Below are 57,671 nucleotides of genomic sequence, written 5' to 3' on the forward strand. Positions count from 1 at the left end.
AACTTTATGGTGGAAAAGTGGATATGAAATGACAGAACCTTTACATTTATCAATACGAAGGTGAAAATTTATATGAAAACTGTTATGATTTTACATATCTAGAATAATAAACATCATTTTTTTAGGAGGACCTTCCTTGAATCGTATCCAGAAATTTTTCACTCAAATAAAAGGGCTTTTGGTCCATCGTTTTTTTCAAGTGCTTTTGTTCATCATACTTGGTTTGTTTGCGTATGGTTTAATGTTCTCCAATGTGAAGCCGGAAAGGGTTCAGGTAGAGCTTTTTAAGCCTGCGGAACAAACGATCCGATCAACCAAGACTGTGGAAGATACCTATAAGACGGAACAGGAAAAAGAAGAGATTTCAAAACAGGTGGCGGATGTGTATTCTTTAAAAAAAGAATATGCCAAAAATAAAGTCGATCTGATTTCATCCATTTTCGATTCAGCGATTGAGGTGAATAAAGAAACGGACCCTGATGAAGATCATAAAGAAGATGAGGATAAAAAAGAGACCCTAAAGACGGATGCTCAAAAAGTTTCGATATTAAAAGAAAAATTGACTGATGAAGTGAATAAAAATATCGAGGAATCCGTTTTCCTTGCATTAGTGCAGGCGGATGAAGATGAGTTGAAAATAGCGAAGGATTCGACCATTACGGCAGTGAATAATGTGATGAGCTCCCGAATCGCTGCAAGTGACGTCGAAAATGCCAAGAAAAAGGTTGTAGAGGAATTAGGGTATATGAGCATTAGCGGCGATATGAAAAAAGCCTCCACTTCCCTTGCGCGTACGGCAATCATTCAGAATGTATTTTTCGATAAGGACAAAACCGAGGAACAGCGAAGGAAAGCGGTTGAAAGCGTGGAGCCAATCAGGATCCTTCAAGGTCAGATCATCGTTGAAGAAAATCAGTTAGTGGACAGGGATGTATATAGGCAGCTTGAACTGGCAGGCTTCTTAAATACGGAGTCTACCATTTACCCGTATATCGGCCTGCTGTTATTCATATTCCTGACTTTTGCCGCTTTTTATTACTATTTCTACTATTCCGTTTCCAAAAAGGATAACAAGTACAATCAGTTATTGATCTTCAGTCTTGTCTTTATCCTTTCAATGGCTACCATGAAAACGGTCAGCATTCTGGCAGACCTGAAAAACTCGAACTTGGAATACATTTTTCCGGGTGCCATGGCGGCGATGCTCATCAAGATATTATTGAATGATAGGTTAGCGGTAGCAATGATCATATTGTTAGGTTCGTATGGTACGATTATATTTAATGGTGATACACCTGGAAATCTGGATTTCTCGATGGGGCTTTATATCATTTTCGGGGGATTGACGGCAATCATCATCCTATCCAGGCCAAATTTCAAATCAAAGGTGCTGGTAGCGGGGCTGCTATTGTCTTTAATCAATATGGCATTTGTTTTTTCGCTCATCTTTATTATGGACAGCCATTATACTAGAATGGAGTACTTGTATTATGCTTCTGCTGCCATAGGTTCTGGAGTGGGTGCAGCCGTTTTGACAATGGGCCTGTTACCGTTTTTCGAGGCTGGTTTCGGGATTTTATCATCGATTAAGCTTATCGAGCTCGCGAATCCCAATCATCCGTTATTGCGGAAGATCTTGATTGAGGCTCCGGGGACATATCATCATAGTGTAATGGTCGCCAATTTGGCGGAATCGGCTTGTGAAGCCATCGGCTCGAATGGCTTGCTGGCAAGGGTCGGCAGTTATTATCATGATATCGGTAAAACGAAGCGGCCGCACTTCTTCATCGAAAATCAGATGAGTGAAGAGAACCCGCATGATCGGCTTCAGCCGGAAACGAGCAGGGATATCATCATTTCCCATGCTGTAGATGGCGGGGAGATGCTGCGCAGTCACAAATTCCCGAAAGAGATTGTGGATATTGCAGAGCAGCATCATGGGACCACATTATTGAAATTTTTCTACCATAAGGCAAAAAAACAGGATGAGGCCACACTCGAGGCGGCCTATCGATATCCCGGGCCGAGGGCGTTAATGAAGGAAGTGGCCGTCATCGGCATAGCCGATAGTGTGGAAGCTGCAGTGAGATCGATGAAGCACCCAACTCCGGAGAAGATTGAAGAGCTGGTAAGTTTCATCATTCAGGACAGGATTTCTGATGGTCAATTTGATGAATGTGACATTACTATGAGAGAATTAAGTATCGTGAAGCATTCCTTATGTGAATCGCTGAATGGTATCTTCCACTCCAGGATTGAATATCCGGAGCCGGATAAATTAGGACAGAAGGTGAAAGAATGATTTTAGCTATCGATTTAATGGATGAAACGAATGAAGTAACGGAGGAAGCTCAGCAGCTTGTTGAAAGCATTCTTCAATTTGCGGCAAGAAAAGAAAACATTGAAAAAGACACCGAGCTGTCTGTTACATTTGTAGACAATGATAGGATTCGGGAAATCAATAAAGAATATCGTCATAAAGATTCAGCTACAGATGTCATTTCTTTTGCGCTTGAAGAAATGGGAGAAGATGAAGTGGAAATTGTCGGAGCGGAAATGCCCCGCATGTTAGGGGATATCATCATTTCCATTGAACGCACGAAAGAACAAGCTGAAGAATATGGTCATTCATTTGACCGGGAACTTGGATTTTTAGCACTGCATGGTTTTCTTCATTTATTGGGATTCGACCACATGAATGAAGAAGATGAAAAAGTGATGTTCACAAAACAAAAGGAGATCTTGGAAGAATATGGACTTTCAAGAGAAGGATAAAAAAAGGTATCCTTTATTAAAAAGTTTCTCTTTTGCCTGTCAGGGAATTTTGGAGGCTGTTCGGACTGAACGCAATATCAAGATTCATTTCGCGTTAACGGCAATCGTCGTATTCTTTGGCTGGCACTTCTCATTGAATGGGATGGAGTGGCTTTTCATTTTGGCGGCCATAGCCGGTACGATTACGTTGGAGCTCGTTAATTCCGCGATTGAAAGGGTAGTGGACCTGGTAACGGACCAAATCCATCCGCTTGCCAAGCAGGCAAAAGATATTGCAGCCGGAGCTGTATTCATATATGCTATATTTTCTATAATAGTTGGATTGATTATCTTTTTGCCTAAGGTTGGCCTGTAGGTTGCCGAAATGGTACTCAATTTGAAAGGAAGATGTGAATTGAATACAAAAGAATTGATTGAGGAAGCTAAAAAAGCAAGGGATAAAGCATATGTGCCTTACTCCAAGTTTAAGGTGGGGGCAGCCCTTTTAACCGCTGATGGAAAGGTCTATCATGGTTGTAATATAGAAAATGCTGCATACAGCATGTGTAATTGCGCCGAAAGGACAGCTTTATTCAGCGCTTATGCCCATGACGATAAAAAATTCACCAAACTTGCAGTCGTGGCGGATACCGATGGTCCCGTCGCTCCATGCGGGGCATGCAGGCAGGTTATTTCAGAACTGTGCGAAAAGGATATGCCGGTCGTTTTGACCAACTTACATGGGGATATAAAAGAACTAACAGTACAGGAATTGCTTCCAGGAGCTTTTTCACCGGAGGATTTAAATGGATAAACTATTTGACGATACACAAGTAAAAGGTTACAAATCAGGTTTCATTTCAATAATTGGACGACCTAATGTAGGAAAAAGTACATTTCTGAATCGGGTCATCGGTCAAAAGATCGCCATTATGAGTGATAAACCGCAAACTACAAGAAATAAGGTCCAGGGTGTACTTACGCAAAACGATTCACAAATGATTTTCATCGATACACCCGGCATTCATAAACCAAAGCATAAGCTTGGCGACTTCATGATGAAAGTGGCAACGAATACATTGAAGGAAGTCGATTTGATTCTCTTCATGATCAATGCGACTGAAGGATACGGACGCGGGGACGAGTTCATCATCGAAAAACTTCAATCCGTAAAAACGCCTGTTTTCCTGGTCGTAAACAAAATCGATGCGATGCATCCAGATGATTTACTTCCGATCATTGAAAAATACCAACAGCTTTACCCTTTTGCGGCAGTCGTTCCGATTTCTGCGCTTGAAGGAAATAATGTGGATACTCTGCTTGAACAAATCAAAGAGCATCTGCCTGAAGGTCCCCAGTTCTATCCAGCTGACCAAGTGACCGACCATCCGGAACGTTTTATCATTTCCGAATTGGTCCGCGAGAAGGTACTGCACCTGACACGGGAAGAAATTCCACATTCAGTGGCTGTTGTCATCGATTCAATTAAAAAAATGGACAATAGCGACACCATCAATGTCATGGCGACTATCGTTGTCGAACGGGATTCACAAAAAGGCATTGTCATCGGAAAGCAAGGGAAAATGCTTAAAGAAGTCGGCAGCCGTGCCAGGGTGGATATCGAAAACCTATTGGGTTCTAAAGTTTTCTTGGAACTGTGGGTGAAGGTACAGAAGGATTGGCGTAACAAAGCAAGCCAGCTTCGCGATTACGGCTTCAATGAAAGCGAGTATTAATTAACAAAATTTACGCATCATGAAAGTTAGGAAAACGGTCAAGCTAATCATATGGTCGGATATTCATATTGCTAGTTAAAAATGAAAGGTGGGCTTTATATGTTGGATTTTACCTGGGAATTATTCACTGAAACAGGTAATGTGGACACCTATTTGCTGTTTAAGGAGATAGAAGTCGAGAGACAGGAAAGACACTTGGGATTGAATGATGAGCTAGCAGAAATTGATTTTCCTGTTTCATAGGTTAGCCTTGGCGAGCATGGGTGGTGTCTTGGTATGCTCCAAAAATGTGAGGGCATTGTCATAAGGCGAACTGCATATGGAGAAAATAACAAAATCATTACTATATATACCCGTGAGCTAGGGAAAATTGGCGTCATGGCGAGAGGGGCCAGTAAACCTAACAGCAGGCTTTCAGCCGTCACACAGCTTTTTTGCTCCGGGTATTTTCTTGTAACCACATCAACCGGACTCGGCAGTCTTCAGCAAGGCGAAATGGTCGATTCACTCCGTTTCATAAGGGAGGATCTTTTTGCCACCGCTTATGCTTCATATATTGTTGAATTGCTTGATAAAAGCGTCGAGGATAAGAAACCGAATCCATATTTGTATGAATTGCTTTCGCAAACTTTGCATTACATAAACGAGGAATATGACGCGGAGGTTTTGACATTCATTTTTGAAATGAAGATGCTGCCCGTCAATGGGATTAACCCAGTGCTGAATCAGTGTGCAGTATGTGGTGAAACGGAAGGGGAATTCTCCTTCTCGCTTCGGGAAGCGGGCTTTATCTGTCACCGCTGTCTGGGGAAAGACCCTTATCATTTTAAAATTTCACCTGCAGCCGTCAAATTGCTTCGGATTTTTTATTATTTAGATTTATCAAGGCTCGGAAACATTTCCGTCAAGCCTGAAACGAAAAAAGAACTGCGGAAGATCATCGATGCATATTATGAGGAATATTCCGGTCTGCTTTTGAAATCAAAAAAGTTCCTGAAACAGATTGATACGATGAAAGATATGTTTTAGGTTCTGACCTATTGACATTCCATGCTAGTTTGTATAAAATTCTAATCATCAAAATAAGAAGATTGCGTTGATGGAAAAGAGTATCTGTCATTCTCCATAAAAAGCGAACCCGGGACGGTGGAAGCCGGGATATGGATTTACAGGGAAGGGCGTTTCCGGAGCATGTTGCTTTGAAAAGAGGCCGTTTTGTAAACGGCAATTAGGGTGGAACCGCGGGTATACTCTCGTCCCTATGCATTTCGCATAGGGACGGGAGTTTTTTGTTTGCCAAAATGTAATGGGTTTCCGACCTTTAATCTTAAAAAGCCGTTTAAATAACCTGGAGGTGTACGATGAATATTCAAAATATGATTTTAACGTTACAAAAGCATTGGTCTGAACAAGGCTGCATATTGATGAATGCTTATGATGTCGAGAAAGGGGCAGGAACGATGAGCCCATACACGTTCCTGAGAGCCATTGGACCGGAGCCTTGGAGCGTGGCTTACGTAGAGCCTTCCCGCCGTCCTGCTGACGGTCGTTATGGTGAGAACCCTAATCGACTGTATCAGCATCATCAGTTCCAAGTGATCATGAAGCCGTCGCCTGACAATATCCAAGAGTTGTATTTAGATTCATTACGTGCTTTAGGGATAAATCCGCTCGAGCATGATATTCGCTTTGTGGAGGACAATTGGGAAAATCCATCCCTAGGGTGTGCCGGACTCGGTTGGGAAGTGTGGCTTGATGGAATGGAAATCACGCAATTTACATATTTCCAACAAGTGGGCGGCCTTGAGTGTAAACCGGTCTCCGTGGAAATTACATACGGGATCGAACGTCTCGCCTCTTACATTCAAGATAAGGAAAACGTATTTGACCTAGAATGGACAGATGGATTCACTGTTCGCGATATATTTGGTCAGCCAGAATACGAACATTCGAAATATACGTTCGAAACCTCCGACCTTGACATGCTTTTTCAGCTTTTCACGATGTATGAAAAGGAAGCGCATCGACAAATGGAAGAAGGACTTGTACATCCTGCATATGATTATGTTTTGAAATGTTCCCATACATTTAACCTTTTGGATGCCAAAGGTGCCATCTCGGTGACGGAAAGAACGGGTTATATTGCCCGGTGCCGTAACTTAGCGCGTAAGGTTGCCAAAACCTTCTATGAAGAGCGGGAAAAATTAGGCTTCCCGATCCTGAAAGTGAAAGGGGAGAATACAAATGAGCAAGCGTGATTTGTTATTGGAGATTGGATTGGAAGAGCTGCCTGCCCGTTTTGTGACAGCATCAATGAAACAGTTGTCAGATAAAGTGCAGCAATGGCTAACGGAAAAAGCGATAGAATTCGGGACGGTTGAAGCTTTTTCCACACCAAGACGTTTGGCCGTATTGGTGAAGGACGTGGAAGAATCCCAAAAGGATATCGAAGAAGAGGCAAAAGGTCCGGCCAAAAAAATCGCGTTGGACAGCGAAGGCAACTGGTCTAAAGCAGCATTGGGATTCGTCAGGGGTCAAGGCATGACTTCAGAGGACATTTATTTTAAAGAACTCAAGGGTGTGGAATATGTCCATGTGAATAAATTCATAAAAGGACAGCAGACCGTTCAGCTTTTATCTGAGCTTGCTGAAATCATCAGCGGCATGACGTTCCCGAAAAATATGCGCTGGGCCAATCAGGAGCTCCGCTTCGTCCGTCCGATTAAATGGCTGATTGCCTTATTTGGCAATGAAATAGTGCCATTCAGCATTGCTGATGTGGAAACGGGCCGTGAAACAAAAGGACATCGTTTCTTAGGCAATAGCGCCATCATCGAGCAGCCGCAACGGTACGAAGATACGCTGAAAGAACAATTTGTAATGGCGGATCCAGATAAACGCCGGCAAGTTATATTGGATCAGATTAAAGAGCTTGAGCAGGAGAAAGGCTGGATCATCCCTGTCGATGAAGATCTGCTTGAAGAGGTAAATAATTTGGTAGAGTATCCAACGGTGTTATTTGGACATTTTGAAGAAGAATTCCTTGAGCTTCCTGCTGAGGTACTAATCACATCAATGAAGGAACACCAACGTTATTTCCCAGTTAAAGATCAGGAAGGGAACCTGCTTGCTTACTTTGTAACCGTGCGCAACGGCGATGACCGCCATTTGGATAAGGTTTCTAAAGGTAATGAAAAAGTATTGCGTGCCCGCTTATCGGATGCAGCATTTTTCTATAAAGAAGATCAGAAAAAAGAGATTTCGGATGCTTTGAAAAAGCTTGACAGCATCGTTTATCATGAAGAAATCGGTACATTGGCCGAGAAAACTGCCCGGGTAACTGAAGTGACCGGTGCTCTTGCGGATGCTTTGAATTTAAAGGCGGAAAAAGAAATGGCGCTTCGTACAGCGGCAATTGCCAAGTTCGATTTGGTAAGTAATATGGTTTATGAATTCCCTGAATTGCAAGGGTATATGGGTGAAAAATATGCTCTCTTAAAAGGGGAAGCCAAAGAAGTGGCCGCAGCTATCAATGAACATTATATGCCAAGGCATGCGGATGATGATGTACCGCCTTCAGTCATTGGCGCGGTTGTGAGTTTGGCTGAAAAAATTGATACTTTGTCTTCGTTTTTCGCTATTGGCGTCATTCCGACAGGTTCCCAGGATCCTTACGCATTAAGAAGGCAGGCGAGCGGTGTCGTCCAAATTCTAGCTGAGAAGAAATGGAATATTTCATTAGAGGAGCTTATTGTTTTAGGTCTTAAAGGACCGGAATCAAAAGGTATCTTAAAACGTGATCTTGAAGAAGTTAAAACGGACATGTTCACATTCTTTAAAGCTCGTGTCAAACACATGCTTCAAGAACAGCAAATCCGTTACGATTTGATTGACGCAGTTTTGTTCAATGAGATCGGTTATATCCACTCAATCGTGGAACGTGCACATGTATTGGATGCGAAGAAAGAAGAAGCAGGCTTTAAGGAAAGCCTGGAAGCTTTGAGCCGGGTCATGAACATTGCCGTAAAATGTGACAATCAGGTGACAGTCGACCCTGCTGCCTTTGAAAATGATCAAGAAAATGCGTTATATGTAAAATATCAAAAAGTGGCAACACGTTATATGGAATCTAAAGATGAGAATGAGCGGTTTGAAGAGCTTGTTTCGCTTCAATCGGAAATAGAGTCATATTTCGAGAATACAATGGTCATGGCAGAGGATGAAGCAATCCGCAACAACCGTTTATCCCTAATGAAGGAAATCAGTGATTTGGTTGCAGGTTTTGCTGCCATGAATAAAATCATCCTTACATGATCGAAAGGGTGTATGGTATCGGAAACCCTTTGAATATGGGTTTCCGATTTCTTAAAAAGATAAATGGTCAATAAATAGGACAAAAATGCCCTAATTAAATTATTTAGTATATAATTATTAAATGAATAACTTTTGTTACTTTACTCTGCGAAAGCAGTGGGGTGGTGATTATAATCCAATTGAATAAGCGTCAGGAACAAATTTTACAAATTGTAAAAGAAAACGGACCGATTACTGGAGAACATATTGCGGATAGATTGAATCTTACCAGGGCGACACTTCGCCCGGATTTAGCGATTTTAACGATGGCAGGTTTTCTTGATGCCCGGCCCAGAGTGGGGTATTTCTATACAGGCAGGTCAGGGACACAGCTTTTGACAGATAGCCTTAACCATCTTTATGTACGGGACTACCAATCGATACCTGTCGTCGTTGACGAGGGCATTTCCGTATACGATGCAATCGTCATGATGTTTTTAGAAGATGTCGGAACAATGTTCGTCGTCGATAAGCATGCATTGCTTGTTGGTGTCTTATCAAGGAAAGACTTATTGCGTGCGAGTATTGGGAAACAAGAGCTTAACTCCATTCCAGTCAATATCATCATGACTAGGATGCCCAATATTACAATGTGTTCAAAAGAAGACCTTTTGATTGATGTTGCCAAAAAACTGATTGATAAACAAATCGACTCATTACCGGTCGTCAAAGACACAGAAAAGGGCTATGAAGTAATTGGAAGGATTACAAAAACCAATATTACGAAAGCATTCGTAGCTTTGGCTGATGAAGGCTATTAGGGGGCTTGCAAAAGGAATGACGGAGAATATGAACGGTTCTATTATATATGTTGTATCGGATTCAGTAGGGGAAACAGCGGAATTGGTCACAAAAGCCGCTGCAAGCCAGTTCTCGGGATCTGCTTTTTCAATAAAGAGAATTCCGTATATTGAAGATGAACAAAACGTGGATGAAGTGATATCACTGGCTAAGTTGGACGGGGCTATCATTGCTTATACTCTGGTGAAGCCAGCTATTAGAGCGTATATGAAAGCACAGGTCGAGAAAGAAAACCTGGCTGCTTATGACATTTTAGGGCCGCTCATGGACATCCTTCAGGAAAGGGCGCCAAAAGGGCCGCTTAATGAACCTGGTCTGGTAAGAAAGCTGGATGATGACTATTTCAAGCGTGTGGAAGCCATTGAATTCGCTGTAAAATATGATGATGGACGTGACCCTCGCGGCATTTTACGCGCAGATATCGTCCTTGTGGGTGTTTCACGCACTTCCAAAACGCCATTATCACAATATTTAGCCCACAAACGCTATAAAGTGGCGAACGTACCTTTAGTGCCTGAAGTGGAACCGCCAGAAGAGCTGTTCCTGGTACCTCCTGAAAAATGCATTGGTTTAAAGATCAGCCCGGAAAAGCTGAACCATATTCGTAAAGAACGATTAAAGTCTCTTGGGCTCAATGATCATGCCATTTACGCAAATGTGGAGCGCATAAAAGAAGAATTGACATACTTTGATACAATCATATCAAGGTTGAATTGTCCTATCATTGATGTAACCAATAAAGCTGTTGAAGAAACAGCCAATTTGATCATCAATATCCTTCAAAATAAAAACCGTTGATCCCTAAATTAAGGCAAATCAAAATGTGAGCTAGACACTTTATGTGTCAGCTCACATTTTAATGCCAAGGTCAAATAAGGGATTAATAAGAATAAATTCAAAATAATTACATAAAATTCCTCTTAGTTTCCTCGTGCAAATCCATTGATTTGCATGAAAACACATTCGGAATTTAAATGTTGGCATCTTCTAATCAAATAGACTATAATAAAAAATTGTGAGAAAAAAGTAATCTTAAGGTTTAGACTTAATTAATAAGGAATAAACTAAAGGTTAATGAGATGTCAAGGTTTTTATCATAAAAATAATTCGACATGTTCCGTATAATTCAGGAGGGGCTGGTCTTTTTCAAGGCAAATGAGGTGCTTTCACTTGAATAAACAGGTATTCTTTGAAGAATAATGTTTGCTCCTTTAGAGGGAACGCTCTGAATCAATGCTGGAAATTCACCATATCTTCATAAAGTTTAGGGGAGAAAAAGGATTATGCAGAAAGATGTAGAATTAGAAGGTATGAATAATAAACCTACGATACACGTCGATGCCGATGCATGCCCGGTGAAAGACGAAATCCTTCATTGTGCAAGTTTGCACGAAATTGAAGTTTGTTTTGTTGCATCATATAAAAATATGATGAATAACCCTGAAGGTAAATGGGTATATGTCGATGCAGACAAAGAAGCGGCAGATCTTTATATAGTAAACTCAGTAAAAAAGGGTGATATTGTCGTTACTGCAGATATTGGTTTGGCTGGGACACTGCTTCCTAAAAACGTTTATGTCCTTTCGCCAAGGGGAAAAGAATACACGGAAGAGAATATTTTCATGCTCTTGGATATGCGTTATCAGTCGGCTAAACTCCGCAGGCAGGGTAAGCATACGAAAGGGCCAAAAGCATTCACAAAGGAAGATCGTATATGTTTTACAAATAAACTTATGAAAACATTGTCGAACTTTGCAGGGAATTAGGAAACAGTATCGAATAAGAAACTATCACCAATATTGCAAGGTGGAAAAATGATAAATGGCCGTATAGAAGATGAGAAAATTAATCAAATTCGTGAAGCTGTTGACATTGTTGATTTAATTGGGGAGTATGTCCAGCTGAAGAAGCAGGGGCGCAATTACTTTGGCCTATGTCCTTTTCATGGTGAAAACTCGCCCTCGTTTTCCGTTTCAACGGAAAAACAAATCTTTCACTGTTTCGGTTGCGGGGCAGGCGGAAATATTTTTACCTTCTTAATGGATATAGAAGGCTACAGCTTTGTGGAATCTGCAAAAGTTTTAGCTGAAAAAGGAAATGTTCCTTTGGAAGTTGAAATCAATAAGGATTCCAAGCGTTCCAACATGCCGGCAGGCGCTCAGCAAATGGTTGAAGCCCATGACCTGCTGAGGAAGTTTTATCATCATCTCCTCGTTAATACGAAAGAGGGGCAGGATGCTCTCGAATATTTACTTAAACGAGGGTTTACTGAAGAGACGATAGAAAAGTTCCAAATTGGCTACTCTTTGGATTCATGGGACTTCGTGTCCAAGTTTCTTTTAAAACGCGGGTTTCCAGCGGAATACATGGAGCAGGCAGGGCTTATTATTTTCAGGGAAAAAGACGAGTCATATTTTGACCGTTTCAGAAATAGAGTCATGTTTCCAATTATGGATCATCAAGGAAATACGATTGCGTTTTCAGGAAGAGCGATGGGGGACGATGAGCCCAAATATTTGAATAGTCCTGAAACGCCAATCTTTAATAAAAGTAAAACTTTATATAATTTCCATCATGCAAGACCACACATACGTAAGAAAGAACAAGCAGTCATTTTTGAAGGCTTTGCCGATTGCATTTCAGCAGTTGGCGCAGGTGTGGAGAATGCGGTCGCTACAATGGGCACTGCCCTGACGGACCAGCATATCCAGCTTTTAAAAAGAAATACTGACCAGATACTTATTTGCTACGATTCGGACTCAGCGGGATTGAACGCTGCCAATCGTGCAGTTAATATGCTACAGGACCATGAGTTTTCCGTGAAAGTCGCTCTCATGCCTGATAACCTGGACCCCGATGACTACATAAAGGAATTCGGTGAAAAAAGCTTTGTTTCTGAAGTAATAGGGGCCAGTTTAACCTACATGGCATTCAAAATGCATTATTTGCGTCGAGGGAAAAATGTAAATAATGAAGGAGATCGAATTCAATATATCGAAGAAGTCCTTAAAGAAATTTCGCGATTGCCCAATGCAGTGGAGAGGGATCATTATCTCCGGCAGCTATCCTCTGAATTTTCCCTTTCATTGGATGCGCTGGAACAGCAGCAGCGTCAGGTGTTCTTTACGGAACGCAAGAAGGGGACATTGCCGCAGCCAGCAGCCCAAAAGAAAATGGCCCTGCAATATGAGCATAAGTTAAAGCCTGCTCACCATAATGCTGAAATGAAGTTGATTGCCCATATGCTGAAAAGCAGGGATATGACTTTCAAAATTCAGCAGTTGCTTGGGCAAACGGTCTTTCATGTAGATGAACATCAGGCAATCATCACCTATTTATATGCGTTCTATGAAGATGGACACGAACCGGATACAAGCTTTTTCCTTACTTATTTACCGGATCCAAACTTGAGAAGGATCGTTTCGGAAATAGAAATGATGTCAGTGAATGAGGAAGTTACCGATAAAGAACTGACCGATTGTATAAATCAAGTGTTGAAATATGAAAAGTTGTTAAAGATAAAAGAAAAACAAGTTGAAGAAAAAGATGCAGTTAGACGAAGTGATTATGTCACTGCTGCACAAATTGCCATGGAAATCATTAAATTGCGTAAAATGTTGTAGTCGTTTAGGTGTAAGTCCTGGAAGGAGGGGAACTAATGGCTGAAAAACCAGCACGTTCCAAACAAGTTGATAATGAATTTAGCCTTGAACAGGTGAAAGAAAAATTACTGGAGCTAGGTAAAAAACGAGGCTCTTTGACTTTAGAAAAAATCGCTGAAATGATTGGCGGTTTTGAGTTGGATTCCGATCAAATGGATGAGTTCTATGAGGTGTTAGCAGAAAACGGCGTCGAAATACTCACTGATGGTGAGGAAGACGAAGATGAAGATGATCCAGATGAGAAGAAACTTGCAAAAGAAGAAGAGTTTGACTTAAATGATTTAAGTGTTCCTCCTGGCGTAAAAATTAATGACCCAGTACGCATGTATTTAAAGGAAATTGGTCGGGTCGACCTTTTATCGGCAGAAGAGGAAATCTCTTTGGCGACGAGAATTGAAGATGGAGATGAAGAAGCGAAACGCCGTTTGGCAGAAGCTAACCTACGTCTTGTTGTCAGTATCGCCAAGCGCTATGTCGGACGCGGAATGCTTTTCCTTGATTTGATTCAGGAAGGTAATATGGGACTTATCAAAGCTGTGGAAAAATTTGATTACCGCAAGGGATTCAAATTCAGTACGTATGCAACATGGTGGATTCGCCAAGCGATAACCCGTGCCATTGCCGACCAAGCAAGAACGATCCGGATACCGGTTCATATGGTGGAAACCATCAATAAATTGATTCGTGTCCAAAGACAGCTTCTTCAGGATTTAGGACGTGAACCTTCACCGGAAGAAATTGCGGAAGATATGGACCTGACTCCCGAAAAAGTTCGTGAAATCTTGAAAATAGCTCAGGAGCCTGTTTCATTGGAAACGCCAATAGGTGAAGAAGACGATTCACATTTAGGTGATTTCATTGAAGATCAGGATGCGACTTCCCCATCGGAGCATGCAGCATATGAACTATTGAAAGAACAGCTTGAAGACGTATTGGATACTCTTACTGACCGTGAAGAGAACGTCTTGAGACTCCGCTTTGGACTTGATGATGGCCGCACCCGTACACTTGAAGAGGTAGGTAAAGTGTTTGGGGTCACCCGCGAGCGTATCCGTCAAATCGAAGCGAAGGCGCTGCGTAAACTGAGACATCCAAGCCGCAGCAAACGCTTGAAAGATTTCCTTGAATAGAATATATGCCCTTAACAGAGCCCTCTTTGAATGCCCAGCGTTCGGGAGCGGCTCTTTTTTAAAATTTCGATGTAAAAATATCCTAATAAGAACAATAGTTATCCATTTTTCCAAATAACAGAAACAAATTTACAGACGTTAAAAAGAAGATCATCATGAGGATGTGAGATTCATGGATGAAATGAGAAAGAAAATCATCATTCAAGAAATATACTCCTGGAAAGAAAGTCGTATGCTTCCGGAGCAATATTGTAATTACCTGCTTGCATTATACGGTCAAGGTGAACTTCCGCCATCAAAATCGAATGATGAGACCGCGAGCAAAAAAAACGACATCTTTTTCGGAATGTTGATTGGAACCTGTTTTGCATTTATTGTATTTTTGAATTATTTTACTGAAATAACCATAAGAATGCAAATGCTTATGACAACAATTTCAATACTTGTCTTTGGGCTGGCAGTCCGCCGCTTAAAAGGCAGGAATGTCATTTTTCAGATGGCGTTGATGGGGATGGTACTATCATTGCTTTTATTAACTGTCAGTTTGGCGGAATTCATGGCACCCGGCAAAGCGGGTATCCTTTATATTTTCTTATTCATTAATTGCGGGCTCTGGATTTTATTGGGCAATAAGCTGAAGCTGCTCCATTTTTCCATAGCGGGAAGCCTTGGGGCACTGGTCACTCTTTACTTTTTATTAATATAATTCAAGGACATACCAGCGGTTTTAAATAATGATTTTTGGGTATTATGAAACATATGTAAGAAAAAGTAAAATTGTTTGGAAATATACATAAGTTTTTGACAATTTTAAGAAATTATATAATATCTTCTATTTTTGGGCTTTTACTTGAAACTCTTTTCAAGTAAAATAATATATAGTTGTTTGTATATAATATTAAATATGGTAAGTTTAGGTTCTACATAGGGGAGGAAATACTATGAATCGCAATCCAGTAATGCCTTTTATTATTATCATGGTTTTTGGTATTGGACTTATGTTTTTACTTTCGTTTAAAGGTTTGGGTGATGCCAAAGATCTTGCTAAGGAAAAAGAGGGCGGCGAAAAGACAGAAGAAACAGAAAGTGCCTCAGCATCACCTGAGGACATTTATAAGCAAAACTGTATCTCTTGTCATGGTGACGCCTATCAAGGCGGTGTCGGGCCTGCGCTAAAAGGAGTTGGCGATCGCCTGTCGGTGGACGAGGTTAAAGACGTGATCACTAATGGACGAGGTGCAATGCCGCCAGGTTTAGTCGAAGAACAGAACATTGACGCCATGGCCGAATATATTCATGGACTGAAATAATTCATGAAACTGACTCAAGAAATCGTTGGAAAGCGAACTTTTTGAGTCAGTTTTTCATTTATTCAGAAAAGGAAGAATCCAGATGGCCGTTTTTCTTTTGCCCATGATAGAAAGAACCCTATTTCTCCTTTCTGTAATTTTTCGATTGAACTTGGTATAATCGAATGGGAAAGTAATTATAGCAAGACATTATTTGAATTAAGAGAGTTGATAAATATGAATCATGAAAAACTATCGATGAGATTAGAACGTGTTGCCATACATATACCAAAAGGAAGCATCCTGGCAGACATAGGATCAGACCATGCTTACTTGCCGTGCTATGCGGTGACTAACGGCTTGTGTGACAGCGCCATAGCAGGTGAGGTTGTAGAAGGACCCTATCAGTCAGCACGCAAGCAAGTGGCAATGACGGGTCTTGGAGACAAGATAGAGGTCCGTAAAGGAGATGGGCTTGAAGTATTGAATCCCGATGAAGCGACATGCATTACGATTGCAGGCATGGGAGGGACTTTAATATCAAGTATATTGGAAAGCGGAAAAGCGAAACTCGGCAAGGCAGAAAGGCTAATCCTTCAGCCTAATGTCGGTGCAGCGAATGTTCGCAGCTGGCTAATCGAAAACGGCTGGGAACTTTGTGGAGAGGAGATCCTTGAGGAAGATGGGAAAATCTACGAGATCTTAATTGCCAAAAAAGGAGACCCGCTCCGCCCATATGGTATAAACAAGCAAACGGGCCTCACTTTCGGTCCATTCTTAATAGAGCAATTCAGTGATATTTTCATAAAAAAATGGCAGCTTGAAAAAAAACATCTGGAGAGAATCATCGAACAATTGGATGAAAGCGGAAGAAGCGGACTGGAAACGAAGCGCAATGAATTGAAATCCCAAATTTCAGTAATCGAGGAGGTGCTTAAAGGTTGAAGACAGTGAATGGTCACAAAATCATTGAGATGTTTGAACAATTCTCCCCAAAGCATTATGCAATGGAGGGAGATCCAATCGGGCTGCATGTCGGACAGCTAAATAAGCCGGTTACTAAAGTGCTGATTGCCCTTGATGTGCTGGAAGAGGTTGTAGACGAAGCGATCGAACATGGCGTGGAATTGATCATCGCCCACCATCCGCTAATTTACAGACCAATGAAAAGGATCGATACAAACACAGCTGGAGGCCGCATCATTGAAAAGCTGATCAAACATGATATCGCTGTTTATGCTGCACACACCAATTTGGATGTTGCTAAGGGCGGAGTGAATGATTTACTTGCCGAAGCGCTTCAATTGCAGGACACAGAGGTATTGATTCCAACCTATGAGACAGCTCTTAAGAAATTGGTCGTATATGTTCCAAAGACCGACGAACAAAAGGTGAGGGAAGCCCTGGGCAAGGCAGGGGCCGGAGCGATCGGGAACTACAGCAATTGTTCGTTTTCTGGGGAAGGTACAGGACGCTTCTTGCCAGGTGAAGGCAGTGAACCGGTTATCGGCTCTAAAGGAAAGCTTGAAGAAGTAGCTGAAATGCGGATTGAAACGATATTCCCGGAAAATATCGAGAAGAAAGTGCTAGCTGCGATGATTAAAGCCCATCCATATGAAGAGGTTGCTCACGATATATATAAACTGGAGAATAAAGGGGAGTCACTTGGCTTAGGAAAGATTGGTGTACTTGCCGAAGAAATGACACTTGAACAATTTTCCGAACATGTGAAGCGGACACTCGATGTTGAAAAGGTGCGTGTCGTTGGAGATCTGCAAAGTCCGATAAAAAAAGTGGCCGTTTTGGGCGGAGACGGCAATAAATACTTTACGACAGCAAAATTCAAGGGTGCCGATGTTTACGTTACAGGTGATATGTATTACCATACAGCCCATGACGCGATGATGATTGGATTGAATATCGTCGATCCCGGCCACAATGTTGAAAAGGTGATGAAAAAAGGGGTGGCACGACTCCTTGAAAGAACGTGCCGCGAAAAGAACTACGATGTGGAATTCATTCCATCCAGGCTGAATACAGACCCATTCCGCTTCATTTGATAAACACGACAAAGGCAGCCCTAGTGGCTGCCTTTGTCTTTGTGCAATCATTTCTTCACTTTAATTTTTGGTAAAATTTTATGCAACGGCGTTTTCTTTTCGGTATTCCAAGTCGATTCATCATTTGCTTCATATTGTTCTAGAAATGCGATAACTTCCTTCGTGATCGGCGTTGGTGTAGAAGCCCCCGAAGTGACGGCAACCGTTTCTGCATCTTTTAGCCATTCAAGGTTCAGCTCGGAAATGTCAGCGATTCGATAAGCTCTCGTACCGGCAATCTCTTGGGATACTTGTGCAAGTCGGTTTGAATTATTACTCTTAGGGTCTCCGACAACGATTAATACATCAGCTTCGCCAGCTTGCTCGGCAACGGCTTCTTGACGAACCTGTGTCGCTAAACAAATTTCCTTATGGACTTCGGCATGTGGAAACTTTTCCTTGACCTTATCCATGATATCCAAAACATCCCATTGGCTCATCGTTGTTTGATTGGTGACGATGATCTTATCACTATTCAAAGTCAAGGCTTCCACATCTTCATCCTTTTGAACCAGGTGAACGACATCGGGAGCAACTCCGACAGCACCCTCAGGTTCCGGATGGCCTTTTTTGCCAATATAAATGATTTGATAGCCTTCCGCTTGTTTTTCCCGAATTAAGTCATGTGTTGCTGTAACATCGGGACATGTTGCATCAAGCGTCACAAGCCCTTTTTTCTCAGCGATCTTCCTGATCTCAGGTGAAACGCCGTGAGCAGTAAAGATGACGGTTCCGCTGTCCACCTGTTCGATGATATCGTTGCGGTTGCTGCCGTCCAACGTGATGATGCCTTCTTCTTCAAACGCATCCGTCACATGTTTGTTATGCACGATCATTCCTAAAATATAAATGGGACGTGGCAAGGTTTTATCTAAAGCCGCATTTCGGGCGATGACCATGGCATCGACAACGCCATAACAATAGCCGCGCGGGGAAATTTTAATCACTTTCATCTATGTGTCCTCCTTCAAGGCAAGAAACTCTCACTTTTTATACCTTTCTATTATATAAGACCATAGATGATATTACAAAACATCATATTTACATAAAATCAGTTATTGGTAAATTTTTTGTAGCTCTTAAATATAAAGCTTGGGACCTGAGGATCTTTTCCTTTTGGTTTCGGGACAAACTGGGGCGGTGAGGTTAGCTTCTATAGCTTTTTCTTTTTTCGTCGAATCCGTTTTTACCTCACTGTTTTCTTGTGCCCCAACCGCGGGCCCACTTTCAACGGAAGCTCCCTCGTCTTTGGTCTCATCGGCTGATGATATGCTTCGGAAAACTTTCCACATGGAAGGCAGGTTTTTAATCACTGGTCCGTATTGTTCCACCATAGGCGTGAATTGTTCCGCCGCTTGCAACACCTTTTGCGTGTTGGAAAGCATATTATTAAGGGAATCGGGGTTTTTTAATGTTTCTAAGATACCGCCTCCGCTGCTTCTTGAAGAACTTTGGTTAGTGGAACCCGCTGGCGCAAACAAATTCGGAGAAGCTGCTTTTTGTTTCGACTTACCGAGTATTTTTGACAATAACCCTTCTTTCTTTGCTGGCGGCATTTCCTGCCTCAGCTGTTGGTTGAAAGGGCCGCGGAAACCTTGAGGTCCCTGTGGCATCTGCGGTCTGTTTGGAATCATCGGCCGCTGCATCTGCTGATAAGGATGGGGAATTTGCGGTGACTGCCTGAATGGAGCAGGGGGCTGCTGCCTCCTTCGGCCATTGGGTGGCGGAAAACCGGGTCCGGGTTGACGATTTCTACTTGGGAACATAGGTTTCACCTCCTCAGATATTATATGCTGGTGTTATCTTCTATATAAATTATGCAACTCGACAAAAAAGGTTTGAGGAAAGAGTGACTGGGCAGTTGTGAAGTAACCGGAAAGAAGGTAAGATGGTAACGGTAGTCTTTTAGCTCCATGTCTGCGGGGGATACGCTATGACCAGGACAGGGGCTTTTCGTTTGCAAGAGTCCATTTTAAGAGAACTAACCTCAGCGCTTGCGCTTTTGTGATTAGAGTGAATGGGGATATCGGAAAAGGTGGATGACATTCCTATTATGGGACAATCCCTATTTTCTTCACGAGCAACCCAGGCGCTTGCGCTTTTTGTGTAAAATTTATTATAATAACAGGACATGTCTTATGACTGACAGGATAAAGGGGTTTTTTGATGAAACAAAATCAATTTGAACGATTTAATTTGAAAAGCTACATTCTAGATGCGGTTCGTACTTTAGGGTTCGATAAGCCGACGGAAATTCAAGAGCGCGTGCTTCCGTCGCTTTTAAAGGGAAGTAGCTTAATTGGACAGTCGCAGACAGGTACAGGAAAGACACATTCCTATTTGCTGCCGATCATGAACAGGCTTGATGCTGGTAAAAATGAGGTTCAAGCGATTATTTCCGCACCAACCCGTGAGTTAGCGAACCAAATCTACAAAGAAGCTTTGAAAATTGCTGACCATTTCCCTGAGGATGAGCAGATTCAAGTCCGTTGTTTCATCGGTGGTACTGATAAACAGCGAATGATCGATAAATTGAAGACACAGCCGCAATTGGTAATTGGTACGCCGGGCCGGATCAAGGACTTGGTTGAAGCCCAGGCATTACAGGTGTATACAGCAAAAATGCTTGTGGTCGATGAAGCGGATCTTATGCTAGACATGGGATTCATAGAAGATGTCGATTTATTTGCATCACGTATGGCTGAAAAAATTCAAATGCTTGTCTTTTCGGCAACCATCCCAGAAAAATTGAAGCCGTTTTTGAATAAATATATGGAGAATCCAAAGTATGTACAGGTGAATCCCAAGCAGGCGACCGCTTCGAAAATCGAACATGTTCTCGTACCGCTTCGCCACCGGAACAAAGAGCAGTTACTTCATGACATCATCGTTCGTTATAATCCATATTTGGCGATTATTTTCACGAACACAAAGAAAATGGCGGACCATGTGGCTAATTCCTTGATCGAAAAAGGGTTGAATGTCGGCCGTATTCATGGGGATTTAACGCCTCGTGAGCGTAAAAAAATGATGAAGCAAATCAATGATTTGGAGTATCAATTCATCGTTGCGACTGATCTGGCTTCCCGTGGAATCGATATTGAAGGTGTAAGTCATATCATTAACTATGAATTGCCTTCAGATTTGGATTTTTATATCCATAGGACGGGAAGGACGGCACGTGCAGGATATTCAGGCATTGCCACTACCATTTACGATACTTCCGATGAAGATGCATTGAACCGCCTTGAAAAAATGGGCATCGAGTTCCGTGATGCCGATATCCAAAACGGTGATTGGGTTGATATCGACGAGCGTAATAAACGGAAAAACCGTAAAAAACAAAAATCTGATATCGATGTTAAAGCGAGCAGGCACATTAAGAAGCCAGCTAAAGTCAAGCCAGGATACAAGAAGAAAATTCAACGAGATGTGGAAAACTTTAAAAAACGCGAACGTCGTATACAGAGAAAGAAATAGGGGAGAAATCAGATGCTGAAGATTGGATCGCATGTTTCAATGAGCGGGAAAGGTATGCTTCTTGCTGCGAGTCAGGAAGCGGCTTCGTATGGCTCCAACACATTCATGATCTATACAGGGGCCCCTCAAAACACAAGACGTAAAAAAATCGAGGATTTAAATATCGAAGCCGGAAGATTGCATATGGAGGAAAATGGAATCAGTGATATCGTCGTCCATGCTCCGTATATCATTAATATAGGAAATACCACGAATCCAGCCACATACGAACTTGGAGTCAACTTCTTACGCAGCGAAATCGATCGGACCGAAGCGATTGGCGCAAGGCAGATCGTACTTCATCCAGGTGCGCATGTTGGTGCTGGAAGTGAACTGGGAATCAAGAGAATCATCGAAGGTTTGAATGAAGTGCTGACTGCCGACGATAAAGTTCAGATTGCCCTTGAAACGATGGCGGGTAAGGGTTCCGAATGTGGCAGGTCTTTCGAAGAGCTGGCGATGATCATTGATGGTGTGACCCATAATGAAAAATTATCGGTTTGCTTCGATACTTGCCATACTCACGATGCCGGATATAATATCATCGAGGATTTCGATGGAGTGCTGAATGAATTTGATAAAGTGGTCGGTGTTGACCGCATCAAGGTACTTCACATAAACGATAGCAAAAACGAACGCGGCACGCGTAAGGACCGCCATGAAAACATTGGTTTCGGTCATATTGGTTTTAAGGCTTTGAATGATATTGTCCACCATCCGCAATTAAGCTCTGTTCCTAAAATCCTGGAAACACCTTATGTAGGGGAAGACAAAAAAGACAAAAAGGCCCCATATAAATTCGAAATTGATATGTTCAAGAATAAACAATTTGAAGAAGATTTATTGGAAAAGATCAGATTCCAATAATCACAAATAGAAAGGGACGATTCATCGATATGAAGATGAATCGTCCTTTCATTTTGCATTTGGATTAAGTATGCTCAAATAAAGACTGTCGTCAGCAGGCTTGGAATCTTTAAAAATTGGATGTAAGGTTGTTGAAGAGGGATTCTATTTCCCTGGCCGTGCTTGCTCCGGCAACTTTTGTAATTTGACCAAGTACGTTCTGTCTTTGACGTATATCAAAAATATTAATATTTTTACCGGCTAGAAGTGCAGTAATATCCTGTGCTTGTTTTTGAGTGAGTGCAACCTTATGCTGTTTAGCAAGGGAAAGCAATTCATCGGGGCGTATACTGTTGATTTTATGATTGACCATCATTTCAAATAATTTCAAACGATCTCCTCCTTTGTTAAAACATATGAAGGAAGTGGACGTATGTGAACATGAAACTTTGTTTGATTATGAAATTGGTTCAGATAACATTTTTTTGTGATTCAAGGCATATCGGCACTTGTTCGGAGGACCGGATTCTTTACATCTGGACTTCTTTGATTTATACTAACGATTGTTAATCGTAATGATTCTTAAAAAATAGGTGATCTCTTTGGATAATGTAGTAAACCCCATAGTTAAATTTGAAGATATATCTTACAAATATACAAAAGATCTGGTGCTGGAACATGTTTCGCTTGAAATTCCCCGAGGGGCATTCCTAGCTATCGTCGGGCCTAATGGATCCGGTAAATCAACGCTTTTGAAGTTGCTGCTTGGTCTGTTCAAGCTCCAAAAGGGGAAAATTGAAATATTCGGTGAAGACATTCGACGCTTTAAGGATTGGCAAAAGGTCGGGTTCGTTTCCCAAAAGGCGAATTCCTTCAACTCAGGATTCCCTGCCACTGTATTTGAGGTGGTTCAGAGCGGTTTGACCAAAAAAATAGGCTTATTTAAGTTTGCTGGCAAAGAGGATAAGCAAAAGGTGAAGAAGGCTCTGGAATCAGTGGACATGCTGGAATATCAAAACCGCAATATCGGGGAATTGTCCGGAGGCCAGCAGCAGAGGGTATTCATTGCCCGTTCACTGGTCAGCGAGCCGGAATTGATGATATTGGATGAGCCCACTGTTGGCGTTGATTCAAAAAACGTCCACCAATTTTATGAAATGCTTGAGATGTTGAATAAAAAATTAGGAATAACCCTGATTTTAGTAACCCATGATGTTGGTACTGTGACCGATAAAGTCACACATGTCGCCTGCTTGAATAAAAAGCTTCATTTTCATGGGGATGCCTGTGAATATAATGAGTTGGATGAAGGTGAACTCTCGTCCATTTATGGACATGGAGTCCAATTTTTAAATCATGATCATTAATATGTTTTGGAGGATAGCCCAATGATATCGGGGATATTGCAATTTGAATTTTTGCAGAACGCATTCTTGACCGGAATCATCATCGGAGCGATTGCGCCATTAGTGGGCGTTTTTGTCGTGGTAAGGCGGATGTCGATGATTTCCGATGCGCTCAGTCATGTAGCGCTTGCTGGTATAGCGTTCAGTTTATTGCTGCAGAAGAGCTTTCTATCTTTAGCAGGATTGAATCCACTTTATATTGGAATGGCGTTTTCTGTAGGTGGTTCATTATTCATTGAAAAATTAAGAGGGGTGTACAAGCATTACCAAGAGCTTGCAATCCCGATCATTATGTCCGGCGGCATGGGTCTTAGTGTCATCTTCATATCCATTGCTGATGGTTTCAATACCGATTTATATGGTTATTTATTCGGCAGTGTCAGTGCCGTCAGCCGGGCGGACTTGTACGTCATTTTGGCAGTGGGGCTAGTCGTAGCCTTGATGCTCACTTTACTGTATAAAGAATTATTTCTCTTATCATTTGATGAAGAGCATGCCAAAGCGTCTGGAATCCCTTATAAAGCGATTCATTTTATTTTTATTGTCATGGTCGCATTGGTTATTGCCGCTTCCATGAAAATCATTGGCATATTACTTGTTTCTTCGCTCATGACGCTCCCGGTAGCAGCCAGTCTCCGCTTTGCTAAGGGCTTTAAGCAGATGATTGGTTATTCGGTATTATTCGGTGAAGTTTCCGTCATAGGCGGATTATTCTTATCATACAACCTTGACCTCGCTCCCGGCGGGACCATTGTAATAATAGCTGTACTAATTCTCATCTTGTCAATTTTGTTTGATAAGTGGAAAAATCGATAGATGGGGTGATGTATTTTGAACGTAACTACTGCCATGCAACTTTTAAAAGATAAAGGTTTTAAGCATACAGGAAAGAGGGAAGAAATGCTTCAGCTTTTCTCTTCCAGCGATAAATATTTAACGGCCAAAGATGTATTGGAGAATATGAAACAGGATTATCCAGGTTTAAGCTTCGATACGATTTACAGAAATCTTTCATTATTTGTCGAACTGGGCATCTTTGAAGCGACTGAGTTGGAAGGGGAAAAGCGTTTTCGTTTTACATGCGGTCATTCTTCCCACCATCACCACTTCATCTGTTTGAACTGTGGAAAAACGAAAGAAATTGAATTGTGCCCGATGCAGGAACTTCAGGAAAGCTTGAAGGACTACGATGTTTCGGGGCATAAATTTGAAATTTACGGACGCTGTCCTGCATGTAGCGTATCTTTGGAAGCATAAAAACCATTGACCTCAAGTCAATGGTTTTTTCTTGTCTCATTTTATAGTTGCCGGTTCCCCTGACATCCATTGATTCACCCAGGCAGAGGCTTCTTGCCAATTGTTTACCCGAATCACCCTTTCAGGCACGGGATCTTGGTTGTAAGGGGTATTAAATAAAATCACGGGTATTTTACACTCTTCTGAAATCGCCACTGCATTATCGTGCTTGTCCTCCAAAAAGAGATCGACTTCGAATTTTTTGGCTGCAGCAATCTTATCGTGTGAACCTACAAGCTCTATATGATCATATAGGACTTGATTACTCGTGAACCAATTCTTCGTTACATCCAATAAACGGGAGCTCCTGGCACTGATGAAATAAAGGTTGGCTTGTTCTGTCCATTTTTCCAATACATCTTTCGCACCCTCAGCCAATAATGATTCGGAATAGATGAGCGGCTCGGTCTCGATGAACCATTTAGTGAAATCTTCTTTTGGAACATTCACGAAAGGCAATAAGTCATATTCGGTTATGTCTTCATAAGCTAAATTCAGTTGAAATGCTTTATTTAAAAAGGGAACCATGGAATCAGGTCTTGTGACAGTCCCGTCTATATCGATGCCAAAACGTTTTTTCATGATGAATCTCTCCTCATTTTCAATACTTGTAATAGTGTAACATATCCCATCATAGCTTTGGTAAAAACCCGTATTTATTTCCAAGACATGAAACCATTTTCACGATGGGTTCCTGCGATTTTTACATACACTATAAATGCTTCACAAACGAAAGTGAGGGATGCACAATGGAAAAAGATCAATACTCCAGTATTGACGATGAAATGCAATTGGCAAAAGAGGGCAGTGAACCATCCGTTGTGGATGATCAGCATCATGAGCGGTATTATAATGAAGATACACCTGAAGATGACAGACGATATGAGAGCCGTGGGACCATAAACAATTTGGATAACCGGTATCAGGAAGAAACGTCTGCCGAGCTTTCAACACCGCCTCAGCGAATCAGGTCAAATAAAAATGATGAGCCTGCAGAGGATAATGGTTTAGGGGGAGTGGCATCAAGAGGAAAAGCGATTGGTGTCATAGCATTGATCATCTCCATTTTATCGTTATTCATGATGCCTTTCCTTTTAGGGATTGTGGGTATCATTGTAGGAATAGTGGCCAGAAGCCGGGGATCGAACCTGGGTACTTGGGCCATCGGCATAGGTGCTGTCTCCATCATCGTTGGCATATTTATCGCGCCGTTCTTTTAGCATCATTAACCCTTTGATGTCATTTACATCAAAGGGTTTTTCAAATGATAAAAAACAAAAAATCCCGATAATGAAAATTCGGGATTTTTTGTTTTATTTATTTAGTAAAGCTGCAGCAGCAGCTTCGGCTCTTTGTTTTTCATAGTACTCTTCAGCGATTTTGTCAATTTCCTTTTTCAGTTCCTCGACCATCGTCTCTTCAGGCACTTTACGTACGATTTGTCCTTTTCTAAACAGTAAACCTTCACCGCGGGCGCCGGCTATGCCGATATCAGCCTCACGGGCTTCTCCAGGGCCATTTACCGCACAACCAAGCACTGATACCTTGATTGGTGCTTTAACCGTCTGGATGTACTCTTCAACTTCATTGGCGATGGAAATCAAATCAATCTCGATTCGACCGCAAGTTGGGCAGGAAATTAAAGTGGCCATGTTGGAAGCTAGGCCGAATACTTTAAGAAGCTCCCTTGCCACCTTCACCTCTTCGACGGGATCGGCACTTAAGGAAACACGAATCGTGCTTCCGATACCCTGACTTAGGATGGCACCTAGTCCGGCAGCGCTTTTTACGGTTCCGGAGAACAGTGTACCTGATTCCGTGATCCCAAGATGTAAAGGATAATCGAATGCTTTTGAAGCTTTTTCATATGCCTCGATTGCTAAATTCACATCGGAAGCTTTCATCGAAACGATAATATCATGAAAATCCAGATCTTCTAGGATCTTGATATGGTGTAAAGCACTTTCCACCATTCCATCAGCAGTCGGGTAGCCATATTTCTCGAGGATTTTCTTCTCTAGAGAACCAGCATTGACGCCGATGCGGATTGGTATTCCTTTAGCCTTCGCAGCTTTCACGACTGCTTCCACTTTTTCACGGCGTCCGATATTACCAGGGTTTATCCTGATTTTATCCGCTCCGCCTTCGATTGCCTTCAGAGCAAGCTTGTAATCGAAATGAATATCGACTACAAGAGGGATGTTAATCCGTTTTTTTATCTCAGAGATTGCGTCAGCTGCCCTTTCATCCGGACAGGCGACGCGTACGATTTGACATCCCGCTTCTTCAAGACGAAGGATTTCTGCAACCGTTGCTTCAACATCATGTGTTTTGGTCGTTGTCATGCTTTGTACTATAACTTCATTATTGCCGCCAATCGTTAAGTTTCCGACTTTAATTGGCCGCGTTTTGGTGCGATGTATGATTTCACTCAAGTGGAATTCTCTCCTTTAGGAAAAAATCAGTTTTGATTTTTAATTTGTTTCTCTGAAATATTGTATCAATGTACATACCGCTTGACAAGGAAATAGGACGCATAATCTTTTTTCAATAAGTGACATTTCCTATTTCAGGATATATTTGGTGCTTGGAAATCCCCTTTAGTGTGTTTGTGAAGGCACAAATCCCCATTTGAAAGTTATTTATAAACGGGAATTTTATAAGTTTTGCCAATCTGCATATTTTCGGGCTTCAATCCTTCATTCAAACTTTGAAAGTCAGAGATGATCGTTTCGATTGGGTGATTGGATTCGCCTTTTCCCTTTTCAACGATGGAGAGTAAGGTATCCCCAGGTTGCATGGTGATTTCTTTATAAGCGGCAGATGGTGCGGATGCAGGCTGGCTGGCCGGCACGGCCGGTTCGCCAGTAGGGGCAGGTGGATGGGAAGCCGGCAGGGTACCCGTAGTCAAATCAAAATAAATAATAAATAAAGTGAAACAGAATGAGATAAAAAGCAGTAGCCGTTTCAATTTTCCATCCTCCCAAGCTTGTCTTTAATTCATCTATACTTGGAGGGGGCAAAAAATATGCCTAAAAATGGGCGATTTTTCAAATGGAATGTGAGAGTGGCCATTCAAATTGTCTATTTCAGTTGAGTAACATCCTTATTATTTGAATGATTGCTGAGAAAGGAGCGAATTTCCTTTTGGGTCAGACCACTCTTTTTTGCCTCCAATATGAGTAACAACCACTGTACATCAATATGACTCTCCTTCACGTCTATCACCTCTTAAATACTATTTCAATCATAAGTATAGTAATAACTTGGTGAGTATTTTGTCGAATTAAGTAGATATAAAAAATGATGACTGTAGTCATATGAGGGAAAGGCAAGGATTGCCCAGTTTTGTGCAAAAGCAAAAAGATCCGGACCGAGGTGGGTCCGGATCTTATTTAACTTCAATTTCCCATCTTATTGGCTGATGTTTCTTTAATGGATAAATATAACATCATTAATGTAACAAACCAGCTAATGATGGAAGCGAATGGTACAATTGCTTGAAAAGCATCCATGATGGTGAAGAATATGGTGGCAAGAGTTATGCTGTATGCACTAATTCTCCAAAGATGCCTGTAGGAAAGTGGACGGCCAAGAGCATTTTTGAAAAAAAGACCAAAAGCAGCAATGATTGTCACTTTAATGAAGATTCCGCTAGCAGTAAACAGGTATAATATGAGTAGAAGCAAAGGAATGATGATCGGCAGCACAGATTCAACTGAATCAAGCCAAGTGGAAATTTCCTGATTATCTCCCTCCAGAACTGAATAAGGAGAGGATTGCACATTGCCTCCGGATACGAAAACCAGATCAGACTTCAAAAGTGCGACAGCCTCATCAGATTCTGCAGCTACCTTTTCCGGGGTCAAGGCTCCCGTGCCATCCACAAAAATTTGATATCCGTTTTTATTCAGGCTAAATGGCTCATCTTCTTCAGTCGTCAACGTGCCATTTTTGATTTCAAAAGCCGGTAAGTCTTCGGATACTGTTTCGTGCATGGCATCTATCCCGTCAACTATCATTGTACCGAAATAATAAGCTGAAGGGAGAAAGGCGATGAGACTTATAAAGAAAACGTATAAAATCGTTTTCCCGATACCTTGATTTTGAAAGGAAGCGATATCTTTAGGAGAAAATATGCTAACCCATAGTTGTTTGAATATGTTCAATGTTTTCAGCACCTATCTTTATAAGATTCCTAACCAATTTTAACTATATGGGAAAAATAAAACAACCTGTATTCAGCTTCATTGGTTTCAAACAACAGTTATGAGGTAATTATGGAGAGATAAATCAAATTATAAATTAAATGAGAAAGGGGCTTTTGAGATATGGACACACTATTTTGGATAATAATCACCCTTATGTTCATAATGGGATTTGTCGGTCTGATTTTTCCAATCATCCCAAGTGTTTTGTTCATTTTTGGCGGAATATTGTTATATGGACTTTTTTATTCTTTTGAACCTTTTGGCTGGTTTTTCTGGACGGTCCAAATTTTATTTGTCATCCTTTTATTCGCAGCCGATTATATTGCCAACATGGTCGGGGTCAAAAAGTATGGCGGCACGAAAGCGGGGATATGGGGCAGTACGATTGGGCTCCTGGTCGGGCCATTCGTGATTCCATTCGTCGGAATTCTGATAGGTCCATTCATCGGGGCATTCCTGGCAGAGATCCTGGTACATAAACAAGACCCTGTCACTGCTTCCAAAATCGGCCTAGGTTCCGTTGTAGGCTTTATAAGCAGCTTAATCACAAAAGGCATCATTCAGCTTCTGATGATAGGATATTTTATATTCGTGGTATTCTCATAGGAAAAATAATCGAAAAATGAAAAATTGAGGCATATGGTTTGAAACGGTTACAAAAATTTGATACTCTATTGCTAGCGAGCTTTAGGTATCTTTCGAGAACTGAAGCCCTCAAAAAAACAGCTTACATAGGGAGGAATTTTATTATGGCTTTTGAACTTCCACAATTACCGTATGCATATGATGCATTAGAACCACACATCGACAAAGAAACAATGAACATTCACCACACTAAACATCACAACACATATGTGACAAACCTGAACAATGCGCTTGAAGGCAACCAAGAACTTCTAAGCAAAAGCGTAGAAGAAATCGTCGCTAACCTTGACGCAGTACCTGAAGCTGTTCGTACAGCTGTACGCAACAATGGTGGCGGACACGCTAACCACACTTTATTCTGGGAAATCCTTTCACCTAACGGCGGCGGACAACCAACTGGTGAATTAGCGGATGCCATCACTTCAAAATTCGGAAGCTTTGACAGCTTTAAAGAAGAGTTCGCTAAAGCGGCTACTACTCGTTTTGGATCTGGCTGGGCTTGGCTTGCAGTCAACAATGGCGAGTTGGAAGTAACAAGTACACCTAACCAAGACAATCCATTATCAGAAGGTAAAACACCGCTACTTGGATTGGACGTTTGGGAGCATGCTTACTACTTAAACTACCAAAACCGCCGTCCTGAATACATCAATTCTTTCTGGAATGTTGTAAACTGGGATGAAGTTGCAAAACGTTACAGCGCTGCAAAATAATTTTAATCAACTAACAAAAGACGGGAATTCCCTTTTGAGGGAAACCCGTCTTTTTTTTGTTTCTTTTATCCGAACGGGAATATGAAAGAAAAACAAATAAAGGCAACTCGTATTGCTTGTTTCGATGAAAGAAACTCACGGAGTAAAAGCTGCGAATTTAAGAGAAACGCACAAATTCACGAGTAAAATCATCAAATTCACGAGTAAAAGCTCAAAACTCACGAGTAAATGCCCAAAACTCACGAGTAAAAGCTCAAAACTCACGAGTAAATGCCCAAAACTCACGAGTAAAAGCCCGAAATTCACGAATAACACTCCAATTCCAGAGTAAAAGCTCAAAATTCACGAATAAAAGCATCGATTGACGAGTAAACACCCCAATTCATGAGTGAAAACTCGAAATACACGAGTAAAAGTCCGAATTCACGAGTGAACACCCCAAATTCATGAACATCCCCTTCGTCTCCCAATCGAAGAGTTTTCTTTATACTGTTACTGTTCAAGTTCAGAAGGAAAACAGTATAAGGGCAACTGCTTCTCTGTCATCGCCATCCTGGCTCGCCAATCGAGGAGTTTTCTTTATACTGTTACTGTTCAAGTTCAGAAGGAAAACAGTATAAGGGCAACTGCTTCTCTGTCATCGCCAATCGAAGAGTTTTCTTTACCTTTTTTTACATAAATTCTTTTGTTTTTTCAAACACTAGAGTGGAATTTAAAGGAGAGTTAAAACAATGGGTATTTTAGAGAGATGGTTGGGTGAAGCGGGCGGGAAGAAGGATTTGCACCTCCTTTTGTTTATTGGCGGGCTGTACAGCCTAAGTATTGCTTTATCCAATACATTCGTTAATGTGTACTTGTGGAAACAATCCGGTCAAATTGTTGATATTGCCGTATATAATCTAACCGTGGTGCTTTTTCAACCGCTTACTTTTGTCTTTGCCGGCAGGCTCGCGAAAAAGGTTGACCGAATCATTGTTTTGCGTCTGGGTGTTATCTTTTTGGCCCTGTTTTATTTATCGGTCCTATTGGTCGGCACACGGGCAACGGATTTCCTTTGGTTGCTTGGTGGGCTGTTAGGAATCGGTTATGGGTTTTATTGGCTTGCCTATAATGTCTTGACTTTTGAAATAACTGAACCGGAAACCAGGGATTTCTTCAATGGGTTTTTAGGGATTTTATCATCCATTGGGGGAATGGTCGGTCCGATTCTTTCAGGGTTCATCATTTCGAGGCTTGAGAAATTCACGGGATATTCCATTGTATTCGGGCTGTCTTTGCTATTGTTTTCCGTTGCGGTTTTTCTTAGCTTTTCGTTAAAAAGACGTCCGGCTCATGGCAGGTACTGCTTCTTTAGGATATTGCAGGAACGGAAAAATAATCGGAATTGGCTCTTGATCACTCGTGCTCACTTTTTTCAAGGGATACGAGAGGGCACATTCATGTTCATCATTTCGATTACCGTTTTCATTCAGACGGATAGTGAACTTGCCTTAGGGAGCTATGGTCTGTTAAATTCGGCCATATCATTTGTTGCGTATTTTTTTGCTTCACGATATATAAAACAGCCGATGCGCAAAAAGGCGATACTTATTGGAGGAATCCTGTTGTATGCAGGGGTCTTATTGATTGCATTTGATATCACATTCGGGAAGCTTCTCATTTATGGGGCAATTGTCGCAACCGCTTATCCTATTCTTTTGGTCCCATATATATCACTAACCTATGATATTATAGGCCGGGCTTGGAAAGCAGCTGAAATGAGGATTGAATATATCGTTGTCCGGGAATTGTTCGTTCATATTGGAAGGATTGTATCCATATCAGGATTCATACTTTCCGTCATGTTATTCGACCTAAAGCAATTACTGCCGATTTATCTGTTGATCGTCGGGGCAGGGCATACCGTGATATATTGGTTTGTACGGAAAATCGATATCATTGACCAAGATTGAAAAGAGGCCTTAGAGGCCTCTTTTCAATATACATGACTTACGGTTGTAGGATTTATGAGCCGTAAGTCACTTTTTATGTAAAGTTCGTTAGATGTTTAATATTTCTAGAACACTAAGGTAGAAAAAAAGACAAATGTTCTATAGAATAGTATAGGATCTATTATGACTATGTAAAAAGGATGTGTGGCTTAGTGTGAATAAAAAGAAAAAGAAAAAGACGCATGTGCCTTTCAGATTGAATATTCTTTTCTTTTTAGTGTTTGTTTTGTTTTCCGCTTTAATTTTACGCTTGGGTGTTGTACAGATTGTTTATGGTGATGATTACCGGCGTGAGATTGAAAGAACAGAGGAAGTGACCGTGAATAATTCGGTGCCCCGTGGGAAAATGTATGACCGTAATTTAAAACTTATGGTCGATAACCAACCACTGGATGCAATTACATATACACGAAAGCAAGGTACGAAACAAACAGAAATGGTGGAAACGGCTGAGAAACTCGCGAAGTTGATCGAAAAGGAAACGGACAAAGTGACTGAACGCGATAAAAAGGATTTTTGGATTTTGAAGAATCCAAAGCTGGCCGAGAAAAAGATTACCGATAAAGAGCGGAAAAAAGTGGAAGAGGGCGAGATGGAAGAAAGTGATTTGTATAAGCTTCAGCTTGATCGGATTACTGAAGAAGAAACAAAGCTTTCGAAAAAGGATCTTGAAGTTCTTGCCATCTATAGGGAATTTGCAAGCGGATATGCCCTTACCCCGCAAATTGTGAAAAACAAGGAAGTAACAAAAGAAGAATTCGCCAAGGTGAGTGAAAACCTTGATTCGCTCCCAGGGGTCGATATATCAACAGATTGGGACCGTTTTTATACATATAATAAAACACTTAAATCTGTATTGGGTAAAGTTTCTTCATCTGAAGAAGGGTTGCCTAGCGAAAGCCTGGACTACTACCTCGCACGTGATTACAGCCGGAATGACCGTGTAGGTAAGAGTTATATTGAGGCGCAATACGAAGATATCCTTCAAGGGCAGAAAGCGAAAGTAAGGAATGTGACCGATAAATCAGGAAATGTCGTCGATTCTGAAGTGATTTCTGAAGGTTCACGGGGAAAAGATCTTATATTGACAGTTGATATGGATTTACAGCTTGCTACTGAGGAAATCATTGAGAAGCAATTGATTGCCAAGAAAAAAATGGGTAACACCAAATTCTTGGACAGGGCCTTTGTCGTCATGATGGATCCCGATACAGGGGAAGTGTTGACGATGGCTGGCAAGAAATATGAGAAGGACCCAAAAACGGGGAAATCCTCCATTGAGGACTTCGCATTAGGAAATATCACGACTTCCTATACGATGGGTTCTGCGGTTAAAGGTGCTACGGTTTTAACCGGTTATCAGCAAGGTGCGATCCAGCCTGGTACGTACTTTTACGATACGAAGTTGAGAATTAAAGGTACACCGCCCAAAGGTTCATATAGTGACTTCGGGAACATAAATGATTTGACCGCATTGAAGGTATCTTCGAATGTTTATATGTTCAGAACGGCCATTAATATTGCAGGTGCACATTATGTGCCGAATGAACCTTTGAACATTAGTTCAGGCGCGTTTTCGACCATGCGTAATTCATTTGCCCAATTTGGCTTGGGTGTCCGCACGGGAATTGATCTTCCTAATGAAATGAGCGGATTCAAAGGTTCCGAAGTATCTCCAGGTAAGCTGCTTGACCTTGCTATCGGACAGTATGATACGTACACACCGATGCAGCTCGTGCAATATGTTTCAGCGATTGCGAATGGCGGTAACCGCATGAAGCCGCATATGGTTAAGGAAATCCGCGATCCGGTTGATAATAATGAGGAATTGGGACCTGTTGCCGAAGACGTTTCACCGACTGTCCTTAATCGTCTTGATATGAAGGAAGAATGGGTTGAACGTGTTCAGAACGGTTTTGAGAAAGTTGCGATGGAACAAGGCGGAACGGCCTATACCTACTTTGGGAATAAATCGTATACAGTGGCAGCTAAAACCGGGACGGCGGAAGCATTCTATGACGGCCCGAACCGGATGAATTATAGCGAGCCCCAAGAAACGATGAACATCACGCTTGTTGGTTATGCCCCAGCTAAAAATCCTGAGGTCGCTTTTGCGGTCGTTGTGCCGTGGGCATATCAAGGACATTCGGGCCATAGCATGAGTAAAGAAATAGGTGAAGAAATCATGGATACTTATTTCGAACTGAAAAAAGAACGGGCTAAGAAGGAAAATACCGAAACCTCGACCGATTTGAAGGTGGAGAATGGTAAAGACGTTCAAAAAGAGCAGGCTGAAATAAGAAATAGTCAGGAAAATGAATAAAAAGTTATAAAACACGCTTCTGGGTTAAACCAGAAAGCGTGTTTTTTTGTTCATAAAATAAAATTGCTCAGTGATGCTATCAGTATGCCTCGAGATTTGCACTTCACTTTCCCTTTATGAAAGAGAATTATAATCACTTCAGTTGGAGTAATTTCCCGCACATGTAAATACCCCTTAGGCACAAAATAAGAGAGTAATTTAAGACTTTGACTACCTTTACAAAATAAACACAATTATTTACTGAATATTTACAAATGCTTTAAACGGAATTTACAGTCTGAAAGTATGATGTGAGAGTAGGACAAAATATTCATATAAAATTCTTAGGGGGATTTACAAATGAGACGTTTCAAATTTATGGCTATGACCGCAGTAATGGGTGGAGTAATCGCAGTGGCAGCTGGATGTGGATCTAATGATACTTCAAACAGCGGTAAAGGAAATGAAGCGGCTTCAGATCAACTCAAGGGCGAAGTTATTACGGATGGTTCTTCAACGGTCTTTCCGATCATGGAGGCAGTTGCAGAAGAATATATGGCTACACAGCCTGATGTGAAGGTTTCAGTGGGATCGTCAGGAACAGGTGGGGGATTCAAGAAATTCATCGCTGGTGATACGGACCTAGCCAATGCTTCCCGCCCGGTGAAAGAAGAAGAAAGTGCCTTACTTGATGAAAAGGGTGTTGAATATACAGAATTGAAACTGGCATTTGACGGTATTTCAATCGTTGCCAATAAAGATAATGATTTCATCGATTCACTAACAGTTGAAGAACTTCAAAAACTGTGGATTGATAATGGAAAGGTGAAGAAATGGTCTGATATACGTCCTGAATGGCCGAACGAAGAAATTAAATTCTACTCTCCGGGAACAGATTCAGGAACATATGATTATTTCAATGAAGTGATCCTTGAAGAAAAACCAATGGTGGAAAATGCTACGCTTTCAGAAGACGATAACGTTCTTGTACAAGGTGTAGAAGGTGATAAAAATGCGATTGGATTCTTCGGTTATGCCTACTACTCTGAAAATAAAGATAAGTTAAAGATCATTTCCATCGACAACGGCAAAGGTGCTGTAGAGCCAACGCATGAAACGATTAAAAGTGGGGAGTATGCACCATTGTCACGTCCACTTTACACATATGTAGCTAATAAGTCGGTAGCTGAAAAAGAACAAGTTGCAGATTATACTCAATTCGTCATTGAAAATGCAGGAGAGCTTGCAGAAGAAGTGGGTTATATCAGCCTGCCGGAAGAAGAGTATCAGAAAGATCTTGATAAATTGAAAGAATTGGAAAAATAAACGATATTACAGGCTATTGAAATCCCGCCTTGACTCGATTAAGGCGGGGGTAACAGCTTGTAAATCCAAATATTGCGTGTCTGAAATGGAGGATGCAAGTTGGAACTTAGAAAAACAGAAACCTATTCTGTACAGCAAATGATTCTGGAAAAGAAAAGTAAGAAAAAAATCAATATGGAAAAAGTCATTCCTAAGCTTTTGTTCCTTATGGCGGCAATTTCCGTTTTTACTACAATCGGGATCATCCTGACCCTTATATTTGAAACATTCATCTTTTTTGACAGAGTATCCATCGTCGAATTTTTTACGGAAGCTAAGTGGCTGCCATTTGCATCTTCACCTTCCTATGGGATTATGCCCCTTATTGTTGGAACGTTGAAGATAACAGTCATAGCAGCGGTGGTTGCAGTTCCAGTAGGACTTGCAACAGCCATTTTCTTGAGTGAATATGCATCAGAGAAAACACGGAGAATCATCAAGCCGATTTTAGAAGTTTTAGCTGGGATTCCTACTATCGTTTATGGCTTTTTTGCCTTAACTTTTGTAACACCGGTTTTGCGGGATTTATTTCCTTCCCTTGACATGTTCAATGCCCTGAGTCCTGGTATCGTTGTAGGTATCATGATCATGCCGATGATAGCTTCTTTGTCGGAAGATGCCCTAGTATCAGTACCGAAGTCGATCCGCGAAGGTGCGTATGCTTTAGGAGCAACGAAACTCGAAACGACAATTAAAGTGGTATTGCCAGCAGCCATTTCCGGAATTGTGGCATCCATCGTTCTTGCTTTATCCAGAGCGATCGGGGAAACCATGATTGTGAGTGTTGCCGGTGGCTCAACCCCAAATATGAGCATGGATGTCACTTCATCGATTCAAACGATGACCGCTTATATTGTTCAGGTCAGTTCGGGGGATGCAGGGTATGGGACAACGATTTACTACAGCATATATGCGGTTGGAATGACACTGTTCGTCTTTACGCTTATCATGAATTTACTGGCGCAGTTCATCTCTCGCAAGTTCAGGGAGGAATATTAAGTCATGAAACTGATAAACAAAAGTCATGTTGCAAAAAAAATGCCTGCTAGGCTTGCTGTTAACACGATTTGTAAAGGATTATTCTTCTTGGCAACATTGGTTGGCCTCCTCGTATTGGCCATCTTATTTTATCGGATATTCACTCAAGGAATTGGTAGTCTGAATGGGGATTTCCTTCAGAATTTCGCTTCCAGGAAACCTGAAGAGGCTGGTATAAAGGCAGCCCTGATCGGTTCAATATGGTTGATGGTAGTGGTGGCCCCGGTTTCCCTGCTGCTCGGTGTTGGAACGGCCATTTATTTAGAGGAATATGCGAGGAAGAATTGGATCACCACTTTTATCAAAGTGAATATTTCCAATCTGGCAGGTGTCCCGTCAATAGTATTTGGACTACTGGGCTTAACGGTTTTCGTTCGTGCTCTTGCCTTGGACCGGTCCATATTGGCAGCTGGCCTGACCATGAGCCTACTCGTTCTCCCGGTCATCATAGTCTCTGCCCAGGAGGCCATTCGCGCCGTACCTCGTGATTTAAGGGAAGCTTCGTTTGGAATGGGTGCAACAAAGTGGCAAACCATTTTGAAAGTGGTCCTGCCTGCTGCGATACCTGGTATTTTAACTGGAGGGATACTTGCTTTGTCACGGGCAATCGGTGAAACGGCTCCATTGGTGGTGGTTGGCATACCAATGTTCATCGCCTTTTTACCTCAAACGGTCATGGATACATTTACAGTTCTGCCTATGCAAATCTATAATTGGACATCTCGTCCGCAGGAGGAATTCCAGCAGGTTGCTGCCGCGGGAATCATCGTTTTACTTATCCTGTTAATATTCATGAATTCAATAGCGGTTATAATTCGAAATAAATTCCAGAAAAGATACTAATAGGAGGAAGGAAGCATGAATATGACCTTAACGAGAGAAAAAGAGTCACCGGCTATCGAAATCGATAATGTCGGATCAGCTGCCTTGACGGAAAAGGTGTATGAAACATCCAATCTTAATTTATGGTATGGAGAAAACCATGCTTTGAAAAATATTAATCTGGATATGCACCAAAATGAAGTGACGGCCATCATAGGGCCCTCAGGATGTGGGAAATCCACCTACATTAAAACATTGAACCGAATGATAGAACTAGTCCCGGATGTGAAAACGACAGGACAGATTAAATATAGGAACAGGAATATCCTTGATCAGTCCTATAAGGTGGAAGATTTAAGGACACAGGTGGGGATGGTCTTCCAAAAGCCTAATCCCTTTCCTAAGTCCATTTATGAAAATGTTGTATATGGACCAAAGATCCATGGAATTAAAAATAAAAAAATTCTTGATGAGATAGTTGAAAAGAGTTTAAAAGGGGCAGCCATTTGGGATGAAGTGAAAGACCGTCTGCATGAAAATGCATATGGACTTTCAGGTGGGCAGCAACAGCGCCTTTGTATTGCCAGATGTTTGGCAATCGAACCAGATGTGATTCTAATGGATGAACCTACTTCTGCCCTTGATCCGATATCCACGTTGAAAATAGAAGAATTGGTCCAGGAAATGAAAAAGGATTTCAGCATCATCATCGTTACCCATAACATGCAGCAGGCAGCACGTATCTCTGATAGAACAGCCTTCTTCTTAAATGGGGAAGTCATCGAATATTCTGATACAAATACCATCTTCTCTAATCCGAATGATAAAAGAACAGAAGATTACATTACCGGACGTTTCGGTTAAGAGAAAAGGAGATGCGATAATGATCGTTCGTGAAAATTTCGAGCTTCAATTGAAAGAGCTGCAAGAGAAAATCGTGAAGTTGGCTAATTTAGCTTCAGGTGCCATATCAAAATCATATGCCGCACTGGAAAGCAATAATGTAGATGAGGCTCTTGAAGTTATTGATGATGATACAATAGCTGATTTACTGGAAGAGGAAATAAATGACTTTGCGATTTTACTGATTGCTAAGCAACAGCCGGTTGCGATTGATTTAAGGCGTATCATTGCTGCCATAAAAATCGCCTCGGATATTGAAAGGATGGCGGACTTTGGTGTGAATATCGCCAAATCGGCGATCCGAATCGGTGACCAGCCATTTATTCTGCCTTTAACACCATTAAAGCAGATGCATGATATTACTTTAAAGATGATTCGACTTTCAATAGAAGCATTTGAGAAGGAAGATGTTGTTCTTTCTAGAGAAATCATTGAAATGGATGATGAGGTTGATCGCTTTTATGGAGAAATGATTCGAAGTCTCCTTCGCCTTTCAGATGAAAAAAACCTTCAGCAGGTTACGCAGCTTTCCCTAATTGCTCGATATTTGGAAAGGACAGCGGACCATACAACGAATATCGCAGAGAATATTTATTTCCTTGTAAGAGGGAGATATATCAGCAGGAATGAATGAACCTATCCTAATTGAAAAAAGAGAGGCTTTTTCTCGGACATCGTCCATTTAAAAGTCTCTCTTATTCATTAATGTGTCAAAGTATTGGCCAATTGTCTATATGTCATATTATTGGTAACAACAAACTCGCCGATTTGTATTTTTTTCGAGAAATCACGGTCATTCATGTAAGCTTCAAATTCAGCAGCATCATCGATGATTTTTTCCTTGGAAAGGCGATCGGCAATCTCGGCTGTGGTCATATTCGTTTTAACTTTAATTATATAGGTAACGATGGAAGGTGCCTCTTTTGAAGCTTCCTTCTCCATTAAAACCTTATCCGGATCCTTTGGTTGGACGGTCTTTTTAGCTTCCTCGGTAGGAAGTGTAACGACGAATCCCTTCTTTACGAGCAATTCCTTAGCTTCCTCCGCAGTGGGAGTGGTGCCTTCGAACTTTCCGGTGCCATAATAAAAGGCAGCAAAGATTGTTGTTGTAAAAATGATGCCGGCGGAAAGACCTTGCAGTCTTGCTTTGTTCATTTTCATTCACCCCGCAATCTTTGCTGCTCGATCACTGAAATGGTTTGTTCCTTCGTTAACGAGGATTGTCTAGCGATCTGGTCCAAAGTGAGACCTTGACTATATAAAGATAGAACGTGGCTTTTTAGAATCTCATGTATGGGTTCGATATCATTGGAAGTGACAGATGATTGATCCTTTACAGAGGGAACAGGGGCGTCCTGGATAACGAATTCCTCTTCAAGAACCTTCACCTTCTTCTTTAATTGGTAGATATCCTGCATATACGTTAGTGTCATCTGTTCTAAATCTTCTTCTAATTTGGCAACTTTATCTTTACCGAAAAAGGAAATGATGAGAAGGACGATCGCTAATGAAAAAAGAAGGACGATAAGTGTTTCCATGTTTTCACCTCAGAAGCTAATTTTCGACAATATACTTATATTTTACACATATTCGAAAAAAATTGGGGATTTTCATATTTTTATATTTTCGGAAGTAGGCAGTAAACTTTATTTATTGTCTGTTTTTTTTCAAATATTGTCGAAAAGCGATGTGACCGTCGTTGATGAAAAAAAATTAGGCATGAAAATGGGAAAAAAACCTTTGAGAGATAACGTACATAAAATTCGACAAAATGTGTTTATTGTCCATCAGCCAATTCAGTGCTAACATAAAGATAGAATAAATCGAAAAAACGAAATATTTTGAATTGTTAAAAATCAATGAACCTATAAGAAAATGGTGTGCAGAATTTAAAGTGGATAGTTTCACTGTCAGCGCCTAACGATAAGTAATATAAAGATAAAAGAAGGGGAAGGGATGATTATATGAATTCGCTATTCGCTTATATGCCACAGGATAACCAGGAATTATTTCGTAAGGGATTAAAGGCTGGATTATGGATGGATGAGAGTTTTGATTGGTATCCTGAGGAGGATATGATGAGTCATCCTAATGGAGAGATCCGGACACTTTCACAGACGTATACCCAAGGGCAGGTGACCTTTTCGAAGTTCACGATCAGGAATACCTCATTCGAGACCAAGCGCCCAAAAGTGTTTTTTCACTATGAAAACGCTTTCGAAAGGCAGGCGGTGGCTTTTTACAGCCCGAATGAACGGGCGATTTTACATGTAGCCCCTCAATCGATTGCCTTATTGGGTGGATTGGTGAAAGGAAAAAGCATCTCTCAATATTGCATCCAAGGTAAGGGAAGCCTTTATCAAGAAGGATGCTTCAAATCATTGAAAGAAGGTCTCCTCGCTTATTCACCGCTCGCCAAAGGGGAAGTTACCAGTGTGTTTACGCTAGAAACGGAAATCTTACCGAAAGAATGTGTGGAAGCTGTGGCTTGGGTCATTCATGCCGAAACGAAAGAAGAAGCGAAAGTTATAAATAATCAACTCCTCCTGACGATGCAAAACATAAACAATTAAGAATACGAAAAAGTTATGTTGGATTTCCCGAAAAACATACTAGCAATTCGCATTGAATAATGATATTATAGAAAAGTCCTATGTGAAAATGTCAATATGTTTGGAGGGAAATACACAATGCGCGTGAATATTACATTAGCTTGCACTGAATGTGGAGACCGTAACTATATTTCTAAAAAAAATAAACGTAACAATCCAGACCGTCTTGAGCTTAAAAAATACTGCTCAAGAGAAAAACGCAGCACGACTCACCGTGAAACAAAGTAAGCAACAGGATTTTTCCTGTTGTTTTTTTTATGCATTTCTTTAAGTTCTTCTTTTCTCTCTTTCCTTTAGTGAATATTTTCACCAGAATGCACGAATGATTCGGCGAGTTCCGACACCGTATTTTCGTAAATGGACAAATATTATGAGATAATGATAGAAGTAGACTAAAGGAGTCGGAAGAGATGAGAGAAAACAAGAATAAGCTCCGTCAAGAAGTTAGGTCCCGTTTAATGGAGCTGACTAAAGAGGAACATGAAGAACTATCCAACAGAATCGCTGAAAACCTATTTGCATTGGAGGAATGGAAAAATGCTGATACCATTGGCATCACCATCTCCATTCCGCCTGAAGTCCCAACGGTACGGATCATCGAACAAGCATGGAGCGAAGGAAAAGTAGTGGCTGTACCAAAATGTGATCCCGAAAAAAAGACAATGGAATTCAAAAAAATTTCGTCCTTCAATCAGCTCGAGTCTGTTTATTACGGATTGCTGGAACCAGTGGCTGAAACAGCCAAGGCCTGCAAAGAGGAATTGGACGCATTGATCGTACCCGGTCTTGCTTTTAACAAGGAAGGGTTTCGCCTAGGCTTTGGAGGGGGCTATTATGACCGTTTCCTATCTAATTACCGAGGAGATACATTGGCCCTTACATACGAGCTTCAATTAACGGATGAGCTCCCGATAGAGGTACATGATCTAGCGGTGGGCAAACTCATTACCCCATCCAGGGTTATACGCACGTACGCCCATTAAGAAGAAGTTCATTAATTATCACTTTTAGCTCATAAAAATCCTATCCTGTATCACACTATTGATAGGAGGGATTGTTATGCTTCGATTAATTATTCAAATCTTCTTGGTTGGTTTAGCTGTTTATGYAGGTTACAAAAACCGGTACCGCCTGATAAATGTTGCGCTGTCCAACGGCATATTGAGAAGATTTCTTGTGACTAAATCCTTGGATATGCCAATGTTCAGGGATAAAATGATGCAAAGCATGTTCACTCAGACCAAATGAGGATGCCGGCATCATGAAAAGGGAACCTGACCAGGGGTTCCTTTTTTTATTTTTTAGGAGCGGGAAAACAGTCTCCTTTTTTACTTTTTACATGATTTCGTCTATAGTTTTAATTAAAGAACAGGAATTTTAGAAGCTTAAGTTTTATTGGAAAGTGGGGAAGGCATTGGGATTTAAAGAGGATTATTTTTTTTGGGAAACCATAAGGGAGTTGTCTGCCCATTACGATTATCGAATGATCACAGTCACGGAAAACCATCAGGAGATTTGGCTTGAGAGCGATAAGAATAAGGAGTTTCCAGTCATAAGACTCATCCGCCATGATTTGGATTGGGCTAATTGGCTGAAACGCGATATCGAGCGAACATTGCAGAATGGGGAAAGAATCAGAAGGAAATTATACAAAAAGCCCATAAACATATTAAGTATCTATGTTAGTAAATTCGCCCCGGTCGATGATCATGACTTTAGTTCACGGGTGGCCTCCTTTAAAAAAACGAATGTCAACACGTTCCTTCTAACTTGTGAGAACTTTCATGATTCGTTGCAAAACCTTGAACATGTTTTGAAAAAACCACTTTCAATTCAAGTTCTTGAGGAAAATGAAATAGATGAGGAAAAGGTTCTTACAGTAAAGAAGAACGCCATCTCGGAGTCAGTCAAAAAGGCTAAGGCCGAACAGAAGGTATTCCAAAATGCCAATAAGCCATTCTTTACATATATATTCATGGCGGTACAAATAGCAGTGTTCATCTTGATGGAGTTTAATGGGGGCAGCACCAATTCCAAGACTTTGATTGAGTTTGGCGCTAAATTTTCCCCTTATATCATCCAAGGGGAATGGTGGCGGTTCTTTACACCGATGATCGTCCATATTGGGTTCATTCATTTACTGATGAATACATTTTCGCTGTATTTGATTGGTGCTGAAGTTGAAAGGATTTATGGTAATGCCAGGTTCCTTTTCATCTATATATTCGCTGGTTTCGCTGGAACCCTAGGCAGCTTCATCATGACCCCGAACCTTTCCGCAGGAGCGAGCGGAGCCATTTTTGGCTGTTTTGGGGCACTTCTGTACTTTGGCATCGTCTATCCGAAATTATTCATGCGCTCGATGGGCTCATCGGTGATCGTGTTGATCATCATTAACTTAATATATGGTTTCACCGTTTCGGGAATTGACAATGCAGGGCATATCGGAGGTTTGATCGGAGGGTTTTTGGCTGCTGGAGTGGTACATCTGCCAAAATCCAGGAATATCTTTCGGCAGCTGGCTTTTCTGATCGGGACGGTAATACTGACCTATTCCCTGCTGCAATTTGGTTTCAATCATCAGGAAAGTGCAGCTATCGATGATAATACCATGGCAATGCTGGCCCAAAAGTATATTGATGATGATGAAGAGGATAAGGCGGAAGAGATGCTATTCAAATATGTGGAGTCAAATCCTGATGCACCGCTATCGCTCTTTATGCTCGGAAATTTATCTTTTGATAAAAAGGACATAAACAAGGCCAGGGATTATTATGAAAAAGCGATTGAAAGTAATCCGGATTTGCATGAAGCCCATTACAATCTTGCCTTGGTCTACATGAATCTCGAATCATTCGGTCAAGCTAAAGAGCAAGCTGATAAGGCTATTGAGCTTGCCCCGGATAATAAGTCATACACTAAACTACTGGAAGAAATCGAAAAGCAACTATAACTTTTGACGCAGCATGATTGGGGTACCGTCTTTCAGGGTAAACAAGACAAGTATTTCCCTTTGATTCTTCGCCATAAGCAATAGGGGGATGGTGCTGCCTTGTGGACTCACAGTGGAGCCATCCTCCTTTTTTACTCCCAACACATAATTTTTGTATAGACCTTCCCATAGTTTTCCCACAATTTCTTCCCGTTTGAATTGGGGGAAGGCAGCAAGCCATTGATTTTTCTTTGAAGGCAGATCTGTTAAAGAAATGATTTTGTACTGATCAAGATTAACCTGAAAGGCTTCCCCGGCTTTCTCCAAACCATTTCGAACCGTTTGATCTGTCAAGCCGTCCAGCGTTTTTTTCCACTGAATCTGTTCTTCTGAAAGGGGGCGGTGGAAAAATTGAAAAACCGGTGTCGTTACTGTATAGAGTTTATCTTTACTGAGCTGCTGGGCACTGGTGAAAATGGTGTCACTTGGATGAACCTCGGCATAATGAAACGTTACAGCTTCATAACGCCCACTTTCGGATTCTTTATATTTCGCTTTTTGAGAGAGTTCTTGTTTATTTTGGCGCCAATTTTTTAAAGCTCCAGCCAATTTTCCATTTTTGTATAAAAGCGATACGTCCTGACGTAAGTAAGCAGGCTGATCCAACGTAGAATCCACCCTCCAAGTGATGGTATAGGTGGAATTCCCGGTACCTTTAGGTGTCAGGTTGGTGGAAGCATGTTCAAAATGGAGCGAGGAATCGATGGGAAAAAAAATGATGGTTTCCTCTGTCCGTTTATGATTTGATAAATAAAGGATGACAAAAATGGTGGTTAAAACCAAAAAGACGGTATACTTCAATTGTACTTTCATTTTTCCCCTCCGTTTTCACGCGTGATGAATGGTTTAAAATCATTAAGCTGTTAAATCAAATCAAAGGAGTCCACATTCTTGATATTTCATCATATGAATACAGTTGGACATGTATGAGGGGGATGGGGAAATTATCAAAAGAGGAAATGGGCGCTTGTTACAAAGGTGCTGATTCGATATACTTTCCTAAAGAAAAGAATAAAGAGGTTTACTATGAAAACATATTATGATCTTCAACAATACTTGAAAAGATTTGGTACATTTATCTATATTGGCGATCGCTTAGCCGAGCTTGAACTGATGGAGGTCGAAATAAGGGAACTCCACCGTATGCAGATGATGGATACGAAAGATTATCAAATGGCGATTCTTTTAATCAGGCAGCAATTGTCTCTTGAAAGGGAAAAACAGAAAAAAAATTGATAAAAAAAGGTGAGAATGATGGAAAAGTGGCTGATGGGTGTGGATTTAGGCGGTACAACTACCAAACTGGCTTTAATCAATTTATACGGAGAGATCATTCATAAATGGGAAATCAGCACGGACATCTCCGAAAAGGGAAAATACATTACGATTAACATAGCCAAAGCAATTGATGCGAAGCTCGTGGAACTTAATGAACCGAAGAGTAAGATAGTAGGGATAGGAATGGGTGCTCCCGGTCCTGTGAAATTTGTTAACGGTTCCATATATGAAGCCGTCAATCTTGGCTGGAAGGACTATCCTTTAAAAGATTTATTGGAGGTGGAGACAGCTCTTCCAGCTGTGATCGATAATGATGCCAATATGGCAGCTTTGGGAGAAATGTGGAAAGGTGCCGGTAATGGAGCCAAAGACCTTGTTTGTGTCACTCTCGGAACGGGTGTAGGAGGCGGAATCATCCATAATGGCCAAATCGTCCATGGTACCAGTGGAGCTGCTGGGGAAGTAGGGCATATAACGGTCGTAACGGACGGAGGGGCACCATGCAATTGCGGCAAGACTGGTTGTTTGGAAACGGTTGCTTCGGCAACGGGAATCGTCCGTATGGCTTTAGAAGCCTTGAATGCCGCCGATGAAAAGTCATTGCTTCAGCAGAAAGTAGAAGAGGGAAATACGGTTACTTCCAAACTGTTATTCCAATGCGCTGCAGCAGGTGATCCCTTGTCCAAAGCTGTGGTGGATAAGGTAGGCAATTACTTGGGGCTGGCACTATCACATGTTGGGAATGTCATGAATCCAGATAAAATCGTCATTGGCGGGGGCGTTTCACAAGCGGGAGACATTTTGCTTGATACCGTTCGTTCTGCATTCGAAAAGTATGCATTCAAACGGGTTAGTAAATCAACGAAAATCAGCCTGGCCACTCTAGGCAATGATGCAGGGGTAATAGGTGCAGCCTGGCTCATTAAAAGCCAAATGAATACGTGATTCCATGCTGCCCTCTGGCAATCAGGGTAATAAGAAAAAAAGATGGATCTTCAAAGATAGTTCCCCCCTTTTGAGGGGGAGAACCATGACCCATTATTGAGGCGCTCTGGATCGCAGCTCCAGCGCTTCTTCGATGAGGAGGGACCAGGATTGAAAAGGGTCTTCAAAAAACAGGGATATTCATTGTTTTGGGTCGTATTGATTTCACTTTGGCTTAAAACATATATCGCCTATAAAACAAGTTTTGAGATAGATATTGATAATTGGATCCAGGAGTTCATACTATTCATCAATCCTGTCAGTTTCCTTTTACTTATACTTGGCGTGAATCTATTTTTAAAAGAAAATAGACGAACAGCATATTTATTGATCATGAGTTTTTTCATCACCTTCGTCCTCTTTGCCAATCTTGTTTTTTTTCGCTTTTTCAATGATTTTTTAACCATTCCCGTTCTTTTTCAAACGAGCAATATGAACGACCTTGGAAGCAGTGTACATGAATTGATCAATCCGAGTGATCTATTGTATTTTGCCGATATTCTGTGCTTGATGCTTCTGCTGAAATACAAACCAAAAACATTCCATGAAAGTCGATACAATCCCCAGGACCGTAAATTCTTTTTGTTAATGGCTTTAGGAGTGACATTTTTTAACTTGGCTTTAGCAGAAGCGGCGCGTCCTGAACTCCTGACAAGAACGTTTGACCGCGAAATCCTCGTTAAGAATATCGGTACGTACCATTATCACCTCTATGATGCAATATTACAGACGAAATCATCAGCTCAACGTGCACTTGCTGATGGCAGTGAATTGTCGGAAATTGAAAATTATGTCCGTGCCAATCAAAAAGAAGTTAATGATGAACTTTATGGTCTGGCAAAAGGCAAAAATGTGATTCTTATATCATTGGAATCCACTCAAAGCTTTGTCATCAATAAAACTGTCAACGGGGAAGAAATCACTCCTTTTCTGAACCAATTCATTAAAGATAGCTATTATTTCAATAACTTTTATCACCAAACCGGCCAGGGGAAAACATCCGATTCAGAATTCATTATTGAAAATTCCCTCTATCCTTTAGGTAGAGGTGCAGTATTTTTCACTCATGCCCAAAATGAATACAAAGCCACACCTGAAATCTTAACGGAAAAAGGTTACTATACGGCTTCCTTGCATGCCAATAATAAAAGCTTTTGGAATCGTGACATAATGTACGATTCTCTTGGGTACCAACGGTTTTATGATAGTGATGAATACAAAGTGTCTGAAGGGAATTCCATCAATTGGGGTTTGAATGATAAATCGTTCTTCAAACAATCAATTTCTCACTTGAAGAGGATGCCTGAGCCTTTTTATGCCAAGTTCATAACGTTAACCAATCATTTTCCATTCACTTTGAATGAAGAAGACCGGACATTGGAACCTTACGATTCGAATTCCAAAACATTGAATCAGTATTTCCCGACCGTACGTTATACCGACGAAGCCTTGAAACAGTTTATCGGCGATTTGAAACGTAATGGATTATATGAGGATTCCATCATTGTTCTATACGGAGACCATTATGGAATTTCTGAAAATCACAACTCTGCCATGAGCCAGTTCCTTGGGAAGGAAATTACGCCATTCGAATCCATCCAGCTTCAGCGTGTCCCGCTCATCATACATGTCCCCGGGCAGAAGGGAAAGACGATTTCCACCGTTGCCGGCCAAATTGATGTAAGGCCGACTCTCCTTCATTTATTGGGAATTGAAAATGATGATTATATTGAATTCGGCAAAGATCTATTTTCCGGAGAGAAATTAGAATTCACCGTTCTTCGCGATAGCAGTTTCATCACGAAGGATTACCTCTATACGATGGATACCTGCTATGATAAAAAGACCGGGGCGGCGACTGCAAAGGATTCATGTGAGAAGTATTTGGAAAAGGCAAAGCAGGAGCTTGATTACTCCGACAAAATCATTTACGGGGATTTGCTCCGATTTTATGAGCAGCCTTGAAAAAGGAAACCTGGTGCAATCCAGGTTTTTTCGCTTTTTCACGGAAATCAGTACCCCTTACAATTATGAAACAAGAGACTTCCTGAACATCTTTCTGTTTTTCCCTTCATAAAGATAAAACAATGAAAGGGGCGGAGGCTGAATGAAAGTTGTGAGCAGAAGCGGGGATGATTTGGCATACTACAGTCAATTGTTCCAAATTCCCCGGGTTTTGATTGAGGATGCCAATCCGGCCATTACTGGCGGTGTTTTGCCAAATGGCATCGAAGTACAGATACCTGGATACATTGTTCAGCAAGAGTCCCGGTTAGATATCGATTTTGCTGAAATCGCTTTACAATATCACCTGCCAATCGATGGGATAGTATTATTGAATCAAGATGGACAAAAGCCTTTTTCGGTACCCGTCCGGGTGATGAATCCCGTGATAGTCACCGACATGCCCTACGAATATCAATCACTTCTTGACGATCTTGATGTTCTATCTTGTCATTACCCCTTTATTAAGGTTGAATCGGTCGGAAAGAGTGTGCTGGGAAAAGAACTCCTTGAGGTAAGAATCGGTCAAGGTGAAAAGATCATACATTATAACGGTTCATTCCACGCTAATGAATGGATCACTACTGCGGTTTTGATGAAATGGCTGAATGATTTTCTGCTGGCCGTAACGAATGATCGTACACTTTGCGGAATGGACTGTATGCCGTACTACCGGGATATGTCCATTTCGATGGTTCCAATGGTGAATCCGGATGGAGTCGACCTTGTCCTAAAGGGGGAGGAGGCGGCAGAGGGGAAGGTTGATGTTTTAAAAATAAATAATGGTAATCCTGCCTTTTATGCTTGGAAAGCCAATATCCGCGGTGTAGACCTGAATAACCAATATCCTGCTAACTGGGAGGTTGAAAAGCGCAGAAAGATTCCAAAAGCCCCTGCCCCGAGGGATTTTCCAGGAGAAACCGCGTTATCAGAACCAGAAGCATTGGCCATGAAGGAGCTGGCAATAAGACGGAATTTTGAAAGAGTGCTTGCACTTCACACCCAGGGAAAAGAATTCTATTGGGGATATGAGGGACATGAACCTGAACATTCAGCGAATGTTGCGAGGGAGTTTGAGGAGCGCAGCGGATATCGGGCCGTAAAATACGTTGACAGTCATGCTGGGTATAAAGATTGGTTCATTCAGGAATTCAAACGCAGTGGATTCACAATCGAACTGGGAAAGGGCATAAATCCGCTTCCGCTATCCCATTTGCCTGGTATATATGAAGATTCCGTCAAGATTTTGATGGCAGGGCTATATATGTGATGCATTCCCCCTAAGGAATATACTTCCAAAAAAATATAAGATCATTATCCGCCACATTTTCTCTTTTTTACTTTATAATGAAAGAGAGTAAGGATTCGATTGGTTAATCCTTACTCTCTTTCTAATGTCTCGCTCACATATGCCAGGCGTTTTAGTTTTGAAGTGGGAGGTGTGTGGAGATTAAAGTATCCAAAGCAGCACTTTGTATGCGGCTTTCCATTTGTAAGATGTTGTGTTTCGTCCCATTATTTATCTCCACTATCCTTCTTATCTCGGCTTGTGAGCCTTCCAAGGACCTTAGTAAACCCGTAAATGATTCGGAAAAAGAACACTCCCAATCTAACCAGGAAACTTCAGTAAGCAATTTAAAGGTCCCGACCGCAGAAACGGAAAAAATCGAAGCCATTTTTGGATGGCTGGATTCAAAAACCATTTTATATTCTGTGAAGCGGGATGGTAATGAATTATCCCAGTTGATGGCATGGAATTTGGAAACGAATGAAACTTCCGTTTTCTATCAGCCGGCTTTTGCGTTTTCTGAAGTATCGATCAGTCCGTCTGGTACGCATATTTTGTTGTCGTCCTTTACCTCTTCGGATAAAGCATCAATCACAATACTCGGTAAAACGGGGAATCCACTGTATTCCGTGGCGATCCCAGCCTATGAATTAGCTTATGAGTGGAATTCATTTAAAGATGGCCGGTTGTTTGTATCGAGCTTTTATGAAGATTGGACATACAGCAGTTATGTATTGAATCCAGATGAACAAACTATGGAAACTCTGGACTTTCCGCAGCCCTTTGCTCAATGGGCAAGTGAAAATGACTTGATGTTTTTGGATTGGGACAAAGAAGAACCTGCTTTGACGGCTCCCCTAGAAAAAAAAGCGCTGCATGGGGATGGGGCAGACAGCCTTATGCTCGATGTCATTCACTTTAAAAAAATGAAGCAAGCGCTGATGACGATTCAAGTGGAGACAGAAAAACAAGATCGGGGTACATATGCATTTTATGATCCAACAAACAAGCCGATCCACTCTTTTTCCGTGCCACTATTGAAAAGCTTTTCAGATTGGGTCATTCCATCCTATGATTTCATTGAAAAAAACAAGGAATTCATCACGTTTATTCCTAATGAATCAAAAGATGCGGACCAATATGAGGGAAGGTTTACCTTAACTAAATTAAATTGGGAAAAAGGCACACAAGAAGAATTGATGAAGGACATGGAAAATGAACCATTAAGCTGTTCGCTTGATGGCAACTTCTGCTTATATGGATATCAATTTGAGAAAATCATTGATATGAAAACCCATCAAATACAAAGATTGTTCAAACAAACATGATAACCTAAAACAAAAGCTCGCCGGATGGCGAGCTTTTTTCTTCAATGGGCAACAGGAAAACCGCTGTTGATGACTGTCATGACAGTGAACCAGCCAAACACGACTGCACTGCCGGCTGCAAAAATGAATCCTAAGAAGTTTCTCTTTTTTAATGAGGTAAACACAGCTGCTACTCCTAATATAGCCACAAGTCCGAAAACAACCATTAATATCATGTCAAAACCCCCTTTTTTCGTAATGAATACCTAATCCCTAATAATATACCCAGAGAATAAAGCAACTACCAAAAATATGTAGAAAAGATTGCATTTGTTAATATCTTAATATTTTTTCAATTATTTGTCGAGGTTTAATAGGTGACACTTCTATGACTTGAGTAAACTGGATTAACATTAGCAGCTTAATTAGTGTAAGATAAAGATAGAAAATCATATTGGAGTTGATGGAAATGAAATGGACACAAATGCCTCTAGGCCCGCTGCAAACGAATTGTTATGTAGTTTCCGATGGACAGGATTGCATCATTTTCGATCCGGGTGAAGAGCCACAGAAAATCATACAATACATACAAACAAAAAATTTAAAGCCTTTAGCGATTTTATTGACACATGCACATTTTGACCATATCGGTGCTCTGGATGCTATTCGGGACCATTATGGAATCCCTGCATATATTCATGAAAAAGAGGCCAAGTGGCTACTTGATCCCGCATTGAATGGTTCTCAAAACTGGTTCCCTGAAAGTCCAATGCGAATGAAGCCTGCTGATCACATCTTGGCAAATGAGCAAGAGCTTACTATTGGAGGATTCACTTTCGAAGTATTCGAAACCCCTGGACACTCACCAGGGAGCGTTTCGTATTATGTGAAGGACGAACGTCTCCTCTTTTCTGGGGACGTCCTGTTCCAAGGAAGCGTTGGCAGAACCGATTTAATAGGCGGAAGCGAGTCAGTGCTCTTAAATAGCATTGAAAAGAAGCTGCTGACACTTTCTGATGATGCTATCGTTTTTCCAGGTCATGGCCCTGTCACGACGATTCTGGATGAAAAGAATACTAATCCCTTTTTGAGATAATTACTTTTTCAGGTGCCGCTATGGCACCTGTTTTTTTAAGTTCTTAATTATGTGAAAATATTGAAATGGGTCAATTCCGGAACTATACTGAATATAAAAAACAGGGTCTTCCCCAATGTGCATTTTTGAACCTCCCCTGAAGTAATATTATTAAATTCATTTAGTGGATGCACTGTTATAACTGCGAGATAAAAATTTGGACATTTTGTGAACTTTAAATTTGTTTTCTGTATGAATGTCGTTAAAAAAACTTATTTACTGTGTTTTATAATAAGATTGAAAAATCATGGAAACGGAGGCTATTGTGTTGAAAAATCATTTAAAGGAATTGATTGCAGGAAGCCCGCAAAAAAGAATCTCCTATAATGACTATATGGATGCTGTTTTATATACGCCGAATATAGGCTACTATGCATGCGCAAAAGAGAAGATTGGCCCAAGAGGGGATTTTTATACGTCTGGCAATGTGGGCGATGCATTTGGGAGATCACTGGCGAGATGGTTCGTATATTTGATAAAAAGATGCGGAGTTTCACCAAGAATCATCGAGGTCGGCGCAGGGGACGGTAAACTGGCGTATGACATCCTCGTTTACATAAAAGAAACGGAACCGCAGATATGGGACTCTTTGACTTATATTCTTGTGGATGGCAGTCCATTTCATAGAAAGATTCAGCACAAACGTTTAGGGATATTCAAACAGGCAGTTTCTGCTGCCAGTATAGAAAAATGGACGAATGTAAATGGAATCGTCTTTTCAAACGAACTTTTCGACGCGTTGCCTGTGTATGTCATTGAAAAGTATAAGGGAGCCTTGGTAGAGGTATTCGTCACTGAAAAGGAAGGTGATTTGGTAGAAGAGAGAGAACCTTTGGACAACCCTGACATTCTTTCTTACCTTACTGAACGAAAAATCACCTTACATGAAAAACAACGATACGAAGTTCCGCTAAACATGATCCGTGAATATGAGAAGATCGTTTCCTGTATCGAATCGGGTATTCTCCTTACAATTGATTATGGCTATACCGATAAGGAATGGAAGGAGCCAGCTCATCTTCAAGGGAGCTTGAGGGGCTATTATCGGCATCAAATGATTAAAGATGCACTTATGTATCCTGGTGATATGGATCTGACGACACATATCCATTTTGACACATTAATCGAGATTGGAAAAAGAAAGGATCTTTCCAATCGAGGGCTTTTTCTTCAAAATGAATTCTTGCTTAAAGCCGGGATACTAGAGGAATTGAAGGACCATCAAGGAACTGATCCATTCTCGAAAACGGCAAAGCGTAATCGGGCAATCCGGGGGCTAATCGTTCCTGGGGGATTTAGTGAACATTTCAAAGTGTTGCTTCAATCGAAGAATTTAGCAGATGATGTAAGGATCTTTCCTGAATGGTGACAAGTAAAAACCCATGAATCAAAATTCATGGGTTATGTAATATTGCTTGTTCTTAATGTGCAGCACCCGGAGTCATCATAAATACGCTCCAGTAGGAAAATCCTGCAAAGAAAACGGTAAGATAGGCGCCGAAAACATAAATATACATGCGCTCAGATAATTTCAAATAACTTAAAAGTACAAAAAAGATCGTTTGTGCAATGAAAAGCAAAGACGTTTGATGCATATGGCCAAGATAAAAGAAAATGGCCATAATTCCTGTCCAAAATCCACATACTCTGAACATGCGTTCCATCCGAATCCCTCCTTATGTCTAGTCGTGTACATTCTAAATAATTATAAATGAAATTGTAAGGTAATGTAAAGGATGCCTTTTGTTTCTATGTGAGAACCGAAGCCTGGTATGAGCATGCTGCACAATTGGACATCATATTTTCTATTTCCACAATATTGACATTCTCAAACAAGGCTTCGAACATACCTTTTAAAAATGAATTATGCATGGAGCAGATTGTTCCTGGCTCGACTTCAGTAACTTCCTTAAACGGGCAATTGAAGATACGGAAGGATATTTTATTTTCTTCTTCGCTTGCTTGTATTTCGGGAGATAACCCTGCAATGGTAGCCGCATTTTTAAGCATGTTGACTTTTTCCGCAAAAGCAAGCCGATCTACCGATGTCGAGTTCAGGGCTAGTTGCTGATTGATCAATTCCTCCCCGAATACTTTTCCCGTTTCATAAAGAGCCTGTTTTCCTTGTTCCCCTAATGTCATCATCGACTGGACGGCAATCTTTGCAAGCAGCTGATAATTCCTATATGGAAAATGAAGCTGTATGACTTTGTCAGATAATCGATAAAGTCTGCTTGGGCGACCGCCTTTCCCGGTCTTTCGGGAATTTGAGGTCAACATATCGATATCCTCAAGTTTTGACAAATGTAGACGGGCAACATTTGGATGGATGTTGAATGAATCGGCGATTTCCTGTACCGATACATCACCATGGTTGTTCACTATATGCTGATATATATAATATCTGGTGGGATCAGCTAACACGTTTGTTATTTTTAACGTTTGTTCCATTACACCCTCCTGCTATTCCATAGTTTACCTATGTCCATTATAATGCAGGCAGGAAAAAATGGAATAAGAGAAAGGGTAAACACTCTTTAGTTTAAAAAACGTTCACATTTAAAACGGTTTTATAAAGCAAAAATGTATACATTAATTATACAAATGTTATACAATGATTGTATATACTATAAATGTATACAAAATGTGAACGGGGAGTGATTAGTATGCCACAGTTAACTTTCTTTTCGTATCCAAGTTGTACATCTTGCCGCAAAACAAAAAAATGGTTAATCGCCAATCAAGTTTCCTTCGATGAGCGACATTTATTCAGAGAGACTCCAACTGTAGCAGAGTTGAAAAGAATTCTTGAATTGACATCGGAAGGACTTGATGAAGTCTTGGCGACAAGGAGTGAAGCATACAAAGACTTACAAGTTAATATTGACGAAATGATGCTTTTTGATGTCATCCAATTATTAACAAAAGAACCGAAGTTATTAAGAAGGCCTATTCTCATAGACGGGGAAAAACTGGTCATTGGCCATAACGTAGATGCATTAAGAAATTTGGTTTCCCGGAGGCCTGATTTGAAAATGAGCATGTGAGGTGATTCTCGAAGTTTTTTCGGGAATTTTTTTTATTCTAAAGCAGGAATTTGTCGTGGATTGTCGAATCAATACAACAAGAAACATAGGAGGTGATGAATGAATTGATATCGATTGAAAAGACCGCAGAAAAAATACTAACCCGTGCCATCGTGGAGTCGGCATCGGATATCCACATTTTTTTTCGCGGAGAGGGGCCTCTCATCCAATACAGGATAGACAATAAGCTTGTTCCCCAGGAAACATTATCATTCTTTGAAGCTGAAAGGCTGATCGCTCATTTGAAGTTCCTTGCCTCGATGGATATAGGGGAGAAAAGGAGGCCCCAGAGTGGCGCCATCACTATCAATTTGGCTAACCAGGTGGTCGGACTCCGCCTTTCCACTTTACCCACTGCCCATCTCGAAAGTTTGGTCATCCGCTTAATACCCCAACAGAATATCCTTCCTTTAGAACAGTTATCCTTATTTCCAAACACCGTTCAAAAATTGATTGCACTCCTGAAGCATTCCCATGGCATGCTCATATTTACCGGCCCGACCGGCAGTGGGAAAACCACGACATTATATTCCCTGCTTCACCACGCCCATGTGATGATCAATCGAAATATCATTACACTTGAAGACCCCATTGAAAATGTATCCGAAAAGGTATTGCAAGTCCAAATCAATGAAAAGGCGGGCATTACGTATTCCGTCGGCCTAAAAGCTGTTCTGAGGCATGACCCGGACGTGATCATGGTTGGGGAAGTCAGGGATGCAGAAACTGCCAAAATCGCAGTCCGTGCCGCATTAACCGGTCATTTGATACTAACGACCATGCATACGAGGGATGCCCAGGGCGCCATCTCCAGATTACTGGAATTTGGTGTCAGCTTACTTGAGGTTGAACAGACTTTGATTGGCGTGACAGCGCAGCGGCTGGTTGAATTGCGATGTCTTCCGTGTAAAGGGGACTGTGCTTTAGCTTGCAAAATGACTGCGAGGAATAAAAGGGCAAGTGTATATGAATTGCTATATGGAAAAAGTCTGGCTGAAGTTCTCCGGATAATGGGAGATGAAAAAGGAAAGGCAACGGTCAGCTACCGCAAATTAAAGGATGAAATCGGAAAAGCGGTTGCGATGGGCTATGTGGATGCTCAGGAATATGAACGGCTGGTATACCATGAAACCAAAAAGTAAATGGAAGGTAAAAGAGCAGGCGGTCTTTATTTCGAAGCTAGGTGAATTATTGAATCATGGTTATCCTTTGGCGGAAGCTTTACATTTTCTTGAATTTCAGGAATCAAAGAAAAAAGCGGAAGACTTCACTCAGGCTATAGCTGATTTAAGGAACGGCTACCCGTTGCACATGGTGCTGACCCATCTTAATTTTCATCCGCAGCTTGTAAGTTATATATTTTATGGAGAACAATATGGCGACCTGGAACGGTCGTTGAAAGAAGGAGGGCGATATTGGAAGAAAAGAATCGAGGATATGGATAAAGTAAAAAAGTTAATGATGTATCCCGTATTCTTAGTCTTTTTTGTAAGCATCGTTTTTTATATTCTTCAGAGTGTTCTCCTTCCCAAATTCCAGACCATCTATTTCACCATGGATGTCGATCAGCATATTCTCTTAAGATTAATGTCAGCCTCCACGTTCATTCTTCCAGCACTCCCCTTCTTATTACTCGGATTGCTCCTATTCTTGTATGCACTCAAACGGTTTTGGTTCAATGGATTATGCCCATTAAGGCAGCGAAGGATATTGATGGGGATTCCGATATTCGGGACGTTCATCAAATTATACGAAACTTATTTTTTTGCAAGCCAATTCAGTGGCTTGCTTTCCGGAGGGCTGTCGATTAACGATAGCATCAAATTATTCTCGATAAATCAACAGCAGCCTTTTTACCAAAAACTTTGCAATATCATCAAAGATGATCTGATCGAGGGCAGATCACTTGAAATGATTTTTCGGGAGCTCCCATATTTTGATGGGAATTTACCGGTGGTCGCTGCAAATGGTCAAAAATACGGCAGACTTGATGCCGAGTTACTTCATTACAGTCGTTTTATACTGGAGAAAATTGAAGAGAGAATGAATGCAATCTTGAAAATCATTCAGCCTTTAATGTTTTCACTGATAGGTCTTTTGATCG

62 protein-coding genes and 1 other annotated feature (1 of these 63 running past the window's edge) are annotated in these 57,671 nt (G+C 41.2%); of the genes, 48 read left to right on the top strand and 14 right to left on the bottom strand.

Annotation, left to right across the window (positions count from 1 at the left end; genetic code table 11):
* Positions 1-136 precede the first annotated feature (136 nt).
* The 18 genes from AC1DIV_RS05835 (at position 137) to AC1DIV_RS05920 (ending at position 17,785) form a co-directional block, all read left to right on the top strand.
* The gene (locus AC1DIV_RS05835; RefSeq protein ID WP_477575956.1) at positions 137-2,302 is read left to right on the top strand and encodes an HD family phosphohydrolase; all 2,166 of its coding nucleotides are present in this window, start codon (positions 137-139) and stop codon (positions 2,300-2,302) included.
* Positions 2,299-2,775, top strand: a complete 477-nt coding sequence (gene ybeY, locus AC1DIV_RS05840; protein WP_034308501.1) for an rRNA maturation RNase YbeY — start codon at positions 2,299-2,301, stop codon at positions 2,773-2,775. The genes AC1DIV_RS05835 and ybeY overlap by 4 nt, the downstream gene beginning before the upstream one ends.
* Complete coding sequence (locus tag AC1DIV_RS05845; RefSeq protein ID WP_063594184.1) at positions 2,753-3,130, top strand: diacylglycerol kinase family protein; 378 nt, start codon at positions 2,753-2,755, stop codon at positions 3,128-3,130. Before ybeY ends, AC1DIV_RS05845 begins: the two co-directional genes overlap by 23 nt.
* Positions 3,131-3,169: 39 nt before the next feature.
* Positions 3,170-3,568, top strand: a complete 399-nt coding sequence (locus AC1DIV_RS05850) for a cytidine deaminase (protein WP_048685709.1) — start codon at positions 3,170-3,172, stop codon at positions 3,566-3,568.
* Complete coding sequence (gene era, locus AC1DIV_RS05855) at positions 3,561-4,490, top strand: GTPase Era (RefSeq protein WP_034308493.1); 930 nt, start codon at positions 3,561-3,563, stop codon at positions 4,488-4,490. The genes AC1DIV_RS05850 and era overlap by 8 nt, the downstream gene beginning before the upstream one ends.
* A gap of 99 nt (positions 4,491-4,589) precedes the next feature.
* Positions 4,590-4,733, top strand: a complete 144-nt coding sequence (locus AC1DIV_RS05860; RefSeq protein ID WP_065310843.1) for a YqzL family protein — start codon at positions 4,590-4,592, stop codon at positions 4,731-4,733.
* Positions 4,734-4,766: 33 nt separating this feature from the next.
* The gene (gene recO, locus AC1DIV_RS05865) at positions 4,767-5,519 is read left to right on the top strand and encodes a DNA repair protein RecO (RefSeq protein WP_034308490.1); all 753 of its coding nucleotides are present in this window, start codon (positions 4,767-4,769) and stop codon (positions 5,517-5,519) included.
* 58 nt (positions 5,520-5,577) lie between these two features.
* Positions 5,578-5,754, top strand: a binding site (T-box leader).
* 97 nt (positions 5,755-5,851) lie between these two features.
* A complete protein-coding gene (glyQ, locus tag AC1DIV_RS05870; protein WP_034308488.1) occupies positions 5,852-6,748 on the top strand; it encodes a glycine--tRNA ligase subunit alpha in 897 nt (298 codons plus the stop codon).
* Positions 6,735-8,804 carry a glycine--tRNA ligase subunit beta gene (glyS, locus tag AC1DIV_RS05875; RefSeq protein WP_477575958.1) on the top strand — a complete coding sequence of 690 codons (2,070 nt, stop codon included), beginning with the start codon at positions 6,735-6,737 and terminating at the stop codon, positions 8,802-8,804. The genes glyQ and glyS overlap by 14 nt, the downstream gene beginning before the upstream one ends.
* A gap of 161 nt (positions 8,805-8,965) precedes the next feature.
* Entirely contained in the window at positions 8,966-9,604 is a 639-nt protein-coding gene (gene ccpN / locus AC1DIV_RS05880; protein WP_034308483.1) for a transcriptional regulator CcpN, read from the top strand.
* Positions 9,605-9,632: 28 nt separating this feature from the next.
* Positions 9,633-10,442, top strand: coding sequence for a pyruvate, water dikinase regulatory protein (locus AC1DIV_RS05885; RefSeq protein ID WP_048685721.1), 810 nt, complete (start codon positions 9,633-9,635; stop codon positions 10,440-10,442).
* Between the two features lie 512 nt (positions 10,443-10,954).
* Complete coding sequence (locus AC1DIV_RS05890) at positions 10,955-11,410, top strand: YaiI/YqxD family protein (protein WP_048685719.1); 456 nt, start codon at positions 10,955-10,957, stop codon at positions 11,408-11,410.
* Positions 11,411-11,461: 51 nt separating this feature from the next.
* Entirely contained in the window at positions 11,462-13,267 is a 1,806-nt protein-coding gene (dnaG, locus tag AC1DIV_RS05895; protein ID WP_251539833.1) for a DNA primase, read from the top strand.
* Positions 13,268-13,302: 35 nt separating this feature from the next.
* Positions 13,303-14,436 (top strand): RNA polymerase sigma factor RpoD, encoded by a 1,134-nt coding sequence (rpoD, locus tag AC1DIV_RS05900; RefSeq protein WP_034308477.1) that lies wholly within the window; start codon positions 13,303-13,305, stop codon positions 14,434-14,436.
* Between the two features lie 172 nt (positions 14,437-14,608).
* Positions 14,609-15,142, top strand: coding sequence for a hypothetical protein (locus AC1DIV_RS05905; protein WP_477575960.1), 534 nt, complete (start codon positions 14,609-14,611; stop codon positions 15,140-15,142).
* Positions 15,143-15,377: 235 nt separating this feature from the next.
* Positions 15,378-15,746: a cytochrome c550 gene (gene cccA / locus AC1DIV_RS05910; RefSeq protein ID WP_034308472.1), complete on the top strand. Its 369-nt coding sequence runs from the start codon at positions 15,378-15,380 to the stop codon at positions 15,744-15,746.
* A 216-nt stretch (positions 15,747-15,962) separates the two neighbouring features.
* Complete coding sequence (locus AC1DIV_RS05915) at positions 15,963-16,670, top strand: tRNA (adenine(22)-N(1))-methyltransferase (protein ID WP_063594180.1); 708 nt, start codon at positions 15,963-15,965, stop codon at positions 16,668-16,670.
* Positions 16,667-17,785: a Nif3-like dinuclear metal center hexameric protein gene (locus tag AC1DIV_RS05920; RefSeq protein ID WP_202186373.1), complete on the top strand. Its 1,119-nt coding sequence runs from the start codon at positions 16,667-16,669 to the stop codon at positions 17,783-17,785. The genes AC1DIV_RS05915 and AC1DIV_RS05920 overlap by 4 nt, the downstream gene beginning before the upstream one ends.
* A 47-nt stretch (positions 17,786-17,832) precedes the next feature.
* On the opposite strand, the gene AC1DIV_RS05925 is transcribed toward AC1DIV_RS05920, so the two are convergent.
* Together AC1DIV_RS05925 and vrrA are read right to left on the bottom strand one after the other, a co-directional pair.
* Positions 17,833-18,777 carry a 4-hydroxy-3-methylbut-2-enyl diphosphate reductase gene (locus AC1DIV_RS05925; RefSeq protein WP_048685698.1) on the bottom strand — a complete coding sequence of 315 codons (945 nt, stop codon included), beginning with the start codon at positions 18,775-18,777 and terminating at the stop codon, positions 17,833-17,835.
* A 126-nt stretch (positions 18,778-18,903) separates the two neighbouring features.
* On the bottom strand, positions 18,904-19,590 hold the full coding sequence (vrrA, locus tag AC1DIV_RS05930; protein WP_477575962.1) for a VrrA/YqfQ family protein: 687 nt from the start codon (positions 19,588-19,590) through the stop codon (positions 18,904-18,906).
* A 400-nt stretch (positions 19,591-19,990) separates the two neighbouring features.
* Between vrrA and AC1DIV_RS05935 the strand changes: the two genes are divergently transcribed.
* Positions 19,991-21,304, top strand: a complete 1,314-nt coding sequence (locus tag AC1DIV_RS05935) for a DEAD/DEAH box helicase (RefSeq protein ID WP_063594177.1) — start codon at positions 19,991-19,993, stop codon at positions 21,302-21,304.
* Between the two features lie 12 nt (positions 21,305-21,316).
* A complete protein-coding gene (locus AC1DIV_RS05940) occupies positions 21,317-22,210 on the top strand; it encodes a deoxyribonuclease IV (protein WP_034308459.1) in 894 nt (297 codons plus the stop codon).
* Between the two features lie 109 nt (positions 22,211-22,319).
* Here the strand turns inward: AC1DIV_RS05940 and AC1DIV_RS05945 are convergent, their stop codons facing one another.
* Positions 22,320-22,580, bottom strand: coding sequence for a DUF2624 family protein (locus tag AC1DIV_RS05945; protein WP_048677987.1), 261 nt, complete (start codon positions 22,578-22,580; stop codon positions 22,320-22,322).
* Between the two features lie 211 nt (positions 22,581-22,791).
* Between AC1DIV_RS05945 and AC1DIV_RS05950 the strand changes: the two genes are divergently transcribed.
* Genes AC1DIV_RS05950 through AC1DIV_RS05960 form a run of 3 tightly spaced genes read left to right on the top strand, consistent with a single transcriptional unit; the run spans position 22,792 to position 24,852 of the window.
* Positions 22,792-23,556 carry a metal ABC transporter ATP-binding protein gene (locus tag AC1DIV_RS05950; protein WP_053535720.1) on the top strand — a complete coding sequence of 255 codons (765 nt, stop codon included), beginning with the start codon at positions 22,792-22,794 and terminating at the stop codon, positions 23,554-23,556.
* Between the two features lie 21 nt (positions 23,557-23,577).
* Positions 23,578-24,411: a metal ABC transporter permease gene (locus AC1DIV_RS05955; protein WP_034308452.1), complete on the top strand. Its 834-nt coding sequence runs from the start codon at positions 23,578-23,580 to the stop codon at positions 24,409-24,411.
* A 15-nt stretch (positions 24,412-24,426) separates the two neighbouring features.
* The gene (locus tag AC1DIV_RS05960; RefSeq protein ID WP_034308449.1) at positions 24,427-24,852 is read left to right on the top strand and encodes a Fur family transcriptional regulator; all 426 of its coding nucleotides are present in this window, start codon (positions 24,427-24,429) and stop codon (positions 24,850-24,852) included.
* Positions 24,853-24,888: 36 nt separating this feature from the next.
* Here the strand turns inward: AC1DIV_RS05960 and AC1DIV_RS05965 are convergent, their stop codons facing one another.
* On the bottom strand, positions 24,889-25,473 hold the full coding sequence (locus AC1DIV_RS05965) for a 5' nucleotidase, NT5C type (RefSeq protein WP_034308447.1): 585 nt from the start codon (positions 25,471-25,473) through the stop codon (positions 24,889-24,891).
* A gap of 167 nt (positions 25,474-25,640) precedes the next feature.
* Here AC1DIV_RS05965 and AC1DIV_RS05970 point away from each other — a divergent pair, with 167 nt between their 5' ends.
* On the top strand, positions 25,641-26,111 hold the full coding sequence (locus tag AC1DIV_RS05970; protein ID WP_477575964.1) for a DUF4190 domain-containing protein: 471 nt from the start codon (positions 25,641-25,643) through the stop codon (positions 26,109-26,111).
* 93 nt (positions 26,112-26,204) lie between these two features.
* Here the strand turns inward: AC1DIV_RS05970 and ispG are convergent, their stop codons facing one another.
* The 4 genes from ispG to AC1DIV_RS05990 form a co-directional block, all read right to left on the bottom strand.
* Positions 26,205-27,317 (bottom strand): flavodoxin-dependent (E)-4-hydroxy-3-methylbut-2-enyl-diphosphate synthase, encoded by a 1,113-nt coding sequence (gene ispG, locus AC1DIV_RS05975; RefSeq protein WP_187050875.1) that lies wholly within the window; start codon positions 27,315-27,317, stop codon positions 26,205-26,207.
* Positions 27,318-27,529: 212 nt separating this feature from the next.
* Positions 27,530-27,862 carry a type IV pilus assembly protein FimV gene (locus tag AC1DIV_RS05980; protein ID WP_048677989.1) on the bottom strand — a complete coding sequence of 111 codons (333 nt, stop codon included), beginning with the start codon at positions 27,860-27,862 and terminating at the stop codon, positions 27,530-27,532.
* Between the two features lie 113 nt (positions 27,863-27,975).
* On the bottom strand, positions 27,976-28,119 hold the full coding sequence (locus tag AC1DIV_RS05985; protein WP_082162761.1) for an anti-repressor SinI family protein: 144 nt from the start codon (positions 28,117-28,119) through the stop codon (positions 27,976-27,978).
* Between the two features lie 173 nt (positions 28,120-28,292).
* A complete protein-coding gene (locus AC1DIV_RS05990; protein ID WP_323598464.1) occupies positions 28,293-29,060 on the bottom strand; it encodes a DUF1189 domain-containing protein in 768 nt (255 codons plus the stop codon).
* A gap of 162 nt (positions 29,061-29,222) precedes the next feature.
* On the opposite strand from AC1DIV_RS05990, the gene AC1DIV_RS05995 reads away from it, so the two are divergent.
* The 9 genes from AC1DIV_RS05995 (at position 29,223) to phoU (ending at position 39,515) form a co-directional block, all read left to right on the top strand.
* Positions 29,223-29,708, top strand: a complete 486-nt coding sequence (locus AC1DIV_RS05995; RefSeq protein ID WP_477575966.1) for a DUF456 domain-containing protein — start codon at positions 29,223-29,225, stop codon at positions 29,706-29,708.
* A gap of 143 nt (positions 29,709-29,851) precedes the next feature.
* Positions 29,852-30,460 (top strand): superoxide dismutase SodA, encoded by a 609-nt coding sequence (gene sodA, locus AC1DIV_RS06000; RefSeq protein ID WP_034308436.1) that lies wholly within the window; start codon positions 29,852-29,854, stop codon positions 30,458-30,460.
* Positions 30,461-31,191: 731 nt separating this feature from the next.
* Positions 31,192-32,412 (top strand): MFS transporter, encoded by a 1,221-nt coding sequence (locus tag AC1DIV_RS06005; protein WP_063594170.1) that lies wholly within the window; start codon positions 31,192-31,194, stop codon positions 32,410-32,412.
* A 193-nt stretch (positions 32,413-32,605) separates the two neighbouring features.
* Positions 32,606-34,774, top strand: coding sequence for a peptidoglycan D,D-transpeptidase FtsI family protein (locus tag AC1DIV_RS06010; RefSeq protein WP_340876927.1), 2,169 nt, complete (start codon positions 32,606-32,608; stop codon positions 34,772-34,774).
* A 339-nt stretch (positions 34,775-35,113) separates the two neighbouring features.
* Positions 35,114-36,079: a PstS family phosphate ABC transporter substrate-binding protein gene (locus AC1DIV_RS06015; RefSeq protein ID WP_106026896.1), complete on the top strand. Its 966-nt coding sequence runs from the start codon at positions 35,114-35,116 to the stop codon at positions 36,077-36,079.
* A 138-nt stretch (positions 36,080-36,217) separates the two neighbouring features.
* Positions 36,218-37,117, top strand: coding sequence for a phosphate ABC transporter permease subunit PstC (gene pstC, locus AC1DIV_RS06020; RefSeq protein WP_289351555.1), 900 nt, complete (start codon positions 36,218-36,220; stop codon positions 37,115-37,117).
* A 3-nt stretch (positions 37,118-37,120) separates the two neighbouring features.
* Positions 37,121-37,999, top strand: a complete 879-nt coding sequence (gene pstA / locus AC1DIV_RS06025) for a phosphate ABC transporter permease PstA (RefSeq protein ID WP_048682136.1) — start codon at positions 37,121-37,123, stop codon at positions 37,997-37,999.
* A 21-nt stretch (positions 38,000-38,020) separates the two neighbouring features.
* Complete coding sequence (gene pstB / locus AC1DIV_RS06030) at positions 38,021-38,842, top strand: phosphate ABC transporter ATP-binding protein PstB (RefSeq protein WP_289351554.1); 822 nt, start codon at positions 38,021-38,023, stop codon at positions 38,840-38,842.
* A 19-nt stretch (positions 38,843-38,861) separates the two neighbouring features.
* Positions 38,862-39,515 (top strand): phosphate signaling complex protein PhoU, encoded by a 654-nt coding sequence (gene phoU / locus AC1DIV_RS06035; RefSeq protein WP_048682139.1) that lies wholly within the window; start codon positions 38,862-38,864, stop codon positions 39,513-39,515.
* Positions 39,516-39,583: 68 nt separating this feature from the next.
* Here the strand turns inward: phoU and AC1DIV_RS06040 are convergent, their stop codons facing one another.
* Together AC1DIV_RS06040 and AC1DIV_RS06045 are read right to left on the bottom strand one after the other, a co-directional pair.
* The gene (locus tag AC1DIV_RS06040; RefSeq protein WP_477575968.1) at positions 39,584-40,036 is read right to left on the bottom strand and encodes a hypothetical protein; all 453 of its coding nucleotides are present in this window, start codon (positions 40,034-40,036) and stop codon (positions 39,584-39,586) included.
* 2 nt (positions 40,037-40,038) lie between these two features.
* A complete protein-coding gene (locus AC1DIV_RS06045; RefSeq protein WP_477575970.1) occupies positions 40,039-40,419 on the bottom strand; it encodes a hypothetical protein in 381 nt (126 codons plus the stop codon).
* Positions 40,420-40,845: 426 nt separating this feature from the next.
* Here AC1DIV_RS06045 and AC1DIV_RS06050 point away from each other — a divergent pair, with 426 nt between their 5' ends.
* The 5 genes from AC1DIV_RS06050 (at position 40,846) to AC1DIV_RS06070 (ending at position 44,446) form a co-directional block, all read left to right on the top strand.
* Positions 40,846-41,454, top strand: coding sequence for a hypothetical protein (locus tag AC1DIV_RS06050; RefSeq protein WP_063594162.1), 609 nt, complete (start codon positions 40,846-40,848; stop codon positions 41,452-41,454).
* A gap of 117 nt (positions 41,455-41,571) precedes the next feature.
* Complete coding sequence (gene rpmG, locus AC1DIV_RS06055; protein WP_028391797.1) at positions 41,572-41,721, top strand: 50S ribosomal protein L33; 150 nt, start codon at positions 41,572-41,574, stop codon at positions 41,719-41,721.
* Positions 41,722-41,903: 182 nt separating this feature from the next.
* Complete coding sequence (locus AC1DIV_RS06060) at positions 41,904-42,476, top strand: 5-formyltetrahydrofolate cyclo-ligase (protein WP_477575972.1); 573 nt, start codon at positions 41,904-41,906, stop codon at positions 42,474-42,476.
* Positions 42,477-42,552: 76 nt separating this feature from the next.
* Positions 42,553-42,741 (top strand): hypothetical protein, encoded by a 189-nt coding sequence (locus AC1DIV_RS06065; RefSeq protein WP_477575974.1) that lies wholly within the window; start codon positions 42,553-42,555, stop codon positions 42,739-42,741.
* Between the two features lie 166 nt (positions 42,742-42,907).
* Positions 42,908-44,446 (top strand): rhomboid family intramembrane serine protease, encoded by a 1,539-nt coding sequence (locus AC1DIV_RS06070; protein ID WP_421162696.1) that lies wholly within the window; start codon positions 42,908-42,910, stop codon positions 44,444-44,446.
* On the opposite strand, the gene AC1DIV_RS06075 is transcribed toward AC1DIV_RS06070, so the two are convergent.
* On the bottom strand, positions 44,441-45,298 hold the full coding sequence (locus AC1DIV_RS06075) for a hypothetical protein (RefSeq protein WP_323598472.1): 858 nt from the start codon (positions 45,296-45,298) through the stop codon (positions 44,441-44,443). The genes AC1DIV_RS06070 and AC1DIV_RS06075 overlap by 6 nt on opposite strands.
* Before the next feature lie 213 nt (positions 45,299-45,511).
* Here AC1DIV_RS06075 and AC1DIV_RS06080 point away from each other — a divergent pair, with 213 nt between their 5' ends.
* The 5 genes from AC1DIV_RS06080 (at position 45,512) to AC1DIV_RS06100 (ending at position 51,367) form a co-directional block, all read left to right on the top strand.
* Positions 45,512-45,721, top strand: a complete 210-nt coding sequence (locus AC1DIV_RS06080; protein ID WP_323598473.1) for a YqgQ family protein — start codon at positions 45,512-45,514, stop codon at positions 45,719-45,721.
* 15 nt (positions 45,722-45,736) lie between these two features.
* Positions 45,737-46,708, top strand: coding sequence for an ROK family glucokinase (locus AC1DIV_RS06085; protein ID WP_048682164.1), 972 nt, complete (start codon positions 45,737-45,739; stop codon positions 46,706-46,708).
* Between the two features lie 150 nt (positions 46,709-46,858).
* Positions 46,859-48,712: an LTA synthase family protein gene (locus AC1DIV_RS06090; protein WP_340876921.1), complete on the top strand. Its 1,854-nt coding sequence runs from the start codon at positions 46,859-46,861 to the stop codon at positions 48,710-48,712.
* Positions 48,713-48,854: 142 nt separating this feature from the next.
* Entirely contained in the window at positions 48,855-50,021 is a 1,167-nt protein-coding gene (locus AC1DIV_RS06095; RefSeq protein WP_477575976.1) for a M14 family metallopeptidase, read from the top strand.
* A 173-nt stretch (positions 50,022-50,194) separates the two neighbouring features.
* Positions 50,195-51,367 (top strand): YqgU-like beta propeller domain-containing protein, encoded by a 1,173-nt coding sequence (locus tag AC1DIV_RS06100; RefSeq protein ID WP_340876919.1) that lies wholly within the window; start codon positions 50,195-50,197, stop codon positions 51,365-51,367.
* A gap of 41 nt (positions 51,368-51,408) precedes the next feature.
* On the opposite strand, the gene AC1DIV_RS06105 is transcribed toward AC1DIV_RS06100, so the two are convergent.
* Positions 51,409-51,582: a DUF2759 domain-containing protein gene (locus tag AC1DIV_RS06105; RefSeq protein WP_034308396.1), complete on the bottom strand. Its 174-nt coding sequence runs from the start codon at positions 51,580-51,582 to the stop codon at positions 51,409-51,411.
* Between the two features lie 233 nt (positions 51,583-51,815).
* Between AC1DIV_RS06105 and AC1DIV_RS06110 the strand changes: the two genes are divergently transcribed.
* Together AC1DIV_RS06110 and AC1DIV_RS06115 are read left to right on the top strand one after the other, a co-directional pair.
* The gene (locus AC1DIV_RS06110) at positions 51,816-52,442 is read left to right on the top strand and encodes an MBL fold metallo-hydrolase (RefSeq protein WP_477575978.1); all 627 of its coding nucleotides are present in this window, start codon (positions 51,816-51,818) and stop codon (positions 52,440-52,442) included.
* Positions 52,443-52,749: 307 nt separating this feature from the next.
* Positions 52,750-53,850 (top strand): class I SAM-dependent methyltransferase, encoded by a 1,101-nt coding sequence (locus AC1DIV_RS06115; RefSeq protein ID WP_340876918.1) that lies wholly within the window; start codon positions 52,750-52,752, stop codon positions 53,848-53,850.
* A 52-nt stretch (positions 53,851-53,902) separates the two neighbouring features.
* On the opposite strand, the gene AC1DIV_RS06120 is transcribed toward AC1DIV_RS06115, so the two are convergent.
* A complete protein-coding gene (locus AC1DIV_RS06120) occupies positions 53,903-54,145 on the bottom strand; it encodes a DUF2626 domain-containing protein (protein WP_477575980.1) in 243 nt (80 codons plus the stop codon).
* An 85-nt stretch (positions 54,146-54,230) separates the two neighbouring features.
* Positions 54,231-54,932, bottom strand: a complete 702-nt coding sequence (locus AC1DIV_RS06125; RefSeq protein ID WP_251540935.1) for a helix-turn-helix transcriptional regulator — start codon at positions 54,930-54,932, stop codon at positions 54,231-54,233.
* A 215-nt stretch (positions 54,933-55,147) separates the two neighbouring features.
* On the opposite strand from AC1DIV_RS06125, the gene AC1DIV_RS06130 reads away from it, so the two are divergent.
* The 3 genes from AC1DIV_RS06130 to comGB form a co-directional block, all read left to right on the top strand.
* A complete protein-coding gene (locus AC1DIV_RS06130; protein WP_323598478.1) occupies positions 55,148-55,528 on the top strand; it encodes a Spx/MgsR family RNA polymerase-binding regulatory protein in 381 nt (126 codons plus the stop codon).
* A gap of 95 nt (positions 55,529-55,623) precedes the next feature.
* Positions 55,624-56,709, top strand: coding sequence for a competence type IV pilus ATPase ComGA (gene comGA, locus AC1DIV_RS06135; RefSeq protein ID WP_477575982.1), 1,086 nt, complete (start codon positions 55,624-55,626; stop codon positions 56,707-56,709).
* Positions 56,675-57,671, top strand: partial view of a competence type IV pilus assembly protein ComGB gene (comGB, locus tag AC1DIV_RS06140; protein ID WP_477575983.1) — the 5' portion only. 56 nt of this gene lie beyond the right edge of the window; only the first 997 of its 1,053 coding nucleotides appear in the window; its start codon is at positions 56,675-56,677; the stop codon falls past the right edge of the window. The genes comGA and comGB overlap by 35 nt, the downstream gene beginning before the upstream one ends.

This window comes from Peribacillus sp. 05N428, assembly GCF_056397085.1.

Excerpts from the sequence above, each read along its gene's own strand:
- AC1DIV_RS06075 (WP_323598472.1), bottom strand. The coding sequence starts at position 45,298 with ATGAAAGTACAATTGAAGTATACCGTCTTTTTGGTTTTAACCACCATT.
- AC1DIV_RS06105 (WP_034308396.1), bottom strand. The coding sequence starts at position 51,582 with ATGATATTAATGGTTGTTTTCGGACTTGTGGCTATATTAGGAGTAGCA.
- AC1DIV_RS06110 (WP_477575978.1), top strand. The coding sequence starts at position 51,816 with ATGAAATGGACACAAATGCCTCTAGGCCCGCTGCAAACGAATTGTTAT.
- AC1DIV_RS05890 (WP_048685719.1), top strand. The coding sequence starts at position 10,955 with ATGAATAATAAACCTACGATACACGTCGATGCCGATGCATGCCCGGTG.
- ybeY (WP_034308501.1), top strand. The coding sequence starts at position 2,299 with ATGATTTTAGCTATCGATTTAATGGATGAAACGAATGAAGTAACGGAG.
- rpmG (WP_028391797.1), top strand. The coding sequence starts at position 41,572 with ATGCGCGTGAATATTACATTAGCTTGCACTGAATGTGGAGACCGTAAC.
- AC1DIV_RS06060 (WP_477575972.1), top strand. The coding sequence starts at position 41,904 with ATGAGAGAAAACAAGAATAAGCTCCGTCAAGAAGTTAGGTCCCGTTTA.
- pstC (WP_289351555.1), top strand. The coding sequence starts at position 36,218 with ATGATTCTGGAAAAGAAAAGTAAGAAAAAAATCAATATGGAAAAAGTC.
- AC1DIV_RS05940 (WP_034308459.1), top strand. The coding sequence starts at position 21,317 with ATGCTGAAGATTGGATCGCATGTTTCAATGAGCGGGAAAGGTATGCTT.
- pstB (WP_289351554.1), top strand. The coding sequence starts at position 38,021 with ATGACCTTAACGAGAGAAAAAGAGTCACCGGCTATCGAAATCGATAAT.
- sodA (WP_034308436.1), top strand. The coding sequence starts at position 29,852 with ATGGCTTTTGAACTTCCACAATTACCGTATGCATATGATGCATTAGAA.
- AC1DIV_RS05905 (WP_477575960.1), top strand. The coding sequence starts at position 14,609 with ATGGATGAAATGAGAAAGAAAATCATCATTCAAGAAATATACTCCTGG.
- AC1DIV_RS05935 (WP_063594177.1), top strand. The coding sequence starts at position 19,991 with ATGAAACAAAATCAATTTGAACGATTTAATTTGAAAAGCTACATTCTA.
- phoU (WP_048682139.1), top strand. The coding sequence starts at position 38,862 with ATGATCGTTCGTGAAAATTTCGAGCTTCAATTGAAAGAGCTGCAAGAG.
- AC1DIV_RS05995 (WP_477575966.1), top strand. The coding sequence starts at position 29,223 with ATGGACACACTATTTTGGATAATAATCACCCTTATGTTCATAATGGGA.
- recO (WP_034308490.1), top strand. The coding sequence starts at position 4,767 with ATGCTCCAAAAATGTGAGGGCATTGTCATAAGGCGAACTGCATATGGA.
- glyS (WP_477575958.1), top strand. The coding sequence starts at position 6,735 with ATGAGCAAGCGTGATTTGTTATTGGAGATTGGATTGGAAGAGCTGCCT.
- AC1DIV_RS05845 (WP_063594184.1), top strand. The coding sequence starts at position 2,753 with ATGGACTTTCAAGAGAAGGATAAAAAAAGGTATCCTTTATTAAAAAGT.
- AC1DIV_RS05885 (WP_048685721.1), top strand. The coding sequence starts at position 9,633 with ATGAACGGTTCTATTATATATGTTGTATCGGATTCAGTAGGGGAAACA.
- AC1DIV_RS06095 (WP_477575976.1), top strand. The coding sequence starts at position 48,855 with ATGAAAGTTGTGAGCAGAAGCGGGGATGATTTGGCATACTACAGTCAA.
- era (WP_034308493.1), top strand. The coding sequence starts at position 3,561 with ATGGATAAACTATTTGACGATACACAAGTAAAAGGTTACAAATCAGGT.
- AC1DIV_RS05970 (WP_477575964.1), top strand. The coding sequence starts at position 25,641 with ATGGAAAAAGATCAATACTCCAGTATTGACGATGAAATGCAATTGGCA.
- AC1DIV_RS05965 (WP_034308447.1), bottom strand. The coding sequence starts at position 25,473 with ATGAAAAAACGTTTTGGCATCGATATAGACGGGACTGTCACAAGACCT.
- vrrA (WP_477575962.1), bottom strand. The coding sequence starts at position 19,590 with ATGTTCCCAAGTAGAAATCGTCAACCCGGACCCGGTTTTCCGCCACCC.
- AC1DIV_RS06120 (WP_477575980.1), bottom strand. The coding sequence starts at position 54,145 with ATGGAACGCATGTTCAGAGTATGTGGATTTTGGACAGGAATTATGGCC.
- AC1DIV_RS05925 (WP_048685698.1), bottom strand. The coding sequence starts at position 18,777 with ATGAAAGTGATTAAAATTTCCCCGCGCGGCTATTGTTATGGCGTTGTC.
- AC1DIV_RS06080 (WP_323598473.1), top strand. The coding sequence starts at position 45,512 with ATGAAAACATATTATGATCTTCAACAATACTTGAAAAGATTTGGTACA.
- AC1DIV_RS06085 (WP_048682164.1), top strand. The coding sequence starts at position 45,737 with ATGATGGAAAAGTGGCTGATGGGTGTGGATTTAGGCGGTACAACTACC.
- AC1DIV_RS06015 (WP_106026896.1), top strand. The coding sequence starts at position 35,114 with ATGAGACGTTTCAAATTTATGGCTATGACCGCAGTAATGGGTGGAGTA.
- comGA (WP_477575982.1), top strand. The coding sequence starts at position 55,624 with ATGAATGAATTGATATCGATTGAAAAGACCGCAGAAAAAATACTAACC.
- AC1DIV_RS06130 (WP_323598478.1), top strand. The coding sequence starts at position 55,148 with ATGCCACAGTTAACTTTCTTTTCGTATCCAAGTTGTACATCTTGCCGC.
- AC1DIV_RS06040 (WP_477575968.1), bottom strand. The coding sequence starts at position 40,036 with ATGAACAAAGCAAGACTGCAAGGTCTTTCCGCCGGCATCATTTTTACA.
- AC1DIV_RS05915 (WP_063594180.1), top strand. The coding sequence starts at position 15,963 with ATGAATCATGAAAAACTATCGATGAGATTAGAACGTGTTGCCATACAT.
- AC1DIV_RS05955 (WP_034308452.1), top strand. The coding sequence starts at position 23,578 with ATGATATCGGGGATATTGCAATTTGAATTTTTGCAGAACGCATTCTTG.
- AC1DIV_RS06045 (WP_477575970.1), bottom strand. The coding sequence starts at position 40,419 with ATGGAAACACTTATCGTCCTTCTTTTTTCATTAGCGATCGTCCTTCTC.
- rpoD (WP_034308477.1), top strand. The coding sequence starts at position 13,303 with ATGGCTGAAAAACCAGCACGTTCCAAACAAGTTGATAATGAATTTAGC.
- cccA (WP_034308472.1), top strand. The coding sequence starts at position 15,378 with ATGAATCGCAATCCAGTAATGCCTTTTATTATTATCATGGTTTTTGGT.
- pstA (WP_048682136.1), top strand. The coding sequence starts at position 37,121 with ATGAAACTGATAAACAAAAGTCATGTTGCAAAAAAAATGCCTGCTAGG.
- glyQ (WP_034308488.1), top strand. The coding sequence starts at position 5,852 with ATGAATATTCAAAATATGATTTTAACGTTACAAAAGCATTGGTCTGAA.
- AC1DIV_RS06005 (WP_063594170.1), top strand. The coding sequence starts at position 31,192 with ATGGGTATTTTAGAGAGATGGTTGGGTGAAGCGGGCGGGAAGAAGGAT.
- AC1DIV_RS05860 (WP_065310843.1), top strand. The coding sequence starts at position 4,590 with ATGTTGGATTTTACCTGGGAATTATTCACTGAAACAGGTAATGTGGAC.
- AC1DIV_RS06125 (WP_251540935.1), bottom strand. The coding sequence starts at position 54,932 with ATGGAACAAACGTTAAAAATAACAAACGTGTTAGCTGATCCCACCAGA.
- AC1DIV_RS06050 (WP_063594162.1), top strand. The coding sequence starts at position 40,846 with ATGAATTCGCTATTCGCTTATATGCCACAGGATAACCAGGAATTATTT.